The following is a 57,105-nucleotide window of genomic DNA, read 5'->3' as shown; positions in this document are numbered from 1 at the left end:
CAGATCCCTATTTCTTTGGCTACGGCAGCCTCGTGAACCTCGCGACCCACGATTTCCCCGACCCGCATCCCGCGCAGTTGAAGGGATGGCGGCGGGCCTGGCGGCATACCGATTTGCGCCCGGTCGCTTTCCTGACTGCCATTCCGGATCCCACTTCTGAAATCGACGGCATGATTGCCCATGTCCCGGGCAATGACTGGGACGCGCTGGATCAACGTGAGTGGGCCTACGACCGCGTTCCAGCGACTAAGGCCGTCACCCATTCTCTGCCACACGAGGTTGAGATCGCTGTTTATGCCGTACCTGATGACCGTCAATCCGCGGCCAGCCGGCGCCACCCCCTGCTGATGAGCTATATCGATGTGGTTGTGCAGGGCTATTTGCGTGCGTTCGGGTCCGAGGGCGCCGATCGCTTTTTTGCCACCACTGATGGCTGGGACGCCCCGATCCTGAATGACCGGGCAGAGCCGCGGTATCCGCGCCACCAGGCATTGAAACCGGATGAGACTTGTTTTGTGGATGATCGGCTGAAGCGAATAGCAGCCCAGATCGTAAAGACCTTATAGAAAAAGGCGCGGCCAGCAGACCACGCCTTATCACAATCTAACGCACTAAGATCAGCCGCGCGCGCGGATCACCTGCAGAAGGGGCAACAGGGTGGCCATCTCGGGGCCGCGCTCCATTCCTGTCAGTGCCTTGCGCAAAGGCATGAACAGACTCTTGCCCTTGCGGCCTGTCGCGTCTTTCACCGCGCTGGTCCACTGCCCCCAGGTCGCGCCGTCGAACGGGCCTTCTGGCAACAACGCCACGGCCTCGGTGATGAACTCTCGGTCTTCATCGGCAATCAGTGGTTCGGCACCGTTACGGCACAGCTCCCACCACCCTTTCAGGTCTGCCAGAGTGGTGATGTTCTCGCGGGCCATGGCCCAGAATGGTTCGGCCAGTTCGGCCGGTACGCCCGCATCTGCCACAGCATCCGCAACGTCGGCCAATGACAAAGATTGCAGGTGTTTTGCCGTCAACGGAAACAAGTCCTGAACGTCAAACTTGGTCGGTGCGGCACCAAAACGACCAATGTCAAATCCATCGATCAGCTCGGCCATCTCTGTCCGCAACTCAACCGGGTCGGATGAGCCCAGACGCGCCATCAAGCTGAGCAATGCTAACGGCTGTACGCCCTGCTCGCGCAGATCACGCAGAGCCAGCGTGCCCAGTCGCTTAGACAGCGCCTCGCCCTGGGGGCCGGTCAGCAGAGAATGATGTGCAAAACGCGGGCAAGTTCCACCCAACGCTTGGATGATCTGAATCTGCGTCGCGGTATTGGTCACATGGTCCGAGCCACGCACCACATCGGTCACACCCATTTCGGTATCATCGACCACCGACGCAATCGTGTACAGAACCTGACCGTCGCCCCGGATCAGAACCGGGTCAGAGACTGAGGCCGCATCAATCGAAATATCGCCCAGAATGCCGTCGGTCCACTCGATCCGTTCATGATCCAGCCTAAAGCGCCAGACACCGTTGCCACGTTCGGCCCGCAGCGCGTCTTTCTCGGCGTCGTTAAGGTTCAATGCTGCGCGGTCATAAACCGGCGGCTTGCCCATGTTCAGTTGTTTCTTGCGCTTGAGGTCCAGCTCGGTCGGGGTTTCGAAGGCTTCATAGAACCGGCCCTTCTCGCGCAGCTTGTCGGCTGCCTCGGCATAGCGGTCCAGACGCTCGGACTGTCGTTCGACCCGGTCCCAATGCAGGCCCAACCACTCGAGGTCCTGCTTGATGGCATCGACATATTCTTCCTTCGACCGCTCGGGGTCTGTGTCGTCGATACGCAGGATGAACGTGCCGCCAGCCTTGCGGGCAATCAGGTAGTTCATCAGCGCTGTGCGCAGGTTGCCCACATGGATGTAACCGGTGGGTGACGGGGCGAAACGGGTGGTTGTCATAGGAGTCTCCTGTTGGCGCGGCTCTTCTCACAGGATGGGCAAATTGTCCAGCCACCGCACCGGTTCACGCCAACGTCAGGTGGCAATCCTCGGGCGATACCCTATCTTCAAAGTGCTGGCACACACAGGGAGATCTCAAAATGACCGTTACACTAACTCGTAGGGCCGCACTGGGCGCGGCGGCAGCATTGCCTTTTGCATCAGCTGCTACCCCCATCCTGGCTGCAGCAAGCGATACCAAAGCGAATTCAACCATCGCGAAATCGTTCCAGCTGGGCGATTTCACCGTAACAACTCTGCTGGATGGCAGCCTGCCGCGCGATGGCGCCAAAGAGATTTTCGGCGGCGGCGCCACGGATGAGGAATTTGCAAACGTATCGGCCCAGAATTTTATTCCTGCCGATAAAGCCCAGTTCTTTTTCACACCAACGCTTGTCAATACCGGATCTGAACTTGTGCTGTTTGATACTGGCCTTGGGCAAGGCGGCATTCAGGCGGCATTGGCAGATGCAGGCGTGAACCCGGATCAAATCGACGTCGTCGTCATCACCCATATGCACCCTGACCATATTGGCGGCATGACCACAAATGACGCGCCAACCTTCCCGAATGCGCGCTATGTCACCGCATCATCCGAGTATGACTTTTGGGCCGCGCAGGATTCCGGCAATCGGGTCGGCGATCTGGTCGCCGCCAAAGTGACCCCAATGGCCGAAAAGATGACCTTTGTCGGCGATGGCGGCGAGGTTCTGTCCGGAATAACCGCCGTTTCAGCGCATGGGCATACCCCCGGACACACGGTCTTTCATCTGGAAAGCAACGGTCAACGTCTGGTGCTGACGGCCGATCTGGCCAATCACTATGTGTGGTCTTTTGCTCGTCCCGAGTGGGAGGTAAAGTTCGACATGGACAAAGCCGCAGCCACCGCTTCACGCCGCAATGTGCTGGGGATGCTGGCGGCAGACAAAGTTCCGATGATCGGATATCACATGCCCTTCCCCGCAGCCGGTTACGTCGAGACGCGCGGCGATGGGTTCAGGTTTGTCCCGGTCAGCTATCAGATGATGGGTTAACGTCTAATACCCCGGGTCCGGCCGGATTTTCGACCCGTTCGCAAAGCGGGACAGGCGGAAAACGGCCGGATTAACACAGGGGGCATTGCCCGAGACCAGATCAGCCATCAGCCGCCCAGCACCGGGCCCGATTCCGAACCCATGACCCGAGAAACCCGTAGCGATGAACAGGCCGGGCCTGTGGTCCACGTGCGAGATGATCGGGATCGCATCCGGCGTTACATCAATCATCCCTGCCCAGCTTTGAACGATTTCAGCCTGCTTTAGCGCGGGAATGCCAGTGATTGCGCTTTTCCAAGCCCGCCGCAACGCCCGGCGCGATGGTTCGGGATCCAGAGTGCGGCAAAGTTCGAACGGTGTCACATCCGTGGGCAACCACCTCCGATCTTGTCGCGCCTCTTCGGCCCACCGCTTCGACACCCGAAACCGCAGCGACCGCCACTCCTGACGAAACGCAGGAAGAAATTGCCACGCCAGACGAAGGCTATCCGGCACGATATCAACGGTGTTTTCGTGCCCGGACGCAATCGTATACCCTCCGTCGTCCCGCTTGCGTATTGCAAAATCGTCCGACCACAAGGCGGCCTCAGGACCGGAAACCGGAGAGGTTCGGAATACGGTGTTCAGCACCTTCAGTTGTGGAAAATCAACTCCGGCATTCCCTGCAAACAAGCGCGACCACGCACCGCCCGCCAGTACGACATTGCCGCAGGCCACGCGACCGCGTTCTGTGAAGACACCGACGACACGGTCCGCCTCTGTATCCAGACTGCGCACTGCACAGTTGGTCATCAACAGAGCCCCCCGGTCACGCGCAGCTTCGGCGATTGCGGGTGCAGCCCATTGCGGTTCCGCCCTACCGTCTTGCGGCATAAACAATGCGCAATCCAACCCCGTCCGATGGTCTGGCATTAGTTCCGCCAACAGAGCCCCGGACACCATCCTTGCCCCAGTATTCAACCCCTCCACATGGCGAAGCCAGCGTTCAAGATTGCCCTGTTCCCGCTTGCCAGAGGCGCCGAACAGGATACCTGCCTGTGTGAAACCTGTCTTGCGCCCGGTGCGTTGATCGAGCTGCGCCCAGATACGCTGTGATTCCTGCATCAGCGGGATTTCCCGAGGATCGCGCATACCCAAACGCACCCATCCCCAGTTCCGTGAACTCTGCTCGGAGGCAATTTGTCCCTTTTCGCACAGAAGGACAGACATTCCCCGCTCTGACAGTTCGAGGGCGGTTGATGCCCCAATAATTCCTCCACCAATGACAACAACATCAACGGCTTTTGGCAGCTTTAGATCGGGTTCAACAGCATTAGGCTTGGGGCCAGGCATCAACCGCTCATAATTCATTGCACGGACCGCAATGAAGGCGCGGGATCACGACAGACGCAACAGAAGAAACTTTGCGTCAATGACTATTGCTCAGGCCTGTGACCATTCGGCCAACGTGGCAAGCCAGCGCATCTAATTCAGGATTTTGAAAACTTCAGGCCGCGCCGCACAATTCAGCCAGTTTCTGACGCAAAGAGGTAGCGATACCGCCTTCCGGCACCTCGGCTTCTGTTACCAGAAACTGCGCGCCGGGGCCCACCGTCGTGGATTCCTCTTTTGGCACCTCTTCATTCAACAAATTGGCAATGGCAGCATCTACCTTTGCCTCATCCAGAGACCGACCTTCGGATTGCATAGACCGCCATTTTGGCGGTGAATGAAGCGGTTTATCGTATTCATCGTACATAATGGCACCAAATCGTTAACTCAGACATCCAATTTCGGACGCGTCGCTAAAGACCGAAGGGAAAGCTCATTAACACCTATTTCCCACAATGCGTCGCATCCGCCCCACATGGGGCAACAATCAAGCTAAAATGTGGCAAAAAAAAGACCGGGTATCAAGTGGAGCTCGGATACGCCCAAGAGAATCTAAGCCACTGCACTCAAAAATAAAAACAGTTCCAGAAGCAAGCGGTTATTGCCCATAAAATGGAAACAGTTTTCGCGTCAAAATGGTGATTCCTGTAAGGCGTCAGGTCCTGTCGCGCCAACGATTCACGATAGGATACCTGCGATCCAGCCAGAATGCCCGCTTGGTCAAACGTGTCCCCGGGGCGGACTGAAACCGTTTATATTCGCTGATATAGACCAAATGTTCGATCCGGCGCGCAACGGCTTCTTCGAACCCGGCGGCCACGCAATCCGCGATCGACCCATCCTGATCAACCAATATATCCAGAATGGCGTCCAGAACCGGATAATCCGGCAGGCTGTCACTGTCCTTCTGGTCTTCGCGCAACTCGGCACTAGGAGGTTTGTCGATGACCGAGGGTCGGATGACTTCACCCTCAGGGCCTTTCATCCAGCCGCGATGATTGGCATTGCGCCAGCGGCAAGTCTCGAACACGCGGGTTTTGTACAGGTCTTTGATTGGATTATAACCACCGTTCATATCCCCATAGATCGTGGCATATCCAACGGCGACTTCGGATTTGTTACCTGTGGTCAGCAGCATCTCGCCGAACTTGTTCGACAGGGCCATCAGCAACAGCCCCCGCAGGCGGGACTGGATGTTTTCTTCGGTCAGATCTTCGTCTCGCCCGGCAAACAATGGGGCAAGCGTATCCGTGATCGCCGCGCGCCCCTGTGCAATAGGGACGAAATCATAGTGAACACCCAACGACTTAGCCACCGCTTCGGCATCATCCAAAGAATCCTGGCTGGTATATTCCGACGGCAACATCACGCAGCGAACATTTTCAGCGCCAATCGCATCCACCGCTATTGCCGCGACAAGGGCTGAATCAACGCCGCCAGAGAGACCCAGAACACCCTTTTTGAACCCGGTTTTGGCCATGTAATCACGCAGAGACTGGACCATCGCGCGATAGTCCTGCTCCCACGCATCTGGCTGCGGCACAATCTCGTCCGGAATTATGCGCCAACCTGCATCGCCGCGTTCAAGATCCACATGCGCTATCGCTTCGTCGAACACAGGCATTCGGAATGCCAGTTCTCCGCCTGGATTCAACCCGAAGGTCGCCCCGTCAAAGACCTGATCGTCCTGCCCTCCGACCATGTTCAGGTAAATCAGCGGCAATCCGGTCTCAACCACGCGCGCCACCATATGGTTCAGGCGCACATCATATTTGTTTCGGAAATAAGGCGAGCCGTTGGGGATCAGCAGAAACTCGGCTCCTGTCTCCTCCAGCGTCTCGGCAACATCCGGATGCCAGCTGTCTTCGCAGATCGGGCTGCCGATCCGAGAGTTGCCAACCGAATAGGGACCGCCCAGCGGGCCGGAATCATATAGGCGCACTTCGTCAAAGACTGTCTCATTCGGCAGGTGATGTTTCAGCACTTTACTGCTGATCCTGCCGTTCTTGAGGATGAGATAGGCGTTATACAGCCGGTCATTTTCGAACCACGGCCCACCGATCGCAATCGCAGGTCCATCGGCGCAACGTTCCGCAAGCGCCTCAACAGCTTTCATTGCGGCTTTGTGGAACGCGGGCTTGATCACAAGGTCCTGCGTATTATAGCCGGTGATGAACATCTCGGGGAAAGCAACAAGTTGGGCACCGGCCTCGCGCGCCTGTTCCCACGCAGAAAAAGCCTTGGCCGCATTGCCTTCCAAATCCCCGACAATGGGATTGAGTTGCGCCAGAGTGATACGGAAACGGTCGGCCATACTGCCCTCTTGCCCTCGTCTGTCCTATTGCCATTTACCAGATCGCACCGCGAGTGAAAGACCAATAAGGCAAAAGCCGTTGCCCTGCCTGCGTCGGTATCCTAGTTTTGCGCAAAAGCACGATGCTCGCGCAGACAGGACCAAACATGAACGTTTTTCGCACTTCAATCGCCGCAGTTGCATTGACCCTGTCAGCGCTGACCGCCTTCGCGCAGAACGATCAGGTAGTCGTGGCCGATGACGAAGTGGGCGGCGTATACGAAGGCACGTTCCTAAATGGCCTGCGGCACGGAACCGGCACCTACCAGTTGCCGGATGGTTTCGAATACGAAGGCGAATGGATCGAAGGCGAAATTCAGGGTCAGGGTATCGCGCGCTATGCTAACGGGTCGATCTATCAGGGCGCCTTTGCCAACGGTCAACCCGAAGGGTTCGGAACGATCATCTATGCTGATGGTGGCAGCTATGAAGGGGAATGGGCCGATGGCTCGTTCAACGGCCAAGGAGTCGCCGTCTATGCCAACGGAGCGAAATACGAAGGTGGGTTCAAGAATGCCCGGCACCACGGCAAAGGCACTCTGACCGACCCGACCGGAGAGGTCTACGAGGGCGACTGGGTCGACGGGGTCAAGCAGGGCAAAGGCAAGATCACCTCAGCCAAAGGCAACGTGTATGAGGGCGACATCAAAGACGGCAAGCGTCATGGCACAGGTAGCCTGACACGGCCGGAAGGTATGAGTTATACGGGTGACTGGTCCGAAAATCGCATGACCGGAAAAGGCCGTCTACTGCAAGCCAATGGCGATTTGTATGAAGGCGACTTTTTTGATGGGCGCCGACAAGGCAAGGGCAAGGCAACCTATGCCAGTGGCGCCATTTACGAAGGTGACTATCACGATGATCGCCGCCACGGCAAAGGCCGTTTTCTGGGCACGGACGGGTTTGACTATACTGGTGAATGGAAAGACGGCCAGATTGAGGGCCTCGGAGAGCTGACCTATCCTGACGGTTCGACCTATGTCGGTGATTTCAGTGCAGACCTGCCCCATGGCAAAGGAATGCACACCTATCCTGATGGCCTGATTTACGACGGCGACTGGATCGCCGGCGTCTTCGAGGGTCAGGGCAAGGCCACTTACCCGAACGGCGCCATCTACGATGGGCAGTTCAAGAACGGTCTGAACCACGGCACCGGTGTTCTGACATTTGCAAACGGGTACAAATATGAAGGCGATTGGGTCGACGGTGCGCGCCAGGGCGAGGGCACAGCCAGCTTCCCGGACGGAACGACCTACAAGGGCGATTTCAAAGATGGGCAGCGCCACGGGCAAGGATCGATAACCACACCGCGCGGCTTCACCTATACAGGCGGTTGGGTCGAGGGGAAGATCAGCGGCACCGGAACCGCTACCTATGCGACTGGTGACGTGTACGAAGGTGGGTTTTTGGACAACAAACGCCACGGTGACGGCACGATGCGCTATGCAGACGGCAAAGAAGAAACCGGCGTCTGGGAAAACGGTGTTCTGCCGGGTGAAAACACCAGCGAGCCGCAGGAGAGTGCTCCGGCAGACGACAGCGCGACAACGGCAACCAGCCCTGCCTCTGACGGTTAGCGGGTCTCACCACGGCACAGGTTTTCCAGCCCAGTCGAAGAACCCGCCCGTGTCTGCGGGCACAAGCGCCTTGGCGACGCTCAGCAGGTTTCGCGCAGCTTCATCCGATTCAACGGCCGGGTGTCGCCCGACATATTTGCGCGTGAATTCTGTACGCACTGTGCCCGGATGCAGGGCCACACAGATCGCCTGTTTGTGGGTGCGGGCCAGCTCAATCGCGGATGTGCGCACAATCTGGTTGGCCGCAGCTTTTGAGGCCCGATAGCTGATCCATCCACCCAGCTGATTATCTCCGATTGATCCGACGCGGGCGGACAACACCGCCACGACAGATCGCCTGTCCCGTGGTAGCAGCCGCGCAGCGTGTGACAGCACAAGGGCCGGACCAACCGCATTCAGGGCAAACTGGTCCATCATTGCTTGCGCTGAAATTGATCTGATGGACTTCTCTGGCTGTGCACCATTGATTTCCAAAGCACCCGTCGCAATGAAGATCATGTCAAACGGGCATTGCAATGCTTCCAGAGCCGGGCCGACAGCTTCGACATTCGTGAGGTCGAAACCATCAGCAGAACGCGACAAGGTGGTTACGTCTACGGATTGCATGGTCAACAGCCTTTGCAGCGCGGCACCGATACCACCCGAGGCACCTATGATGAGAGCTTTCTCCATTCCGGATCAACTAGCGGTCTTCATTCGGCAATCAACCGTCACGGTTCGTGCAGGTTTTGACGTCTGCATGAAATTCCTACTTTTCATTCCCCGCATGCGCTGTATAAGCTCAACCCCATGATCAACCGCGCAGATATCCTTGTTGCCGACACCGCCCCCTGCGGTGCGTCTCTGCGTGGCCTACTGATCCTAATCCGCCTCTGAGCGTGCCACCCGGCGCGCCCGCTCAGAGGAGGACGCCCGCGCGCCATAGGCTTTAGGACAGAAGAAGAAAGAGAATCCCATGACCAATGTGACCGACCAAGACCGCGTCTTGATCTTTGACACCACTTTGCGCGACGGCGAGCAGAGCCCCGGCGCGACCATGACCCATGCCGAAAAGCTGGAAATCGCGGAACTGCTGGACGAGATGGGTGTCGACATCATCGAGGCCGGTTTCCCGATCGCATCAGAAGGCGACTTCAAAGCCGTCAGCGAGATTGCCGAGCGATCACAAAACAGCCGCATCTGTGGGTTGGCCCGTGCGAATTTCGCTGATATCGACCGCTGCTGGGAGGCGATCAAACACGCTGGCAAGAACCGCATCCACACTTTCATCGGCACCTCGCCGCTGCACCGTGCCATTCCGAACCTGACCATGGACGAGATGGCCGACAAGATCCACGAAACCGTCAGCCACGCCCGCAACCTGTGCGAAAATGTACAGTGGTCGCCGATGGATGCGACCCGGACCGAGTGGGATTATCTGTGCCGTGTGATCGAGATCGCGATCAAGGCCGGTGCCACAACGATCAACATCCCCGACACTGTCGGTTACACGGCACCTGTCGAATCCGCTGACCTGATCAAGCGCCTGATCGAAACGGTTCCGGGCGCGGATGAGGTGGTGTTTGCCACCCATTGCCACAACGATCTTGGCATGGCGACGGCGAACTCACTGGCGGCTGTCGCTGGTGGTGCGCGTCAAATCGAGTGCACCATCAATGGCCTTGGCGAGCGTGCGGGCAATACTGCGCTGGAAGAAGTTGTGATGGCGCTGCGCACCCGCAATGACATCATGCCGTGGCATACCGGCATCGACACCACCAAGATCATGCATATCTCGCGCCGGGTTGCGACGGTTGCGGGCTTCCCGGTTCAGTTCAACAAAGCCATCGTCGGCAAGAATGCCTTTGCGCATGAAAGCGGAATCCATCAGGACGGCATGCTGAAGAACCGAGAGAATTTCGAGATCATGCGCCCTGAAGATATCGGCCTGTCGGGCACCTCTCTGCCGCTTGGCAAACACTCGGGCCGGGCTGCGTTGCGCGACAAGCTGGAAACGCTCGGCTTTGAGGTCGGTGACAATCAGCTCAAGGACATCTTCGTGCGGTTCAAGGATCTGGCCGACCGCAAGAAAGAGGTTTTTGACGACGACCTGATCGCGTTGATGAGCCAGGATGATGAGGCCGACGATCGCCTGCAGTTGGTTTCGATGAAAGTCACCTGCGGCACCGGCGGTCAGGCGGAATCGACGGTCGAGCTGGAAGTGGATGGCAAGGACATTGTCGCGACCGAACATGGCGACGGTCCAGTCGATGCCACCTTCAAAGCCGTTCGCCGAATCTATCCCAACACCGCCCGCCTGCAACTGTATCAGGTCCATGCTGTGACCGAGGGTACTGATGCGCAGGCAACCGTATCGGTTCGGCTGGAAGAGGACGGCATGATCGCCACCGGTCAGTCAGCGAATACCGATACGGTCGTGGCATCCGCCAAGGCCTATATCCACGCACTGAACCGCCTGATCATGCGCCGTGAAAAGGCCGGGCCAGGTGCAGACACGCGTGAAATCAGCTATAAGGACCTGACCTGACCGCCAGATGAAACTCCCAAGGGCTCCCGCACCCGCGGGCGCCCGGCTACACCGGACGCCCTTGCGGCTTTGGGCCCGGCAGCGCGCATGCGGCGCGCTGCCGGGCCCAACACGTTTGACGGCATCTTTAGATGCTGGCAGATGAGGCGGGAGAACCTTGTGGTCCGAAATCAGACTGGCGTCACAGCCCTTTGAACAGCTCTGACAGACGGTCCATTTCATCTTGGATGCCAAAGGGCGCGTTCAGCAGAAACATCCCTGATCCGACCATTCGGTGACCTTCCCGCGCAGGTGCAAACCGGACTTCATGACGGATCGCCTTGGGAAAACCCTGCGCCTTCAACGCGGCAACCATCGGGGCCTGACGTTGATCGGACAGGATCGGATACCACAGCGCGATGACGCCCACATTCCATTTACGGTGCAGTTTTGAGATCACGCCCGGTAGCCGGTCATAATCCGCCTTCACCTCATAGCTGGGATCAATCAACAGCATCCCGCGCCGCGGCGTTGGTGGCAGCAAAGACTGCGCCAGCTCATACCCGTCCTGTTTGTACTCCTTTGCCCCAAAGGGGGACATGGTCATCGACAATGCCGCGTATTCCTGCGGGTGCAGCTCTGCGAAATGCAGACTGTCCTGATCCCTCAGCAGGTTGGCCGCGATCAGCGGTGAACCGGCATAGCTGTTTTCCCCGTGCCGTTCATGGACCTTGGCCAACGCCAGAGACAATGGATGATCTGCTGGGAACCACCCTTCGCGCTGCGCTCGCTTGATACCTACGGCTGCCTCGCCTGTGCGCACGGCTTCTGCTGCGTCTAACTGGTACAGGCCACGCCCGGAATGGGATTCCAGATAGGTTATCGGCTTATCTTTTCGCGTCAGATAGTCCAGTACCCATGCCAAAAGAGCGTGCTTTTGAACATCGGCCAGATTCCCGGCGTGGTAAATGTGTTGATAAGAGAGCATGTTGCCTTCTAAAGTCCCTCTCAATAAGGCGGAAAGGTGCTGAGTTACGCGGAATCAGCCCTTTTACCGGGCGAGATGGCACCCTATAAGACATCCGTCCCGGAACCGTCGAGTCGCGGGCAGTAGAAATTCTGACGAACGGGATCAGTACAACATGGGCATCTTTGGCAATCTGGGCGGCTTGTTCTCAGCGGACATGGCGATCGACCTTGGAACAGCAAATACGCTTGTTTATGTCAAAGGGCGCGGTGTGATCCTGTCGGAACCTTCAGTTGTGGCTTACCACGTCAAGGATGGGGTTAAGAAAGTCCTCGCCGTCGGTGAGGATGCCAAGCTGATGCTGGGCCGAACCCCTGGTTCGATCGAAGCGATCCGCCCCATGCGCGAAGGCGTGATTGCGGATTTCGACACCGCTGAAGAAATGATCAAGCACTTTATTCGTAAGGTGCATAAACGCTCCACATTCTCAAAGCCCAAAATCATTGTCTGTGTCCCCCATGGTGCTACGCCTGTTGAAAAACGGGCCATTCGCCAATCGGTTATGTCCGCAGGCGCTCGCCGGGCGGGACTGATCGCCGAACCCATCGCTGCGGCTATTGGTGCAGGAATGCCCATCACTGACCCGACCGGCAACATGGTCGTGGATATCGGCGGCGGCACCACCGAGGTTGCGGTTCTGTCGCTGGGAGACATCGTCTATGCCCGTTCGGTCCGCGTCGGCGGAGACCGGATGGATGAGGCGATCATCTCTTACCTGCGCCGCCAGCAGAACTTGTTGGTGGGTGAATCCACCGCCGAGCGGATCAAAACCACCATCGGAACCGCCCGTATGCCTGATGACGGGCGCGGCCAGTCGATGCATATCCGTGGCCGCGATCTGTTGAATGGCGTGCCCAAAGAAATCGAGATCAGCCAGGCGCAGGTCGCCGAGGCCCTGTCGGAACCGGTTCAGGCAATCTGCGAAGCCGTTATGACCGCACTTGAAACTACGCCGCCTGATCTGGCCGCAGATATCGTGGACCGCGGCGTCATGCTGACCGGTGGCGGTGCTTTGTTGGGCGATTTGGATCTGGCACTGCGGGAACAGACAGGTCTGGCCGTATCGATTGCTGATGAAAGCCTGAACTGTGTGGCTTTGGGCACCGGCAAGGCACTGGAATACGAAAAACAGCTGCGCCACGCGATTGACTACGAAAGCTAAGGCGCGCACCCTCTAAAGGGTACATTCGGGCGCGAGCAGCACGGGAAGGAGTCCTGTGGCAAAGGACCGATCACAGCGCGATGAATACACCACCCCGCTCCGCCGTCTGCTGCTGGGGATTGTGGTTCTGTGCCTTCTGGGCATCTTTCTGGTCTGGCGCATTGACAGCCCTCGCGTCGAACGGTTTCGGGCGCAGGTTGTCGACAACGTGGTGCCCTCGATGGATTGGGCGATGGTTCCGATTACCGCTGCGGTCAATCTGGCACGGGATTTTCAGAGCTATCAACGCCTGAGCGAGCAGAACCAGGAATTGCGCAGCGAGTTGCGTCTGATGCGCGCCTGGAAAGAGGCCGCACTGCAACTTGAGCAGGAAAATGCCCGGCTTCTGGATCTAAACAATGTGCGTCTCGATCCGCGCCTGACCTATATTACCGGGGTCGTCATGGCCGATAGCGGTTCTCCGTTCCGGCAGTCGGTTCTGTTGAACGTGGGCGAGCGTGACGGAATTATGGATGGATGGGCCACCATGGACGGGATTGGCGTTGTCGGTCGTATCTCGGGTGTTGGTCCAGATACCGCACGGGTGATCCTGATGACCGACGCATCCAGCGCGATACCTGCCACGATTCAACCGTCGGGGCAGACCGCTCTGATTGCCGGGGACAACACCGCCGCGCCTGTGGTTGAGTTTCTGGAGAACCGCGAACTGGTGCGCCCGGGCGACAGGGTTGTGACTTCGGGGGATGGCGGCGTTTTTCCTGGCGGCCTGCTGATCGGTCAGATTACCGCTGATCCGGGTGGCCGCTTGCGGGTGCGGCTGTCTGCAGATTTTGAACGGCTCAAATTTCTAAGAGTGCTACGCTATCAGTCTGCGCCACTTATTCAGGACCCCGGAGGAATTGTCGGCCCACGCCAACCCGAGGCGGCACTGACACCGACGGAGACCGGCGATGGATAGTGCCGCGTCCAATCTGTGGCTCAAACGTGGCCTGTATCTGCTGTTGGCGCTGCTGGTCTTGTTCCTGCACCTGCTACCACTGGACACGCAGCCGGATCGCTGGCCGTTTCCGGATTTCCTGATTGCGTTGACCTTTGCCTGGGTTCTGCGGCGCCCCGAATATGTGCCAACCCTGCTGGTCGCCCTGATCATGCTGGCAGCCGACCTTCTGTTTCAACGTCCCCCCGGCTTGCTGGCCGCGCTTGTTGTGTTGGGTACTGCCTATCTTCGGTCTGCAACTCCCGGGTTGCGCGACGCGGGCTTTTTGGGCGAATGGACCACCGTTGCCGTCGTGATCACAGCTGTTTTTTTCCTGAATCGCGTCATTCTTGCTATTCTGTCCGTGCAACAAGCGGCATTGGGGATGGTCGTGGTGCAAGTGGTTCTGACAATCGGGATCTACCCATTGATCGTTCTGCTCAGTCAGAACGGTTTTGGTGTGCGTCGTGTCGCACCTTCTGACCCTGGCCTGTCGGGAGGGCGGTAATGAAACAGCGCAAACCTAAGTCACAGGGCCTCGCCTATAAACGTTTGCCACGCCGTGCGCTGATCCTTGGAGGCCTGCAAGCCGCTTTTATCGGAGGTCTGGCCGCCCGGATGCGGTTTATGCAGGTAGATCAGGCTGACGAATACCGCCTGTTGGCCGAGGAAAACCGGATTAACATCCGCCTGATCCCGCCCACACGTGGTCGAATATACGATCGCAACGGGCAGATCATCGGGCAAAACTCTCCGTCCTACCGTATCGTCATGGTGCGCGAAGATGCGGGCGATGTTGAAGCCGTCATCTCCAAGCTTTCTGAACTGATCCCACTGACCGAGGATGAGGTCGAACGCGCCATGACCGAAATGCGCAGATCGGCCCCGTTCCTGCCGGTCACTCTGGCCGATCAAGTCACGTGGGAAGATATCTCGAAAGTTGCCGTCAACGCCCCCGCCCTGCCCGGTGTCACACCCGAGGTCGGGATGACCCGGCAATATCCCAGATATGAGGATTTCGCGCATATCGTCGGCTATGTCGGACCAGTCAGCGATTACGACCTCAGTCAGATAGAAGATCCGGAACCCGTTCTGCGCATTCCCCGTTTTCAGATCGGCAAGGTCGGGCTTGAGGCCAAACAGGAAATCAGCCTACGCGGCAAAGCAGGCGCCAAACGCGTCGAAGTGAACGCCACCGGCCGCGTGATGCGTGAACTTGACCGTCAAGAAGGTTTGGCCGGGGCCGATTTGCAACTGTCGGTCGATGCCGATCTTCAACAATACGCTCAGGCCCGTTTGGCTGGTGAAAGCGCCGCAGCAGTGGTGATCGACTGTGAGACCGGTGATATCCGCGCCATCAGTTCCGCACCCAGCTTTGATCCCAACCTTTTTGTGCGCGGAATCTCGGTTGCCGATTACCGGGCTCTGACTCAAGACAACTATCGCCCGTTGGCCAACAAGACAGTACAGGGCACCTATCCACCCGGCTCGACCTTTAAGATGATCACCGCCATGGCCGCGCTTGAGGCTGGGGTCATCGGTCCTGGAAACACTGTTTACTGCCCCGGCCACTTGAAGGTCGGCAGTCGCCGGTTCCATTGTTGGAAACGCGGCGGGCATGGTACAGTTGATCTTGGTCTGTCTCTGAAACGCAGCTGCGATGTGTATTATTACGACGTTGCCCTGCGCACAGGCATCGACAATATCTCCGACATGGCTCGTATCTTTGGGCTGGGCGTGAAACACGATATCCCGATGTCCGCAGTGGCTGCAGGGCTTGCCCCCAATCAGGCTTGGAAAGAGCGTGTCCACGGCGAAGAATGGCTGGTAGGTGACACTGCCAATGCCTCAATCGGTCAGGGCTTTATGCTGGCCTCACCGCTGCAACTAGCCGTCATGACAGCCCGGATTGCAACTGGGCGTGCGGTCTCGCCACGCCTTGTGCGTTCGGTCAATGGGGTTGAACAACCCTCGGGCGCGGGGGAACCGCTCGCGGTCAATCGGACTAATCTGGAATATGTCCGCAAGGCAATGTTTTCGGTCTCGAACGACCGGCGCGGCACGGCCTATCGCAGCCGCATCATCTCGGATGAGTTCCGTATGGCGGGCAAGACCGGCACCAGCCAAGTCCGCAATATCACCAAGGCTGAACGTGCGGCTGGCGTTATCCGCAACGAAGACCTGCCGTGGGAACGCCGTGACCACGCGCTGTTCGTCAGCTTTGCTCCCTATGACAACCCGAAATACGCCGTAGCCGTCGTGGTGGAACATGGCGGGGGGGGGTCGAAGGCCGCGGCACCAGTTGCACGGGATATCATGCTGCAGGCGCTGTACAACGGTACGCCACCACTCGAAGCGTATCCGGCCGCCGATCGTGAGCGTATCAAGGAACAGCAAAAACAGCTGGAGGGCGACCGCCGCCCCAAAGCGCGTCCGCCCCAGAAGGACCGCGCATGAGCTATCTTGAATATGCCGTCAAATCCACGCCATCGGGGTTCCGCAAGTTCCTGTATATGAACTGGCCCCTGACCCTGCTGCTGATCAGCGTGGCCAGCGCAGGGTTCCTGATGCTGTACTCGGTGGCGGGTGGATCATGGACCCCTTGGGCCGAACCTCAGATGGAACGCTTTGGGTTGGGCTTGACCGCGATGTTCATTGTGGCACTGGTCCCAATCTGGTTCTGGCGAAATATGTCGGTTCTGGCTTATCTGGCCTCGATCGCTCTACTTGTGGTGGTCGAGTTGTTCGGAACGGTTGGCATGGGCGCGCAACGCTGGATCGACCTGGGGTTCATGCGCCTGCAGCCATCAGAGGTGATGAAAGTAGCACTGGTGATGGTGCTTGCGGCCTATTACGACTGGCTCCCATCGCATAAAACGTCACACCCCCTTTGGGTTCTGATCCCTGTCATCCTGATCCTGATCCCCACCTTCATGGTGTTGCGTCAGCCAGATCTTGGCACCTCAATCCTGCTGCTGGCGGCGGGGGGAGGCCTGATGTTTCTTGCCGGCGTTCACTGGGCCTATTTCGCTGCGGTTATCGCCGCGGGTGTCGGTCTGATCGCCACGGTCTTCAACAGCCGCGGAACCGAGTGGCAGTTGCTCAAGGATTACCAGTTCCGCCGCATCGACACCTTTCTTGATCCCTCCACTGATCCGCTGGGCGCGGGGTATCACATCACCCAGTCCAAGATCGCGCTGGGGTCCGGAGGCTGGAACGGGCGCGGGTTCATGCAGGGCACACAATCGCGCCTGAACTTCCTGCCCGAGAAACACACAGATTTCATCTTTACGACGCTGGCCGAAGAATTCGGATTTGTCGGCGGCATCACCCTGCTGGTTCTCTATGGGCTGATCCTGATCTTTTGCCTGGTTACGGCCCTGACAACCAAGGACAGGTTTTCCTCTTTGGTCACGCTGGGTATCGCACTGAACTTCTTCCTATTCTTTGCCGTAAACATGTCGATGGTCATGGGCTTGGCCCCAGTCGTAGGGGTTCCCCTGCCGATGGTCAGCTATGGCGGTTCGGCCATGCTGGTTTTGATGGCAGCTTTCGGCATCGTCCAAAGTGCCCATATTCACCGCCCCCGCTGATCCGAAAGGCCCGCTATGACCGCAAACATCCTGTTCTCGGCACGCCCCGAACTATGGCCCGTGTATCAACCCTTGATGACACAGTACCTGACTAATGCCGGGGTCGCGTTTCAGCTAGGCACCAAGTTTGAACCAGATCAGGTGGATTACGTCGTCTATGCGCCCAATAGCGGCTTACGGGATTTTGCACCTTACACCCGCCTCAAGGCCGTGCTCAGCCTTTGGGCTGGGATCGAAAGCATCGTCGAGAATGACACTCTGACCGTGCCGCTGGCGCGAATGGTGGACCACGGGTTGACGCAGGGAATGACCGAATGGGTCGTCGGTCACGTGCTGCGCTATCATCTGGGTATGGACCGGCACATCACGGTTCAGGATGGGGTTTGGGCCCCAGATCCACCACCGCTGGCCTCGGACAGAACCGTCTGCATCCTGGGCCTTGGCGCATTGGGAGAGGCCGCAGCCCGCGCGCTGTCTGCACTGAATTTCAACGTTACCGGCTGGAGCCGCTCGGCCAAGGCCATCCCCGGGGTCACCTGCTTTCACGGTGAGGATAGGTTGCGTGCGGCACTGACACAGGCCGAGATCGCGGTTTTATTGCTGCCCGATACGCCTGCCACGGAAAACACACTGAACGCCGAAACCCTGTCCCTGATGCCCAAGGGTGCGCATATCATCAACCCGGGCCGAGGACCGCTGATCGACGATCAAGCCTTGCTGGCAGCTCTGGATACGGGCCAGATCGGTCACGCAACGCTGGATGTTTTCCGGGTCGAGCCGCTGCCTGCGAGCCACCCGTATTGGACGCATCCAAACGTCACGGTGACGCCTCACATTGCCTCTGAAACCCGCCCCGTTACATCGGCGCAGGTGATCTGTGAAAATATTCGCAGAGGTGAGGCGGGCGAGCCTTTCCTGCACCTCGTTGACCGCGAAATGGGATATTAGGCTGCGATAAGGCCGCGCCCCTTCAGCAGGGCCTCAACCCCCGGCAAACGACCGCGGAAGGCCAGATACAGATCTTCGGCTTCGCGGGAACCGCCAGTGGACAGGATATTTTCCTCCAGCGCTTTTGCGCGTTCGGAATCAAAGGCGCCCCCCGCCTCTTCGAACGCGGCAAAGGCGTCTGCATCCATGACCTCGGACCACATATAGCTGTAATAGCCAGCGCTATAGCCGTCACCGGCAAACACATGCGCAAAATGCGGCGTGGCATGGCGCATCCCGATTGCCGCGGGCATTCCCAGATCCGCCAGAACTTCTGCCTGTCTCGCCATCGGATCGTCGGGCACAGCGCCCTCATGAAAGGCCAGATCAACCAGCGCCGAGGCCACATATTCTACAGTCTGGAACCCCTGATCGAAATTGGCGGCCTTGAGCACCTTCTTTAGCATCTCCTGCGGCATCGGTGCGCCGGTTTCGGCATGGGTAGCGAATTCGGCCAGAACCTCAGGGACTTCAAGCCAGTGTTCGTATAGCTGGCTGGGCAGCTCGACAAAGTCGCGCGCAACGGAGGTGCCCGAGATGCTTTCATAGGTCACGTTCGACAGCATCTGGTGCAACGCATGGCCGAATTCATGGAACAAAGTCCGAGCGTCGTCATAAGACAGCAGCGCCGGATCACCCTTGGCGAAATTACAGACGTTGATCACGACCGGAGCCTGCACCTTGGGAAACTTTGCCTGCCCGCGCATCGCGCTGCACCAAGCGCCTGACCGTTTGGAGCCGCGTGCAAAGTAATCCCCGATGAACACCGCGATATGTTGCCCGTTCCGTGTCACTTCCCAGGCCCGGCAGTCCGGATGGTACAGCGGTATGTCCAACTGCTTGAATTCCAGCCCGAACAAACGGTTCGCGCAGGCAAAAGAGGCCTCGATCATGCGATCCAACTGCAGGTACGGTTTCAGCGCAGCCTCATCCAGATCGTGTTCAGCCTTGCGACGTTTCTCGGCGTAGTAACGCCAGTCCCACGCCTCCAAAGGCCCATTCACCCCATCATTCTGCATCATCTGCGTCAGGATTTCAGCATCAGCATTGGCACGCGTTTTGGCAGGCTCCCAAACCTGCATCAGCAGATCACGGACGCGGTCGGGCGTGCGGGCCATTTCGGTTTCCAGTTTGAAATCGGCAAAACTTTCATAGCCCAGCAGCTTTGCACGTTCCTGACGCAACTGCAGGATTTCGGCGGCAATTTCCCGGTTGTCAGTCTCGCCGCCATTTGCCCCCCGGGCAGTCCATGCGTGATAGGCTTTCTGGCGCAAATCCCGGCGCGGTGAAAACTGCAGAAACGGTACGATCAGTGACCGGGACAGGGTGACAACCGGTCCTTTTGCACCCTTTTCCTCACCCGCTGCCCGGGCAGAATTGACCACAAAACCAGGAAGCCCCTGTAGGTCATCTTCGGACAATTCCATGAACCAATCGCGCTCATCGGCAAGAAGGTTCTGGGTGAAGGACGTCCCCAGCGAGGCAAGCCGCGCTTTGATCTCTTGCATCCGCGTGTCTTCGTTTCCCTCAAGCGCCGCACCAGCGCGCACAAACCCGCGATGCGACAGCATCAGAACGCGTGCCTGCTCATCCGTCAGGCCCAGTTCATCCTTGCGCGTCCACAGATCGGCAACCCGCTGAAACAACGCCTTATTCGATGAGATGCCTGAGAAATGCGCGGCCAGCTTGGGTGAAAATTCGCGCTGCAACTCCTCACGCAAGGGATTGCTGTCTGCGCCCGCGACCGTGAAGAATACCGACAGAACCTTGTCCATCATCTCTCCTGCAGCTTCCAGCGCTTCGACCGTGTTGGAAAAAGTCGGGGCCTCCGGGTTAGAGGCAATCGCGCCAATCTCAGCGTTATGGGCCTGCATGGCCGCGTCCAGGGCCGGGGCGAAATCCGTGTCGGATATCGTGTCGAACGGCGCAATTTCGAACGCGCTGGTCCAGGCGGACAGAATCGGGTTGGTCATTGAAGTCTCCTTTGTCCCCTACCTAAGAACGACGGCGTGTTCGATCCAGAGCAGGGGGGTTATCCTTTGCCACAAACGGGGCAATCTGCACGGCGAGGCAGTGTAATCTTGCGGCTTTCGCCATAGAGAGCGTCGTAAATCAGCATCTCACCCCTCAGTGCCAGACCCGCCCCGGTGATCACCTTGATCGCCTCAACAGCCATCATCGAACCGACGACGCCAGGCAAGGGGCCGATCACCCCAGCCTCGGCGCAGGACGGGGCCAGACCTGGAGCCGGAGCCTCGGGGAAAATGCACTGATAACAAGGCGCATCGTTGGCCGGGTCGAAAACGCTGAGCTGGCCTTCCCATTGCGACAGAGCCCCCGAAATCAGCGGCTTGCCCAACGCGACCGCCGTGCGATTGGCCAAATAGCGCGTGTCGAAATTATCAGTTCCGTCCAGGATGACGTCAAAATCGGAAAATAGCTCGGTGGCGACCTCTTCGGTCAGTCGGCGGTGATAGGGCAGAACAACCACATTCGGGTTTTGCGCCAGCATGGCCTGCTGGGCCGAAAAAACCTTGGGCATGCCGATATCCGCATCCTGGTGGATCACCTGACGCTGAAGATTGGCGTTCTCAACCTCATCATCATCAATCACCCCGATCGTGCCGACCCCGGCCGCAGCCAGATACTGCAAAGCGGGCGCCCCAAGCCCCCCGGCGCCGATCACAAGCACGCGGGCCTGCTTCATCTTTTTCTGCCCTGGCCCACCAATTTCGCGCAACACGATATGGCGGGCATAGCGGTCAAGCTCGGTCTCGGAGAATTTGTCTGAGGGCATGGCTGGCTCCTTGTTCGAGGCCGGCGCCGCGCGTTTTCGCAGCGCTTTCAGTCCCCTTCCATAGATCAGAACCAGAACCGCCGTACCAACCAAAATCAACCAGGTCGCAGCAGAACCACCCGTGGCCTGACGCAGGGGGTTACCAAGGGGCAAAACCAGCTGTGCCGAGATTACCCCCAGCAACAACACCCCAACCGAAATCATCCGTGCATTGCGTGACACGCCAGCCAGATAGCCGAGCCCCCAAAGCGCTGCGGCGATGATCAGGACAAGTAACATCAGCCGCGCCCGGTCGAACCGAACCCGCCTGCACCGCGGTCAGTATCGCTGAGCGTATCCGTGGCCTCGAATGACGCCTGCACCACCGGGGCGACGACCAGTTGGGCGATACGTTCCCCATGGGTGATTTCAAAGCTCTCCTGCCCAGCGTTCAACAGGATCACCCCCAGAGGGCCGCGATAGTCGCTGTCGATCGTACCCGGCGTATTGGGCAGCGTGATCCCGTATTTCAGCGCAAGGCCCGAGCGGGGCCGGACCTGCACCTCATACCCTTTTGGGATTTCAATCCGCAGTCCGGTGGGAACCAGAGCCCGCTGACCGGGCAGCAGCGTGATCGGCGTCTTGTCCGGCAAGTTTGCACGCACATCCGCGCCTGCCGCTCCGGTGGTTTCATAAGATGGCAAGGGCACCGAAGGGTCGGCCCCGTCCTCACGGATCACACGAATTGCTACCATCGGATATCCTCTTGTCTAACCGGCCAACGCGTCGGAAATCTTGTGTGCCAGTCTTTCGGCCACTGCGTCTTTGCCCATGCGTGGCCATTCCTCAGCCCCATCATCGGAGATCAGGATCACCGCGTTTTCGGCGCCCCCCATGATCCCGGTCGCCGGGCTGACATCATTCGCAATGATCCAGTCGCACCCTTTGCGCTCGCGTTTGGCGGTCGCATGTTCGATCACATTGTCCGTTTCCGCGGCAAAGCCAACAACTAGCGCGGGGCGTCCATCGTCAAGCTTGGCGACCCGCTTCAGAATGTCCGGGTTTTCAGCAAAATCCAGCGCCGGAAGACCGTCGCGTGTCTTTTTCAGCTTGCGGTCCGACGCGCTGGCCACCCGCCAATCCGCCACGGCGGCGGCAAATACCCCGGCATCGACAGGCAAGGCTGAATCCACCGCGTCTGACATCTGCTGGGCTGTTTCAACCCGCACAACCTCGACCCGATCGGGTGCAGGAACCTCGGCAGGTCCGGTTACAAACACAACCTCTGCACCCAACGCAGACAGAGCACGTGCAATCGCTGTGCCCTGCGCCCCTGATGAGCGGTTCGCGATATAGCGCACCGGGTCAATCGGCTCGTGCGTGGGACCCGAGGTCACAAGAATGCGTTTACCGCTGAGCGGTCCGCTGCCCAGCGATGCCTCAATCGCGGCGACGATCTCAAGCGGTTCCGACATGCGGCCCGGACCATATTCGCCACAGGCCATGTCGCCTTCGTTCGGCCCGACAAAACGAATGCCGTCCGCCTGCAACTGTTCAAAATTACGACGCGTCGCCGGGTGATCCCACATACGGACATTCATCGCAGGCGCACACAGAACCGGTGTGTCAGTCGCCATCAATAGGGTCGAGGCCAGATCATTCGCCAACCCACCTGCCATTTTGCCCATTAAATCCGCAGTCGCCGGAGCGACCACGACAAGATCCGCAGAGCGGGACAACTGGATATGCCCCATCTCGGCCTCATCGGTCAGATCGAACAGATCGCGATAGGCCTTCTCGCCGGCCAGCGCGGCAACAGACAGAGGTGTCACGAATTCTTCTGCTGCGCGGGTCAGGACCGGCGTAACGGCGGCGCCGCGTTCCTTCAGTCGCCGGATCAGATCCAGTGACTTATAGGCAGCAATACCGCCACCAATGATCAGCAGAATCCGTTTCGATGCCAGCATGTTGTGCCCTTCCCGTCTCGGTCGGCCCCGACATTAGGCAAGCGCGCCCGACAGTTCCAGCGGTTAATTCTGCGGTTGAAAGGCCAGGCAGGGGTCTTCTCGGTCCGCGGTCGGGCTGTCGATGACTGCATCATAGTCCCCTTGGATCGTACCGTCTTCAGACTGACCCAGGACATACACTTTAAGACCCGGACGCAGACGCGACAGGAATGTCGGAATACCGCGGTCCTTTCGTGCGTGGCCATTTCCGGTGATAACTGCAACCGGGCCACCGGTTTCGTCAACGGCACGCAATATGGCCCGTGCCAGCACCGCATCACGCAACCTTTGGATCGCAACCAGCTGCGGCAGAGCGCTTTCCGGCAGCGCATCGCAATGCGCCGCCATCTGGTCAGCCTCGCGCGCCGCCTGTTCCGCCTTTGACAGAGGTATGGTCAACCCAAATCGCGCTGCGTCAGCGCCCAGCGCAGTTGCAGCGCCACGTTCCATCGCTGTACGCGCTGCCTTACGCGGGACCATTGCGCCATAGACCGGCGCATCCGTGGCCTGAAAGATCGGGTAATACAGGCTGAGAGGGGGCCAGCCGGATTCCGCCCAACGCAGGATGCGTGACAGTTCTTCGGGATCGGACGCCGCTTTTTGCGCCAGGCGCTGCGCGCCTTCCTCGGTGACCATTTCCCAGACTACGGCGGAGGGGTCGATCAATGTAATCGCCTGTTCCTGAACCAGATGATGGCGGGGATTGTCATGGGTTTCGCCCAGCAAAACAACGTCTGCCATTCGCATCGCTGCCGCGACATCGTCAGGGATCAGGTCATCGGCATGACCGGACCCAGCCATAACCATCAGCGTACACATCAGAATCGCAATCTGTTTCATGCGATGAAGTGTTGCACCTCGCGCGATTGAGCTTCAAGGTTCTTACGCATTTTTACAAAAGCCGCGGCTTCAAGCTGACGCACCCTCTCTTTCGACAGGCCCAGTTCCTGACCCAGGCTTTCCAGTGTGCGCACCGGTTCACGCAGCTTGCGTTCGCGCACTATGAAGCGCTCTCGGTCGTTGAGGGCCTGCATCGCCATCACCAGCCATTCGCGCAACTGTTCGGTGTCGTGCTTGTTTTCAACGGTTTCAGCGGCCTGTTCCCGGTCATCCTCTAACGCGTCGATCCATTCGCGCCCGTCTTCATCCGTGGATTGCACAGCGTTCAACGAGAAATCCGACCCTGCCAGCCGGCCTTGCATCATCTCAACGTCGCGCAACGGAACACCGATCTCGGCTGCTATCATCTGGTGCAACTGGTGACGGTCCAGCGCCATCCCATCAGTGGCCGCTTCGCGTTCAAGCCGGGCCTGGACGCGACGCATGTTGAAAAACAGGGATTTCTGGGCAGAGGTGGACCCGGTCCGAACCATTGACCAGTTTCGCATTACATAGTCCTGGATACTCGCCTTGATCCACCAGACGGCGTAGGTCGAGAACCGAACCCCGCGATCCGGGTCAAATTTGTCAGCGGCCTTCATCAGACCCAATCCGGCCTCTTGGATCAGATCGTTCATCGGCGCGCCATAACGTTTGAACTTGGCCGCCATCGAAATTGCCAGTCGCATATAGGCGGTGATTAACCGGTGCAGCGCCTTTTCATCGCGCTGGTCGCGCCAGGCATAGGCCAGCTTCAACTCGGTTTCTGCATCCAGTAACTCGGCCTTCATCGCCCTGCGCGACATCGAGAAATCGTTTGCGCTGTCCAGTGCCATGGAAATCTCCCTTTTTCGCTGGCGCGGCCCGGGCTTGCCTTGCCGACCCATGGTCGATACGCAGAACAACACCAGGTGGATCACTTAAAAGGTAATGATCGTGGGTTCGGATTTAACCTTTGTGCTGGGCGGAGCAGCCTCAGGCAAGTCGGCATTCGCCGAGCAACTTGTTGTTTTATCAGGGAAAGGCCGCGTTTATCTGGCCACATCACAAGTGTTTGATGATGAGATGCGCGATAAGGTTAAGCGCCATGTTTCACAGCGCGGCAGCGGTTGGGACACGATCGAGGCCCCCTTGGACCTTGGCGCAACGCTGGCCGAGCTGACCCCGGATCAGATCTGTCTGATAGATTGTGCTACCATGTGGCTAACCAATCACCTGCTGGCGGAACACGACCTGCAGCAGGCCCAGACAGCACTGCTTGATGCGTTACGAGACTGTCCTGCCCCGGTCGTCATCGTCTCGAACGAGGTTGGCCACGGGATCGTCCCGGGCAACGCCCTGTCTCGCCAATTCCGCGAGGCGCAAGGCCGCCTGAACATCGCGCTCGCCGCGCAGGCTGATCTGGTGGTTCAGGTCACTGCCGGGCTTCCTGTGGTATTGAAAGGGCAACTGCCATGACGCGTCTGCATCTAGTCAGGCACAGTCCGACCCATGCCAAAACCATGGTCGGCTGGTCCGATCTGCCTGCTGACCTAAGCGACCACGCCGCCATTGGCCGGCTAAAAAGCTACTTGCCGGCCAACGGGTTGTTGATCTCATCCGACCTGTGCCGTGCCGTTGACACGGCTTCGGCGGTACAGGGCACCCGGCACCGCCTGCCCCACCACCCCGACCTGCGAGAGATCAATTTTGGCAGTTGGGAATTGCGCGGGTTCGAGGAAATCGAGGCCGAAGACCCCGAACTAACCTTCGCCTACTGGGACAATCCCGGTGAAGTTCGCCCGCCAAACGGCGAAAGCTGGAATGAAGTCCGAGCCCGCGTCAACGCGGTTATTGACAGGTTGATTGGCGATCACACCGGCCAGGACCTGATCATTGTTGCCCATTTCGGCGTCATCCTGACACAGGTCCAGCGTGCCATGGATGTGGACGCGCAAGAGGCTTTCGGCCACCGGATCGACAATCTTTCCGTGACTGAGATTACTCATCACGGCGACGGTTGGTCGGTCGGTCGGATCAATCACTGCCCGTGATCAGGCCGCGCACAAATCTCTGTTTTACGGATTGAATAGCCTGAGTCATCCTAGACCCATGACCTATGATTTGTTTATCGGAGACCGCCTGTTTTCCAGTTGGTCCTTGCGTGGTTGGTTGATGCTGGAAAAGTTCGACCTGCCCTATCGAAACCACATGATCGGCCTTTATTCAGGCACTATGGCCGAGGATATGAAACCCCTGTTCCCGGCGCGTCTGGTGCCTGCTCTGCGCCTGCCAGACGGAACTGTGGTTGGTGAAAGCCTTGCCATGGCCGAGACCTTGGCTGAGCGCCACCCACAGGTCGGATTGTGGCCCTCTGACGCGGCTGCCCGCGCCACTGCACGGTGGCTTTGCACCGAGATGGTGGCCGGGTTTTCAGCCCTCCGCGGGGAATGCGCGATGCAGCTGCTTCATAGTTGGAAGGGTTTCGAACCGGCGGCCGAAACGCTTGCTGACCTGCGCCGGATCGAAACCCTTTGGGATCATGCGCGCCAAGTGTCTGGGGCGAACACCGGCCCTTTGTTCGGTACATATTCTTTGGTGGATGTGTTTTACACGCCCGTTGCCGCGCGGATCATCGGTTATGGGCTACCTGTTTCGGACGCCAACCGGGACTATTGCCTGACCCTCCTGTCGGATCCGGTTGTCAGGCAGTGGCGTGCGATGGGTCTGACAGTCCAGTACGACCCTTTCCCGTATTCGCTGGACCTTCAATCGGATCCCTGGCCAATCGGCGGGGCATCGTCTGCTGTGGCCGCCCAGAGCGGTCCCTCGGTCAACCAGACCTGCCCCTATTCCGGAGAGCCCGTCACAGATTTTCTGGACCTGGACGGTCAGCGCTGGGGATTCTGCAATCGGTTCTGCCGCGACAAAACCCTCGCCGATCCGGAGGCATGGCCGAAATTCACTCAGATGGTCAGCGCCGTTAACGATTCCTAAACCGGCGGCGTGCCAGTAACGACCTGTTAACCAAGCAGGTCGTTCATGGTCGCTCGTTCTCATACAGTCGCCTTTCAAGGTGTCGACGCACGCCCGGTCGAGGTGCAATGCGCGGTTTCACCGGGGTTGCCTGCCTTTTCCATCGTCGGCCTGCCCGACAAAGCAGTTTCAGAGGCCCGCGATCGCGTCCGAAGCGCGCTAAGCTCGATGGCCATTGCCCTGCCGTCAAAGCGTATCACCATCAACCTATCCCCCGCTGACCTGCCCAAAGAAGGCAGCCATTTCGACCTGCCCATTGCGGTGGCTCTGCTGTCAGCCCTGGAAATCATTCCCAAGGACGCGGCTGAAGGGGCCGTTTCACTGGGGGAATTGTCACTGGACGGGTCTCTTGTGCCTGTTGTCGGGGCGCTTCCTGCCGCGATGACCGCCGCGGCCGAGGACCGAACCCTGCTGTGCCCTCGGGCCTCCAGCGCCGAGGCGGCTTGGGTTGACGCTACTCAGGTGATCGGCGCTGAATCTTTGGGCGATGTTGTCCGCCACTTCTCGGGCCAAGCCCCTTTGCCCGCTGCGCTGCCCGGCGAGGTCAACCTTTCCCCCAGCACCCGCGACCTGCGCGATGTCAAAGGGCAGGAGCGGGCGAAACGCGCGTTGGAGATTGCCGCCGCAGGGCGGCACCACCTGATGATGATCGGCACGCCGGGGTCCGGGAAATCCATGCTGGCCGCGCGCCTGCCGGGGATATTGCCGCCGCTGACACCGACCGAGGCGCTTGAAACCTCGATGATCCAATCCCTGTGCGGCCTGCTTGACGAAGGCGGCATCAGCCGCACCAGACCATTTCGCGAGCCGCATCATACGGCATCGATGGCGGCCATTGTTGGTGGAGGGAAAGGAGCCAAACCAGGAGAAATCTCATTGGCCCATAACGGGGTTTTGTTCATGGATGAATTTCCCGAATTCCCACGAACCGTTCTGGAAACCCTGCGCCAACCCATCGAAACCGGAGAAGTCATGATTGCACGTGCCAATGCGCATGTGAAATATCCCTGCCGCTTTATGCTGGTTGCCGCCGCCAACCCCTGCAAATGCGGCTACTTGACAGATCCAGCGCGGGCCTGCTCGCGTGCGCCGGTCTGCGGCGAGGATTATCTGGGGCGCATTTCAGGCCCGCTGATAGATCGGTTCGACCTGAGGATCGAGGTGCCTCCGGTCGGGTTCACCGACCTTGACCTGCCTCCATCCGGGGACAGTTCGGCCACGGTTGCCGCGCGTGTCGAGCAGGCGCGTGCGGTTCAAGCGCAAAGATACACTGGAACGTCCGCGCGCCAGAATGCGGATGTTGAGGGCAATGTGCTGGAAGAAATCGCCGCGCCGGATGCCGAAGGAAAAGAGCTGCTGTTGAAAGCGGCTGAGAAATTTGGTTTGTCAGCGCGCGCCTTTCACCGCATCTTGCGGGTCGCGCGCACCATCGCCGATCTGGACGGCGCATCAGATGTCCGAAGACCCCATGTGGCCGAGGCGCTGAGCTTTCGCATCAGCGCCAATATTGAATCTTAAAGCCTGGCTTCGATGGCCTGCCAAATCTTTTCTGCGATGTTCACGCCATCAAACCGTTCCAATTCCTGAATTCCGGTTGGCGAAGTCACGTTAATCTCGGTCAGGTAATCGCCGATTACATCGATACCAACAAAAACCTGCCCTTTTTCCTTCAACAAAGGTCCAATGGCTGCGCAAATCTCAAGATCGCGATCCGTCAGACCAACCTTTTCGGGCCGTCCCCCCACATGCATGTTGGATCGTGTTTCACCTTTGGCGGGAACACGGTTGATTGCACCCACAGCCTGACCGTCCACCAGAATGACCCGTTTGTCGCCATTGCTGACATCGGGCAGGAATTTCTGAACGATCAGAGGTTCGCGCGAAAACCCGGTGAACAATTCGTGCAAAGATGTCAGGTTCCGGTCGTTGCCATCCAACCGGAACACCCCCGCACCGCCATTTCCATAAAGCGGTTTCAGGATAATATCGCCGTGCTTTTCTTTGAACGCCTTAATCGTCTGCAGATCGCGGGCGATGGTTGTCGGTGGCGTCAGATCGGGGAAATCCAGCACCAGGAGTTTTTCGGGATAGTTCCGAACCCAGAACGGATCATTTACCACCAGCGCCTGTCCCTTAAGCCGGTCCAGCAGGTGGGTGGAAGTGATATAGTGCATGTCAAACGGGGGATCCTGACGCAGCCAGACCACGTCGAACTCGGCCAGATCAACCTCGCGCTCGGGCCCCAATTCTGCCGGGTTTCCAGCCACGCGCTGCACCGTCATATCGTGGCCGCGGGCCGTGATCCGGCCCTCCTGATAAGCCAGTTTGTCAGGGCTGTAGAAGAACAGCGTATGCCTGCGCGCCTGTGCCTCTTCGGCCAGACGGAATGAGCTGTCGGCATTGATATCCACGGCCCCGATCGGGTCCATCTGAAAGGCAATTTTCATGGCGTGTCCCTCAGTTTCACGCCAGATACATGGCCCAGCCAGGCCGGGGGTTCAATGGGGTCAGACCTGATCAAAGGCGTTTTCGATGATTTGCACCGCGCCGAACGCATCCACCAAAGCCGCATCAAACCGAACATTTGTCAGCTGGCCGTTGGGTTCCCCTTCCAGAAATTGGGCAGCCGAGGCACAGATACGGTCCATCTGGCGCCGTTTGATCCGGGCAGCAGCCATCTCAAAGCTTGTGCTTTTCTTGACCTCGACGAAAACCAATCCGTCGCCGTTGCGGACGATCAGATCAATCTCGCCCCCTGCCCCGCGCCAACGGCGATGTGCTATGGAATATCCCCGCCGCTCGTAATCTGCCGCAACCTGCTGTTCCGCCGCCTGACCCGCATGATAAGAAACCGAACTTCGGACAGTGCTGCGTGAGGTCATCTTACCCTTTCCCGAGTTTCAGCGCCTTCTGATAGATCGGTCGACGCGGCAGTTTATACATCTGCGACACCAAATCCGCCGCATCGCGTACTGAATGAGTTTCCAGGGCGCGTATCAAAGCCTCTTCTATGTCTGAATCGTTAACAGTTTCCGAAGCGCCACGGTCTACCAGCAGAACAATTTCGCCTTTGACCGTCTGACTCGCCAATTCTTCTGCCAGCTCTGCCAGCGACCCGCGCCGAACTTCTTCGAATTTCTTGGTTAATTCGCGGCACATCGCGGCCTGCCTGTTTTCCCCTAGAACCTCGGCCAGATCCGACAGACAGGACGCCACACGTTTCGGAGATTCATAAAATACCAACGTCCCAGGCACATCTCGCAGCGTCTCGATCCGCGTCCGGCGCGCGCCTGAGGCATTGGGCAAAAACCCGGCAAAGAAGAAGGCATCCGTCGGCAAACCAGCCAGCGTCAGCGCCATCAGCGCGGCGGAGGGGCCCGGCGCGCAGGTCACCATTTGCCCCGCCTCGGCCGCCTGCCGCCCCAGGTCATAGCCCGGGTCCGCGATCAACGGCATCCCGGCCTCGGACGCATAAGCCACTGATTTCCCCTCTTTCAGCGCGTCCAGGATTTTGCCGCGGGCGCCTGCACCGCTGTGATCGTGATAGGCAAGGATGCGGCGCCCCTCGAGAGGAACGCCGTGAATCTCCATCAACCGACGCAGGCTGCGCGTGTCTTCGGCGGCAATCATGTCCGCCGACGCCAACACGTCTAGCGCCCTGAGCGTAATGTCGCGTGCCGCCCCGATCGGAGTGGCAACAAAATACAGGCCCGTGCCCAATTTGACTTTTTGAAAATTCAAAGCTGGACCCTCACAGCGTGACGTCTATTATCGCGGCGCAAATAATGGCAGCATCCCAAGCCGCCGGATCAGGGAGTTTTCATTTAGATGTTTACCGTTTGCAAGCCCGTTCGCAAGTTGGCGCGTGCAGCCGCCGTCTTGGCCACCGCGACCATTCTGACGGCGTGTGACGTCAGCAGTATCGGCGGAGGCCCGTCGATCAACACTTCAAAACCTGTACCGGTTGCTTTGCTGGTTCCGGCTGGATCTGGAAATTCCGGGGACGCTGAACTGGCGCGCAGCCTTGAAAACGCAGCCCGCCTGGCGATGTCCGATCTGCAGAATGTACAGATTGATTTGCGGGTCTACGACACCAGGGGCAATTCGGGTACCGCCGCAACAGTCGCGCAGCAAGCCGTGGCAGACGGCGCAAAGATAATCATTGGTCCGGTCTACGCCCAGGCGGCAAACTCAGCTGGTCTTGCGGTATTGAACAACAAGGTCAACCTGCTGTCGTTTTCGAACAATACCAGCATCGCAGGCGGTAATGTCTTCGTGCTCGGCCCTACTTTTGAAAACACCGCCAACCGGTTGGTCAACTATGCCGGTTCGCGCGGCAAGACCGGAACGGTCATCGTGCATAGCAACGATGCCGCAGGGCGGCTTGGACAATCGGCTATCGCAACCGCGCTGAGCAACAGCCGAGTGGGTAATGCAGGCACGGTCGGCTATGACCGCTCTCAGCAGGGGGTCATCAACTCGGTGCCGACAATCAAGGCTACTGTAGCGTCCTCGGGGGCGGATTCGATCTTTCTGACTTCGACCACTGCAGGGGCGTTGCCGCTGTATTCCCAGCTTCTACCAGAAGCGGGCGTCTCCCCGGCAACCACGCAATATATGGGTCTGACCCGCTGGGACATCCCGGCCCAGACACTGGAACTGCCAGGCGTTCAGGGTGGCTGGTTCGCATTGCCGGACCCATCCAAGGCACAGGCTTATCGTCAGCGGTACAACAACACATATGGCGAGGCACCACATCCGATCAGTGGCCTAGCCTATGATGGCATAGCCGCGATTGCTGCCTTGGTCAGCCAGGGCAAGTCCGACGCTCTGACCGCATCTGCCCTAACTCAGAACGCCGGTTTTCAGGGCGTTGGCGGTATCTTCCGTCTGCGACCCAACGGTACGAATGAACGTGGTCTGGCCATTGCCACGATCCAGAACAAACAGGTGGTTGTGATTGACCCTGCCCCACAAAGCTTCTCTGGCGCCGGATTCTGATCGGCTGGCTCTGACACTCATCCCAAGGGGTGACCTGATTTGCCAGCCCGAAGAAATCTTTGACAGCGCAGCCGTTATGGCACAGCTGTCAGAGGCCTTCGACAAGACATCTGATAACGCCGAAAGGCGCGGCGAAACCGTGCGGATTTTGCGCAACGTCCAGAAATCCGGTCGTCAGTCAATCGCCGATGCCTTTGTCCGCGATCCATTTGACGCGCGGAGGCTGACCCATTCCTATACCTACCTGACCGACGGGCTGGTCTGCACCGCGATGCAAGTGGCCAGTCGCGAGCTTCACCCCCTGGCCACGCCGACACAGGGTGAAAAAATGGCCGTGCTGGCAGTGGGCGGCTATGGGCGTGGGGAAATGGCCCCGTCCTCGGATGTCGATCTGCTGTTTCTGACCCCCTACAAAATCACTGCCTGGGCAGAGAGTGTGATCGAATCCATGTTGTATATCCTGTGGGATCTGCGGCTGAAGGTCGGACATTCTTCGCGCACCATCAAGGATTGCCTGCGCCTGGGATCCGAGGATTTCACCATTCGCACCGCGATGTTGGAACAGCGCTATTTGGCTGGCGACGCCGATCTGGCAAATGAGTTGGAAACGCGCCTGAAAGACGATCTGTTCAAAGGCACTGAGCGCCAGTTCATCGAGGCCAAGCTGCAGGAACGCGACGCGCGCCATCTGAAACAGGGCGAGCGGTATATGGTCGAGCCCAACGTAAAAGAGGGCAAAGGCGGATTGCGCGACCTGCAATCGCTCTACTGGATTGCCAAATATATCTACGGCGTTCAGGACGTGGCCGAGTTGGTACCGCTGGGTCTGTTCACCCCCGAGGAATTCAGCACTTTTGTGGAAGCCGAAGATTTCCTGTGGGCCGTTCGCTCGCATTTGCATCTGGTGACCGGGCGCGCAACCGAACAACTGTCCTTTGACATGCAGGTCGAGGTTGCTTCCCGTATGGGATACGAAGACCGGGCCGGTCGTCGGGCGGTCGAAGTGTTTATGCAGCGCTATTTCCGCGAGGCCACGAAGGTTGGCGAGCTGACGCGCATCTTCCTGACCAAACTCGAGGCGACGCATATGAAAGGCGCGCCTCTGCTAGAGCGTATTTTCCGCCGCCGCCCCAGGATCAAAGCCGGATATAAAGTCGTCCATGGACGTCTGGATGTAGCCGACCCGAACAAGTTTCTGGCGGACAAGCTGAACCTTCTGCGCCTGTTCGAGGAAGGTCTGCGCACCGGCATGCTGATCCACCCGGACGCGATGCGGCTGGTCAGCGCCAACCTGAACCTGATTGATGACGACATGCGCGAAGACAAAGAGGCGCGGCGCATCTTTCTCGACCTGATGCTGAAACACGGCAACCCGGAACGCGCCCTGCGCCGCATGAACGAACTGGGGGTGCTGTCGGCCTTTCTGCCCGAGTTCGAACACATCGTGGCGATGATGCAGTTCAACATGTACCACAGCTATACGGTGGATGAGCACACCATTCAGTGCATCGTCAATCTGGCCCAGATTGAACGCGGAGAGTTGGGGGAATCCCTGCCGCTTGCGTCTTCAATCCTGGAAGGAGGGGTCAATCGCAAGGTTCTGTATGTTGCTCTGCTGATCCATGACATTGCTAAGGGGCGACCCGAGGATCATTCGATTTTGGGCGCACAGATGGCCCGAAAGATTGCACCTCGGCTGGGTCTGAACAAATCGGATTCAGAAACCGTGGAATGGCTGGTGCGGTATCACTTGTTGATGTCGGACATGGCGCAGAAACGCGATATTTCCGACCCGCGCACGGTGCGCGACTTTGCCAAGGCCGTGAAGACAGTCAAAAGGTTGGACCTACTGACCGTGTTGACCGTCTGCGACATTCGCGGCGTTGGACCCAACACCTGGAACAACTGGAAAGCCACCCTGCTACGCGCGCTGCATGCAGAAACCAAGCGCGCGCTTGAGACCGGGATGGAAGACCTCAACCGTGCCAATCGCGGTGCCGGTGCCAAAAAGGCGTTGCGGGCCGAGCTGGCGGAATGGACCAAAGCCGCCCTCAAAACCGAGACGGGTCGGCACTATGACCCCTATTGGCAGGGCCTGAACCTTTCGACCCATGTAGAATTTGCCGAGATGCTGAAAGAGCTGGACCGCAGCGGTGATGCTGGCGCGATGGAAATCCGTCTGCACCCGGATGAAGACCGCGACGCGACGCGGGCCTGCTTTGCCATGGGTGATCACCCCGGCATTTTTGCCCGTATCGCAGGCGCTTTGGCGCTGGTCGGGGCCAATGTGGTTGATGCCCGCAGTTATACCACCAAAGACGGCTATGTGACCGATGCGTTCTGGATTCAGGACGCCGATGGACACCCGTTCGAGGCCAGCCGTTTGCCGCGCCTGACACAGATGATCCACAAGACCATGAAAGGCGAGGTCGTGGCGCGGGATGCCCTTAAATCGCGCGACAAGATCAAGAAACGCGAACGGGCCTTTAACGTGCCGACCCATATCATCTTCGACAATGACGGGTCCGAGATCTACACAATCATCGAGGTCGATACCCGGGACAGGCCCGGTCTGCTTTATGATCTGACACGAACGCTTGCTGCAGCCAATGTCTATATCGCCAATGCGGTGATCGCGACCTATGGCGAACAGGTGGTGGACACCTTTTACGTCAAGGATATGTTTGGGTTGAAATATCACTCGGAAAGCAAGCAGCGCGGGCTTGAGGCCAAGCTGCGCAAGGCCATCTCCGAAGGCGCCGAGCGCGCGGTCTCATGAAGCAGATCCGGCTGTTTTCAGGCCTGTTCACTGTTGGGTTCTGGACCCTGGCCAGCCGTATTCTGGGCTTTCTGCGGGAAATCCTGCTGACCGCCTACATCGGGCCCGGGCCAGTAATGGATGCATTCGTCGCCGCCTTTCGCCTGCCCAACATGTTCCGCCGCTTCTTTGCCGAAGGTGCGTTTAACGCAGCCTTTGTGCCGATGTTTTCCAAACGGCTCGAAGGCGGGGAAAACGCGCAAGGCTTTGCACAGGACGCGTTCAACCTGCTGGCCGTGTCGGTGCTGGCGCTGGTCGGGCTGGCGATGGTTTTCATGCCTGGTCTGGTCTGGCTGACGGCCGAGGGCTTTTACGGTGACGACCGCTTCGACCTTGCCGTTGATTATGGATATGTGGTCTTTCCCTACATCTTTTTCATGTCGCTAGCGGCGCTGTTCTCGGGCGTGCTGAACGCAACCGGCCGTTTCGCGGCTGCCGCCGCCGCGCCGATTTTACTGAACATCTTTGCCTGCATAGCACTGATCGCCGGCGCTATATCAGGCGGAGAGGTCATCCGTTGGCTGATCGCCGTCATCCCCATCGCTGGTGTTGCGCAGCTAGCGCTGGTCTGGGTTGCAACCGAACGTGCGGGCATCCGTATCCGCCCGGGCCTGCCGAAACTCAGCCCTGAAATGCGCAACATGGTCCGCATTGCGGTTCCGGCCGCCTTGGCCATGGGGGTTACACAGGTCAATCTGGTGGTGGGCCAGCTGGTTGCGTCGAAAACCGAAAAGGCCGTCAGCTGGTTGTTTGCAGCGGATCGCTTGTACCAGTTGCCATTGGGCGTCGTGGGCATCGCCGTCGGCATCGTCCTGTTACCCGATCTATCTCGCCGCCTGCGCGCTGGGGACAAATCGGGCGCCCGCGATGCGTTTTCTCGCGCAGGTGAGTTTACGTTGCTGTTGACCATCCCGTCGACCGTTGCCTTTGTGCTCATCCCCACCCAGCTGGTCTCGGTTCTGTTCGAGCGCGGACAGTTCACCCCCGAAGACACCGCCGCCACCGCACTTGCCGTGGCGATCTATGGCATCGGCCTGCCCGCGTTCATGCTGCAGAAATTGTTGCAGCCTTTGTATTTCGCGCGTGAAGATACACGCTCGCCCTTTCACTATGCAGTGTTTGCGATGGTCGTGAACGCTGCACTGGCTTTCGGGCTGTATCCGTTGGTGGGATGGTTCGCACCTGCGATTGCCGCCTCGGTGGCCGGATGGGCCATGGTTGGACTGCTGGCCTTGGGCGCGCGAAAAATGGGGGAAGAAGCGCAGTTTGACGACCGGTTCAAGAACAGGGCATGGCGGATCATTGCGGCGTCCCTGGGGATGGGAGCTGTCCTGTATGCCGCTATTGAGCTGTTTGGCTGGGCCTTTGCCCTGGAAGGCTGGCGTTACCTGGCACTGCTCGGTTTGATCATCGTTGCTGCAGTCACGTATTTCCTGCTCGGCCACCTGATTGGTGCATTCAAACTTTCCGAGTTCAGAAAGGCTCTGCGTCGATCCTGATCAGTCGCGTCGGATGCGCCCGACAATCCGCGCCCACCCCCCCGGAGCAACCAGGAACGACAGGGCAAAACCAGTGGCAAAACCGCCCAGATCAGCCACCCAGTCCAGCGTTCCGCCAAACAGCAGGCCGAACAACAACTGAATGCCCATCAAAACGGCGATCAGGCTGAAGGCGCGGGATTGGTTTGCGCCCACCAGGGACAGCTTGCGCCATAATATCCACGTAAACGCTCCGATCAGCCCATAGACCGGAGGGAACCCACCCACCAGCGGAAAGCGCGGATCCAGCAACAGTGCATAAGCCAGCGCACCACCCACTCCCGACAGCACAAAGATCACCAGCATCTGAACGCTGCCAAAAACCTCGGCCACCATTTTACCCATGGCCAGCACAAAGACGCAGACAAAGATGGCCTGTGTGAACGTACCGGATACAAACGGATAGGTGACAAAGCGGATCAGATGCTCGAACGGCCAGCGCCCGTTTTCCACCATCCAGTCGAAGATATCCGGCGAAAACGAATAGTGCTGCAAAGCGTCCAGGCGCCAGCCTACAGCAGTTGGGCCCCCAATGATCCCGCGCGTACCTAGAGTAAATGCCAGTTCAACCCCCATGATGAACACACACAAAGCCACCACCACGGGCGGCAGAGGGTTCACGGCGGGTGTATAATGCTCACTGCTCATTGGGCGGGCCTTTCGCGGCTGTTGACGTCCCTTTGCCTCATGGGTAAGCGACGGGGGCTGATTTTTCCAGACGGGAGTTCCCTTCGATGACCGATTCCAAGTTCACGCCGCGCGTGTTTTCCGGTGCACAGCCATCCGGTAACCTGCACCTTGGCAACTATTTGGGCGCATTGCGGAACTGGGTTCGGATGCAAGGGTCCGACTATCAGACAATCTACTGTATGGTTGATTTGCACGCGATCACCGTTTGGCAGGACCCCAAAGAGTTGCAGCACGCAACGCGTGAGCTGTGCGCGGGGTATATCGCATCAGGATTAGATCCCGAAAAATCGATCCTGTTTAACCAGAGCCAGGTTCCTGAGCACGCGCAACTAGCATGGATTTTTAACTGCGTTGCCCGGCTTGGCTGGATGCAGCGCATGACACAGTTCAAAGATAAGGCTGGCAAGAACGCACAGAATGCATCGTTGGGCCTATTCGCCTATCCGGCGCTTATGGCCGCAGATATCCTTGTATATCACGCGACACATGTACCCGTCGGAGATGATCAAAAGCAACACCTGGAACTAACCCGAGATATCGCAACTAAGTTCAATCATGACTATGGCGTCGATTTTTTTCCGTTGACCGAACCTGTCATCAAAGGTGCGGCAACTCGGGTCATGAGCTTGCGCGATGGGTCAAAAAAGATGTCCAAATCCGACCCCTCTGACATGACCCGGATCAACATGACCGATGATGCCGACACGATCGCCAAGAAAATCCGAAAGGCCAAGACCGACCCGGACGCTCTGCCTTCGGAAGTCGATGGCTTGGACAACCGCCCCGAGGCCCGCAATCTGGTGAATATCTACGCCGCCCTCAGCGATCAGACGGCGGATCAGGTTCTGGCCGACGTTGGCGGCAAGCAATTTGGCGAGTTCAAACCGATGCTGGCCGATCTGGCGGTTGCCAAACTGTCTCCGATCTCGACCGAAATGGCCCGCCTGATGGGTGAAGAGGCCGAGATTGATCGCATTCTGGCCAATGGCGCAGAAAAGGCGCGGGCGATTGCAGCCCCGATCCTGCAGCAGACCTATGACATCGTCGGCATGGTTGGTGCGAAACGGGGCTGATTGGCTCTGGACGTTGCCTTAACGCCTTCCTAGGTTTGCCTCAAAGCTTGGGAGGGCGTCATGGCAGTCGGCAAGAACATCCGCACCTATTTCAACGGGCAATGGCATGATGGGGATGCACCGATCATGCGCGCTGCGGATCATGGCGCGTGGCTGGGATCATCCGTCTTTGACGGCGCGCGGTTCTTCAACGGGCTGACCCCGGATCTGGAGGCCCATTGCGCCCGCGTGAACCGCTCTGCCGAGGCGCTGATGCTGACCCCGACCGTCACCAAAGACCAGATGGTCGAGATCGTGCTGGAAGGGCTTGAAGCCTATGCGCCCGACGCGGCCGTATATATCCGCCCGATGTATTGGGGCATCGACGGAGATGCGACAGCGATCGTACCGCAGGAAAACAGCACCGGGTTTGCTGTCTGCCTGGAAGAGATTCCGATGGCGCCTGAGACCGCCTCGGCCACGCTGGGACTGACCCGATTCCGCCGTCCGGTACTGGAATCAGCAGTGGTGAATGCCAAGGCCGGGTGCCTGTATCCCAACAACGCACGGATGCTGAACGAGGTACGTGCGAACGGGTTTTCGAATGCTCTGGTGGCTGACGCATTGGGCAACGTAGCCGAAACCGCAACCGCCAATATCTTTATGGTCCGCGACGGCGAGGTCTTTACCCCCGTCCCCAACGGCACCTTCCTTGCTGGCATCACCCGTGCACGACATATCAAAAACCTGCGGGCCGACGGCGTGGCTGTGCATGAGGCGGTTCTGAGTTTCGAGGATTTCTACGGGGCCGACGAGGTATTCATGACTGGCAACATGAGCAAGATCACCCCGGTGACCGCGCTGGAGGACACCCGGTTTCAGGTCGGTCCCATCGCCCGGCGTGCACGCGACCTGTATTGGGACTGGGCCGCCAGTGGGCGTTAGGCTCTGGTTGCCAGCACGCAGCTAGTCGGGCATGATCCCCGGAAATGAATGAGGACACCCATGCGCAAGTTCCTAGTGGTTCTGGATGACAGTCGCGAATGCCTGAATGCGATGCGATTCGCGGCTATGCGCGCGGCCCATACCGGCGGCGGCGTAACAATCCTTTCGGTAATCCCACCGGACGAATTCAACCATTGGATCGGCGTTGCCACAGTCATGCGTGAAGAAGCGCGCGAGCGTATCCATGCGCATTTTGAAGTTTTCGCAAAATGGATGCGCGACAAGCAAGACGTTGATCCTGAACTGGCCATCCGCGAAGGCGAGCCCGTTGCCCAGATCATCGAGCATGTGCAATCCGATCCTGATATCGGCGTTCTGGTTCTGGGTGCAGGCACTGACAAAAAGGGACCTGGCCCATTGGTGACTCAACTGACCAAAAACTCAGGCAGCCTGCCGATCCCAATCACTATTGTTCCCGGTGATCTAAGCAAAGAAAAACTCGAAGCGATTACCTGAGGCCACACCGATGCAACGCAGCATTCAATTCTGGTTCGAATTCGCCTCGACCTATTCTTATCTCAGCGCGATGCGTATCGAAGAGGCTGCCACCCGCCAGGGCGTCTCGGTCGAATGGCAGCCTTTTCTGCTGGGGCCAATCTTTGCCGCCCAAGGGTGGGACAATTCTCCGTTCAATCTGTACCCGGCAAAAGGCCTGTACATGTGGCGGGATATGGAACGCCTGACCGCCCAGCGCGGCTTGCCATTTGTCCGGCCCGATCCTTTTCCGCAGAACGGCTTGAAAGCGGCCAGGTTAACATTGGCGATTGAAGATCAGGGGCAAAAAGCTGCCTTTGTGCGCGCCGTCTATTCTGCCGAATTTGCCCAAGGGCAGAACATCGCGGATGAGGCTGTTTTGGCCGGATGCCTCAGCTCAGCCGGGCTTGCCGCTGATTTACTTTCCCAGACCCAGAATCCGGCGATCAAAGCAGCGCTTATCGCGCAGACAAAAACCGCTCAGGCCAAAGGGCTTTTTGGCGCGCCCAGCTTTCTGGTCGGTGACGAGCTGTTTTGGGGCGATGATCGGCTGGACGATGCGATAAGCTCAGCTGCAGAAATTTAGAATCGTTCCAATTCTTGACTTCCAGCTCGTGGACCCGCATATCAGAGACAACAGATACGGAGCCGCGCCATGTTCATCCAGACCGAATCCACACCGAACCCTGCAACCCTGAAATTCCTGCCCGGCCAGACCGTGCTGGAAGCGGGCACTGCAGATTTCCCATCGGCTGAGGCTGCGGAAAAGTCGCCGCTGGCCAACCGCATTTTCGCTGTGAGTGGCGTGACAGGGGTATTTTTCGGCAATGACTTCGTAACCGTGACCAAAGCGGACGACGTCCAGTGGGACCATATCAAACCGGCCATTCTGGGCGCGGTGATGGAGCATTATCAATCCGGCCAGCCGATCATGGGAGCGGATGCCAATACAGCCTCGGGCCATGCTGAACACAGCGGCGAAGACGCCGAGGTGGTCAACCAGATCAAAGACCTGCTGGACAGCCGTGTGCGCCCGGCAGTCGCGCAGGACGGGGGCGACATCACGTTTCACGGTTTTGACCGCGGCGTTGTCTACCTGCATATGCAAGGCGCCTGCGCAGGCTGCCCATCCTCGACGCTGACGTTGAAGATGGGAATCGAAAACCTGCTGCGTCACTACATTCCCGAAGTGACCGAGGTTCGCCCTGTTGCCGTCTGAACCACTCATTCTGGCGTTTGACACATCGGCCGCGCATTGCGCGGCCGCTTTGTTGCGCGGTGACCGGATTGTGGCGTCTTGTGTCGAGCCCATGTCGCGGGGACAAGCCGAACGTCTGATGCCGCTGCTCGAAGAGGTGCTGTCATCAGAACAATGCTCATGGCGCGACCTGTCAGCGATCGGCGTTGGAATAGGCCCCGGTAATTTCACCGGAATACGCATCTCGGTCTCGGCCGCGCGGGGTCTGGCCTTAGGTCTGGGTATACCGGCCATTGGTGTATCGGGCTTTGACGCGCTTGCTGTCCTGGACAGCGATGCGTTGCCCGCAATTCGCGCGCCCAGAGATCAGGTCTATGTTTCGCAGCCTGATATGGAACCGGCACTGATCCAGCTTGATCAGGCAAAATCGCTGGGCACACTGATGTTCAACGACAACCCCAAGGCTCAGGTCTGCGCTATTGCCCGAGTGGCTGCACAAAGAAGGCTGACCAAGACCGAGGCTCCCGCCCCTCTTTACATACGCCCAGCAGACGCGGCGCCCTCCAAGGATCAACCGCCGATGTTGCTGGACGGATGACTCCCGAAGAACTGGCAAATACTCACGCCGCAGCATTCACACAATCGCGCCCCTGGACCGCCACAGAGTTTGCAGAGCTGCTGCAGAATCGCTTTACCCATATCGTAGGTGATGCCCAGTCTTTTGCCCTTTTCCAGGCAATCGCAAACGAAGCCGAATTGCTGACGATTGCCACCCATCCCACAGTTCAGCGTCAGGGACTGGCTAGGAAACGTATGGTCGAATGGCACGCAGCTGCCAAAAAACTGGGCGCTATCCGGGCGATTCTGGATGTTTCCATCGCCAACCAGCCCGCGATTACACTTTACAAGCATTGCGGGTATCGTGTGTGCGGTACGCGCAAGAATTACTATACGGTTGAAAATAATCAGAAAATTGATGCCATCGTCATGGAATGCAATTTAACCTGAGACAGGCCGCGAATTTTCTTGGACCAAATGGTCAAAAATCTGTTGACCGCGGCGGTTGCAAACGGCCTTAATTCCCGCCATCACAACGGTTATGCTCGCTAACAGTGGGTAAACGGGGCTATCTTGGCTCCGACCGAAAAAAACAAACGGGAGTAACAAATGACCCTGATGAAATCCTTGATGGGCGCCGCAGCGGCGGTTGCACTGACAGCGGGTGCCGCACTGGCCGAACCGGCACTGATCTTTGATCTGGGCGGCAAGTTCGACAAATCGTTCAACGAAGCCGCGCATAACGGCGCCTCACGCTGGGCGGAAGAAACGGGCGGCACCTACCGCGAGATCGAAATGCAGTCCGAAGCGCAGCGCGAACAGGCCCTGCGCCGCTTTGCCGAAGCAGGCTCAAACCCGATCATCACCATGGGTTTCGGTATGGCTGACCCGCTCAGCGCGGTTGTTGCCGACTATCCGGACACGAAATTCGTTGTTGTCGACGTAACCTGGCTGGACGCGCCCAACCTGCGTCAGGTTGGTTTCGCTGAACACGAAGGCTCGTATCTGGTTGGTATGATGGCTGCGATGGCGTCCGAATCCGGAACCGTTGGCTTCATCGGCGGCATGGATGTTCCGCTGATCCGTCACTTTGGCTGCGGCTATGCTCAGGGTGCCAAGGCGGTGAACCCCGATATCAACGTGGTTGCCAACATGACCGGCACAACGCCTGCGGCATGGAACGACCCGGTTAAGGGCTCGGAACTGACAAAGGCACAAATCAGCCAGGGTGCCGACGTGGTCTATGCCGCGGCTGGCGGCACCGGTGTTGGTGTTCTGCAAACCGCTGCTGACGAAGGCATCCTGTCAATCGGTGTCGACAGCAACCAGAACCACCTGCACCCGGGCAAAGTTCTGACCTCGATGCTGAAGCGCGTGGACGTCGCTGTGTATGAGGCGATGAGCGCAGGCGAGAACGTTGAGACCGGCGTATATATCATGGGTCTGGCCGAAGACGGCGTTGGCTATGCGATCGACGACAACAACGCTCCGCTGGTTTCGGATGACATGAAAGCCGCAGTCGACAAAGCCCGTCAGGACATCATCGACGGCAATGTTTCGGTAGTCAGCTATTACGAGAACGACAGCTGCCCCGCACTGCAGTTCTGATATCACGCGGGTCGGGGGTTTTGCCCCCGGCCCAGTTCCACTCTGCTGCGCCGAAACAACCGCGCAGTCCTTTCGGCAACTGAGGACAAGACATGACCGTCCCCGCCATTGAGCTCAAAGGGATATCCAAATCCTTTGGGCCGGTTCAGGCCAACAAAGACATTTCCATCAGCGTAGCCCCCGGTACGATCCATGGGATCATCGGTGAAAACGGTGCGGGCAAATCCACGCTGATGAGCATTCTCTACGGCTTTTACAAAGCCGACAAAGGTGAAATCTGGATCAATGGTCAAAAGACCGAAATCCCTGACAGCCAGGCCGCGATCGCCTCGGGCATCGGGATGGTGTTTCAGCATTTCAAACTGGTCGAGAATTTTACCGTTCTGGAAAACATCGTGCTGGGCGCCGAGGATGGAAGGCTGTTGGCCCCGTCCCTGACTAAAGCCCGCAAAGAGTTGAAAGAGCTGGAAGAAGAATACGAACTGTTCGTTGACCCCGACAAGCGTATCGACGAAATCGGTGTGGGGATGCAGCAAAGGGTTGAGATTCTCAAGGCGCTGTATCGCAAGGCCGAGATCCTGATTCTGGACGAACCAACCGGCGTGCTGACCCCATCCGAGGCGGATCAGTTGTTCCGCATCCTCGACCGGCTGCGGGCCGAGGGGAAGACGATCATCGTGATCACCCACAAACTGCGCGAGATCATGGAAAACACCGACACCGTGTCGGTCATGCGCCGCGGGCAAATGACGGCCACCGTGAAAACCGCCGAGACCAGCCCCGAAGAACTGGCCGAGCTGATGGTGGGCCGCAAGGTTCTGCTGCAGGTCGACAAGGTTCCGGCGCAGCCCGGTAAGCCCATCCTCGAGATTGAAAACCTGCGTGTTTTCGACAGCGCGGGCGTCGAGCGTGTCAAAGGCATCGACTTGAACGTGCGCGCTGGTGAGATCGTGGGCATCGCAGGCGTCGCCGGCAATGGCCAATCCGAACTGCTAGAGGTTCTGGGCGGGATGCGCCCGGGCCAGGGCCAGATCAAACTGAACGGCACGCCGCTTGCGCTCAGCGGGGTGGGGTCAGATGGCCAGGCGCGGCGCGCGCAGCACATTGCGCATGTGCCCGAAGACCGCCAGCGCGAAGGCCTGATCATGGATTTCCACGCCTGGGAGAACGTGGCCTTCGGCTATCACCGAGACCCGGCCTATAAGCGTGGCCTCTTCATGGATAACGCCGCCCTGCGCGCCGATACCGAAGCCAAGATCGAAAAATTCGATGTGCGCCCGCCGAACCCCTGGCTGTCGGCTAAAAGCTTTTCGGGCGGCAATCAGCAGAAGATCGTCGTCGCGCGTGAAATCGAACGTAACCCAGACCTGCTGTTGGTTGGTCAGCCGACCCGAGGCGTGGATATCGGGGCGATCGAATTCATTCACAAACAGATCGTCGACCTGCGCGACCAGGGCAAGGCGATCCTGCTGGTCTCGGTCGAGCTGGAAGAGATATTCTCGCTGTCGGATCGGATCGCGGTCATGTTTGACGGACATATCATGGGCGAACGCCTGCCCCATGAAACTGATGAAAAAGAACTTGGCCTGTTGATGGCCGGTGTTGCGGGAGAGGCAGCGTAACATGGAAAAAATGCCCAAATGGGCCGATGTCGTTCTGATCCCGGTGATCAGTCTGCTTCTGGCCGCAATCCTGTCGGCGCTGGTCATCCTCGCCATTGGCGAAAACCCGATCGAAGCGGTGAACCTGATGGTCACCGGCGCGCTGGGATCGACCTATGGCTGGGGCTATACGCTATATTACGCCACGAATTTCATGTTCACCGGACTGGCCGTGGCGGTCGCCTTTCATGCCCGGCTGTTCAATATCGGTGGCGAAGGTCAGGCGATGCTGGGCGGGCTTGGCGTGGCCGTCGTGTGCCTTTACATCGACTGGCCGCATTGGAGCATCGCCTTGCTGGCCGCCTGTGCCGCATCGATGGTGTTCGGGGCCGCTTGGGCGGCCATTCCGGCCTATCTGCAGGCCAAACGCGGCAGCCATATCGTGATCACCACGATCATGTTCAACTTCATCGCTGCTGCCTTGCTGAACTATATGCTGGTCAACGTCATGCGCCCGCAGGGCTCGCAAGACCCGGCAACTGCACGCTTCCCCGAGGCGGTGCATCTGCCGACGTTCCAGTCGATGTTCTCGACCGCTGAAAACGTCGTATTCCGTGGCGCACCTGCCAATATCTCATTCTTTGTTGCAGTCCTGGCCTGTGTGATCGTCTGGGCGCTGATCTGGCGCACCCGGCTGGGCTATGAGATCCGCGCCTATGGGCATTCGGAAACCGGTGCCGTCTATGCCGGTATTTCTCCGGTACGGATCACCATCATCGCCATGCTGATCTCGGGCGCGCTGGCTGGTCTGATGGCCACGAACAACGTGATGGGTGAGGCAGAGCGGCTGGTTCTGAACTCGACCGAGGGCGCTGGCTTTATCGGTATCGCCGTGGCGCTGATGGGCCGGTCCCATCCGTTTGGCGTGTTCCTTGCGGCGCTGCTGTTTGGTTTCCTCTATCAGGGCGGGGCCGAGCTGGCGTTGTGGACGTCTATCCCCCGAGAGCTGATCGTAGTCATACAGGCCCTGGTGATCCTGTTCACCGGCGCCTTGGACAACATGGTCCGCATGCCGCTTGAGAAACTGTTCCTTGCCATGCGGAAGGAGGGCTAAGCGATGGATACTTTCGTTACCCTCATCCAGGTCCTCGATTCGACTGTCCGCCTGGCCACGCCGCTGTTGCTGGCCTGTCTGGCCGGTCTGTACTCCGAACGCGCCGGTATTTTCGACATCGGGCTTGAGGGCAAGATGCTGATCGCGGCGTTCTTTTCTGCCGCCGTCGCCGCCGTGACCGGATCGGTCTGGCTGGGATTGCTGGCCGGGATCGCGGCCTCTCTTGTTCTGTCCGCCCTGCATGGGGTGGCCTCGATCACCTTTCGGGGCAACCAGCTGATTTCAGGCGTCGCCATCAACTTTCTGGCCTCTGGGCTGACGGTCCTGATCGCGCAAAGCTGGTTCAAACAGGGCGGGCGTACCCCCTCGCTGTTCGGCGGAGGGCGCTTTGAACCGATCACCTTCCCTTTTGCGGATGCGGTGAGTGATGTCCCATTTCTTGGGCCAATCTATTCCGAGCTGCTGTCCGGCCATTCGATCCTGGTCTATGTGTCTTTCCTTCTGGTCCCGACAACCTGGTGGGTTTTGTACCGCACCCGCTTTGGCCTGCGCCTGCGCGCGGTAGGTGAAAACCCAGCCGCTGTGGATACGGCCGGGGTTTCTGTCGTTGGGCTGCGTTTTGCGGCTGTAGCGATCTGTGGCGTGCTGTGCGGCATTGCCGGTGCCTATCTGGCCACGGCCCTGCAAGCTGGATTCGTCAAGGAAATGACTGCCGGTCGCGGGTTCATCGCGCTGGCGGCGCTGATCTTTGCAAAATGGCGGCCATGGCACGCGATGTGGGCTTGCCTGCTGTTCGGACTGTTGCAAGCCGTTGCGTTGCGGTTCCAAAATATTGACCTGGGTGGCGTGGTGATTCCTGTGCAGGTCATGGATGCGCTGCCATATATCCTGACCGTCGTCATTTTGGCCGGCTTTGTCGGCAAGGCCGTTCCACCGAAAGCCGGTGGCGAACCCTATGTAAAAGAGCGGTAATAGGTCCAGTTTGAAACACACGTCAGTCCTGTTCGCTGCATGGCGGCATGTAGAGTTGATTTTACATGCCGCAACGGCTCTAAAGGGGCATGGATGTGTTTCCAGTGACAGCTGATTTGAGAGAGTTTCTCGCCGGGGTGCCGGATGCTAGGTCTTGCGCTTGGTCTAAGGGGATACTCCCTGTCAAAACGCCTTTTGCGGATGCACAGTTTCAGACTGGTCCAAGCCGCCAGCCCTGCTTTACCCTGCCTCGCCAAGGGCGTGATTCTGCGCGTCAGATACGAACCCTTTCACAAATTCCAGAAGTCGAATGTGTCACATTGCGCGACGCAGCTGGCCCTAATTACTAGTACCTCATGCAAATTTACCTTCCTATCGCTGAAGTTTCCGTAAACGCCTTTCTGCTGCTGGGGTTGGGCGGCATGGTCGGCATCCTGTCAGGGATGTTCGGGGTCGGCGGCGGGTTTCTGATGACCCCGCTGTTGTTTTTCATTGGCATCCCACCAGCAGTTGCCGTAGCCACCGAAGCGAACCAGATTGTCGCCTCGTCATTTTCTGGTGTTCTGGCCCATTTCCGCCGAAAGACGGTCGACCTGAAGATGGGCACGGTATTGCTGGTCGGGGGACTGATCGGAGCTGCGTTCGGGGTGGTGATCTTCAACTATCTCAAAAGCCTCGGACAAGTCGATTTGCTCGTAACCCTGTGTTACGTGGTCTTTCTGGGCGTCGTCGGCAGCTTGATGTTCATCGAAAGCCTGAACGCGCTGCGTAAATCCAAAAAGGGCACCGCCGCCCCTGTTGCACGTCGTCAGCGCGGCTGGATTCACGCGATGCCGTTCAAAATGCGGTTCCGTACATCGGGCCTCTATATCTCGGTCATCCCCCCCGTCCTGGTCGGGCTTAGCGTAGGTATCCTTTCTGCGATCATGGGTGTCGGAGGCGGCTTTATCATGGTTCCTGCCATGATTTACCTGCTGGGAATGCCCACCAAAGTCGTTGTCGGCACCTCCCTATTCCAGATTATTTTCGTAACAGCGTTCACCACGATGCTGCACGCGACAACCAACTACACAGTCGACATTGTTCTGGCTGTGTTGTTGCTGGTCGGCGGCGTGATCGGGGCGCAGATCGGAACGGTGATCGGCGCACGAATGCCTGCCGAGCAGCTGCGCGTATTGCTGGCTGCACTGGTCTTGGTGGTTTGTGGCAAGCTGGCGCTGGATCTGCTTCTGGAACCCTCCGAGCTCTATTCGCTCGGCGTTGCAGGGGGGCACTGATCATGCTGAGACGGTTGATCCTGCTACTCGCCCTCTGTGTCACCCCGGCCATCGCCGAGGAGGAACAGGTCGTGCTTGGCCTAAGCCAAGACCGGGTTGCCATCACGGCGAATTTCGATGGCTCGGAAATTCTTATTTTCGGTGCCGTTAAACGTGAAACGCCGATCCCTTCCGGCCCACCGCTTCAAGTTATCGTGGCCGTTGCAGGCCCCTCTAGCCCGGTGACGGTCCGGCGAAAAGAACGCAGGCTGGGTATCTGGGTCAACACCGACAGCGTCTTGGTCGACCTTGCGCCCAGTTTTTATGCGGTTGCCACCAGCGCTCCGCTTACAGAAATCCTGTCAGATACAGAAGACCTGCGGTACAGGATCTCGATTGAACGGGCCATTCGATCAGTGGGTGCCGCGATGAATATCCGGGGCGCGCAGAATTTTGCCGAGGCCGTCGTTCGCATCCGTGAGGATGAGGGCCTGTATTCTATCCGCGAAAATACGGTTGCGGTGGACGAGCAGACATTGTTCCGAACATCAATCGACATGCCAGCCGATTTGACCGAAGGCGCCTATTTCGCGCGCATATACCTGACCCGCGGCCGAGAAGTTGTTTCCCAGTTCGAGACCACAATCGACGTGCGGAAGGTCGGGCTGGAACGGTTCCTCTACAACATGTCCCGTCAGCAGCCGGTCTGGTACGGCCTGATGTCTTTGGTCATCGCCATCGCGGCGGGTTGGGGAGCGTCCACAGCCTTCCGACTATTGCGCGAGAACTAAAGCCCTATCCACGCCCGATATAGGGCATCGTAGTGGCCATGACGGTCATGAACTGGACGTTTGCCTCTGCAGGCAAAGACGCCATGTGCAGTACAGAACGTGCGGCATCGTCAACAGCCATCGTCGGGTCGGGCTGCTGCCCTCCCGCGATGGCGTTTTCAACCAGGTTTTGCACCATCTGTGTTCGCGCGTTGCCAATATCGATTTGACCACATGCGATACCAAAGGCGCGCCCGTCCAGTGATAGGCTGCGTGTCAGGCCTGTTATCGCGTGTTTCGTAGCGGTGTAATGGACCGAATTCGGACGCGGTACATGCGCGGCGATCGAACCGTTATTGATGATCCTTCCCCCTTGCGGGGCCTGATGCCGCATGATGCGAAAGGCTTCGCGCGCGCTTAGGAACATCCCGTTCAGGTTCACGCTGACGCTCTGGTACCAATCCTCCAACTGGATTTCGTCTATCGTGCCGCCGGGGGCAAAGATTCCGGCATTATTGAATAATACGTCAAGACGTCCCGTCTCATTCTGGAATGTCTCGAAAGCACCCGAAACAGCGGTGGGGTCGGTAACATCGGTCACCAAGGGGATCGCATTCTTGTGCCTTTCAGCCAATTTGCTCAGCACATCCGCGCTGCGCGCCAGCAGCCCGACCGCCCAGCCCTCGGCCAAAAACAGCTCGGCAGTTGCCCGTCCGATACCTGAACTGGCGCCTGTGATTATGATAGATTTCATATCTCTTCGGCCTCCAGGGTCAGCGTCGCCGCCGGAGCCGCGCGCAAGTCATCCACGCGCAACGGATAAGTGGGCTTGGCCAGCCTGTTGCGCACCACCCAAATCAACCTTTCTTGCGCCCGCGTGATCGCAACATAAGCCAGACGTTTCCACAAAGGTTGCCCAGCCTCGGTTCGCCCCATCCGAGCAGCCGCATATATATCCGGCGCAAACACCTGTACCGTGTCCCACTGCGACCCCTGCGCCTTGTGTATGGTCACTGCTGCGCCATGCAAAAAGGTAGCCCCCATTCGCGCAGCAAATGGAATAAACGGTTCTTCCTCATCAGGCATTTCGATTTTGACAATCGACGCTGCGCTGACCTGCGGATCCTCGGCCCCCATCACATGCAGGCGCGAAAACCCCGGTTTTCGTCCTGGCCCCAGATAGATGACCTGAGCACCCTTGATTAGCCCGCGCGCCTCAAGATCCAGCCTTTTCTTGCGGTGCTTCAGCGGCAGTTCGATTCCATCGCAAATCAGCGGCTCTCCCGCCAGAAGCTCGGTGTCGGGTGCAGCGTGAACATTGCGGAAGGCCTGAATCAAGCGAATTCGGGTGGCATTTCGCCAGACCAGAACCGGGCTGCGGGCCATCAGGTCAACTTCAACACGCTGCCCCCAAACAACACGGTCATCCTGTCGGGCGGTCTGTTCGACAAGCCGTTCAAAATCCTCAAACCCCATCTGAGGGTCGGCCAGCGCATGCGCGAGGTCCAGGATCGGGTTGTCTGCCGTCTGCCTGTGGACCCTGTGCAATACCTGCTTTCGCGGCTCGGGCAGCGTCTCAAATACCATGCTGCCAGACTGATTGACCGGGGCGAGCTGCGCCGGATCGCCAAAAAGCAACAGGGTCGGAAAGATCTCTTTCAGGTCTTCGAACTGCCGGTCATCCAGCATCGAGGCCTCATCTACAAAGCCTATGTCCAGCGGCTCCTCCCGACGTTTCCAGCCGGTGATAAAGTCGGACCCACGAAGGCCCGCAGCGGCCAGCGCGCCGGGGATAGACTTGTTGTTCTGATAAAAAGCAGCCGCCCGGTCCAGGGCTTCGTCAGTCAGCCCTTCAACCTCGGGGCGTTCATCGTTGCCCGCCAGCCATTCGGCAATGCGTTCATATTCCGGGTCATAAACCGGCGTATAGAGGATACGGTGGATCGTGGTCGCAGGCACACCCCGCAGGCGCAAAACACTGGCGGCCTTGTTCGTTGGCGCAAGAATGGCCAAGCTGCGTTTCTCGCGCGCTTTGCGGCTTTCGAAATCACCGGAAACGATCTGAAGACCCGCGTCAGCTAATGCTTTGTAAAGCTCTGCCAGCAGTAGCGTTTTCCCTGAACCCGCCTTGCCGATCACGGCCATCACCCCGGATTCGCCATTGCCGGGCATTTTCAGCAGGGCATCATCATCCAGGTCTACACCAGCAGATTTCAGCATCTCGGAAATGCTGTCATAGGCGGCGGCTTGATCGTCAGAAAAGGTTACTGTGGGTATAGACATGGCGCGACCCTACAGGGCCACGCCAGCTATCGCCAGATATGGAATTGGCTTTCAGACCCCGTCAGGCGGACAGGGCAAACCGGTGTTGCCGGACAGTGCCAAACGCGGCTTTGAACCACATCCTGGACAGCTCACGTGGGATGCCCGCCCGTTCAGCCACCCGATTGCAATCCTCGGGCGAATAGGGCCAGAGCCCAACCGAAATCTGATCACGCCCTTTCCCTTGTGACCCCAGAACGACTGGAGACGATCCGATCAGACGGTAGATCCGAATCATGCGCGCATCAAAGACGCCAGCAATATGGGTCAGCCCGAACCCTTCCATGATTTCGCCGCCACTCAGCATGATGGCACCGGCAGTATGGGCACTGGCCGTTCGTGACAGGCAGAATCGCGTCACCTCCCAGATCAGCGGGCTGTGGACAGGCTTACCTCCTGTCAGATGCCCAAACACCTCATTCACCATGACAGGTCCTGTCGTCGGCAAAACCCGCATCGACCCCCCATGGCTGCCATCCTCTTCTTCCCAGATGACATAGAGCGGATTCAGGTCATCATACTGATCCCGCTCTTCTCCTTTTTCGTCCACGTGAACATCCCAGCCCAGACGTGTTTTGAACTGATCCGCTCGATCCCGGAACATCCCTTGGGCCAAATTCGGAAACTTATGTAGTTCGTCGGCAAACAAATAGCGCAACATGACTTTCCCCTTGTCGTCCTGTGCAGGAACGAAGGGGGTACAAAGTCGTGGTTAATTTCCCGTTTTTGGCGCGCGCGCTTGTTAAACCACTATTAATCCACGGCTGAGTGCTGTTGCGATGGCATGGGTTGTGTTCTGCGCCCCAAGCTTGGCACGCGCACTTTCAATATAGACACGCAGCGTATGTTCCGAGATTGACAGTGAGTGCGCGACTTGTGCCCGGCTGTATCCAAGCGCCAGCAAGGTCATGGCATCCGTCTCACGAGGCGACAGGCCTCGGGTCGTATCCGGCTGCCTGTCGGTTTCGAACTCCAGAGCCTTTCGGTTAAAGTAATGCGCGATCAAAATCAGCTCGCGGCCATGGGCCTCGATGAAGGACTTCCATTTCTCATCATCACATGAGTGATTCACTGTGAATAAGGCAAACTGGCCGTTCGGCCCCCGGATGGGGATCGAATAACCCTGATTGCCAACCCCATGTTCAAGCGCATCCTGCAAAAAGGCTTTCGCCACTTTTCCAGACCAGTCCAGAAATTTCCAGTCAACCGGGTGGAACCGTTGGAAACACCCCAGGATCACTGGATCTATGCGGTGATAATTCCGCTCCCGGTATCGCTCGGCCCAAGCGTCCGGGTAAGTTGTATAGCCGTATTGATCCCCGGCACCATCAACCCAATGATAGATAAGATGTTCAACCTGCAGCCGGTCGCGCAATCGAACGGCTACATCGCCCAACTCGTCAAGCGTGTTGGTGCTTTCCAAGTCCTCTAGGACCTGACTCATGTCGAGTTGTGTTCCCATTCGCGGGCGCCTGTGCCTTATCTTGCATGGACGCAATCTCGGCCGCTGCGATCAACTTGGTATCATCAAGCTGCTCGGCAAGTGCGGTCAAACCGTTTTCAACAGCGAAGGCGTTGAGGTCCGACAAAACGTCCAGTATCCACTCATTATGCGCCATCTAAAGTCTCTCCGAAACGGTTAACGAAGGGTTAACACAACCATAACATGTGAGATGATTTTAAGCCTATTCACTGGTTTCTACTCCCCAAAACTAGCGGGTCACGATTCTGTAACCCACTGTAATTATTTCCTTATGCCTCGAAATAGATACACCCGCGCTCGCTCGATGCGATTCGCGGGTGCTAATATTCTATTTTTTTTGGGGGGCTCAGCCTTTTGCGTCTAGAACCTCTTCAAGCGTGCGCAAGCCCGTCTGCGGCGCCTGAACCAGAACCGACATGTTGCCTGGTTTATGCTCATTCCGCATCATCTTCATATGCGCGTCGGGCAATTCACCCCAGGCAAACACTTCGGACATGCAGGGATCCAGACGGCGTTCGACCATCAGTTGGTTCGCGGCAGCAGCCTGCTTGAGATGCGCAAAATGCGAACCTTGCAGGCGTTTCTGATGCATCCACATATAGCGAACGTCGAAAGTCAGGTTATAGCCGGTGGTACCGGCGCAGATCACAACCATACCACCTTTTTTCACGACAAAGGTCGACACCGGAAATGTGCTTTCGCCGGGATGTTCAAACACCATGTCGACATTTTTGCCTTTGCCGGTGATTTCCCAGATCGCCTTGCCGAATTTGCGCGCCTCTTTGAACCAGTCCGCATATTCCGGTGTGTTTACTGTGGGCAACTGACCCCAGCAGTTAAAGTCTTTGCGATTCAGCACGCCCTTGGCGCCCAGCCCCATAACAAAGTCACGCTTGCTTTCGTCCGAGATCACGCCGATTGCGTTGGCGCCTGCGGTATTGATCAGCTGGATCGCATAAGAGCCCAGGCCGCCCGAGGCACCCCAGACCAGAACGTTCTGGCCCGGCTTCAGATCATGCGGCTCGTGCCCGAACAGCATCCGATACGCGGTCGCCAGCGTCAGAGTATAGCAAGCGCTTTCTTCCCAGGTCAGGTGCTTGGGGCGCGGCATCAACTGCTGGGCTTGAACATTGGTGAACTGTGCAAAAGACCCATCCGGCGTTTCATAACCCCAGATTCGCTGGCTGTCCGAATACATCGGATCGCCACCATTACAATGTTCGTCGTCGCCATCGTCCTGGTTGCAGTGAATGACAACCTCGTCGCCCACTTTCCATCGCGTTACTTTCGAACCCACGGCCCATACGATCCCCGAAGCGTCAGAACCGGCGATATGATACGGGGCTTTGTGGCCGTCAAAGGGCGAGATCGGCTTGCCCAGGGATGCCCAGACGCCGTTATAGTTAACGCCCGCCGCCATCACCAGAACCAACACCTCGTGGCTGTCCAGCTCTGGTACGTCCACGACTTCCTGGACCATCGCAGTATCCGGTTCCCCGTGGCGTTCCTTACGGATTGCCCATGCATACATTTTCTTAGGCACAAACCCCATCGGAGGGATTTCACCCATTTCATAGAGGTCTTTTTCCGGCGCGTCGTAAGTTGCGATACCGCTGTCGGTGTCCAGAGCCATGTTGGCCTCCTTATTTCTCATTCCTGTTTGCCGCGATGCAGAAGCGCTTGCGTTGGATGATGAGATATTGGCCTGAAGGAAATAATGCAATAGATTTTGCATCATTTTTGTAATTTTATGACCCAGCGCCTGCAGAAACTTCTTTCGCTGCCGCAGCATCAGGCCAGCCGTCGCCAATCGGGGCTGAGGCTGCATAGTAGTCGAGCAGATCAACCCTTTGCCCGGATTGAGATATTTTCCCACCTTCTCGTTTCAGAATTCTGCGTTCGACCAGCTGATCCAAGGCAGCTGAAACCGCGGACTCATCCTGATCACCCAAAGTTCCGTCACGTTGCAAAAACCCGGTGATCAAGCTTTTAAGCTCGTCTTCGGGCATTTCTCCTTTGGTGCGAACCAGCCAGCACGCTGCAGGAACAGGCGCCTGCGGAATCGCTTCTTTGATCCGTTGCATGAGTTCGCGCGCGAGATCAGTCATCACATCGTCATGGGCGGTGCGGAATTCCTTCAATGAGATAGGGTGACCATATCGCACTCCAGCAAATCCAAACCGCTGGTAGCGACCGGTCAGACGCCTGCCTATCTGTTTCAACATCCACCCAGTTATAACCCCGATTCGGGCACGAAATTGCCTTTGATTGCCAAGTGCGGCCTTGGTCAGGATCGTATCTTCAAGAACCCGGTCATAGTTTAGCGCAACGGGAACAAACACCACATCCGCCCCATCCACCCTGGCACCATCGATTATGTATTTCAAAAGCCCCAGCTTGGGGCGTGCCATGGCCCCCGTCAGGCTCAGCCCGCCTTCAGGGAACATGGCCTGTGTAACACCGGCATCGGTGGCATGCCGGACATAGCAGGCCAATACCTGACGATAGAGTTCGCTGCCGGACTTGCGGCGAATAAAATAGGCCCCCATCGCACGAATCAACCGACTGAGCGGCCAAACACGCGCCCATTCGCCAACAGCATAAGACAAAGCCGATTGCTGGGCCGCCAGATAGGTGACCAGCACATAATCCATGTTGCTGCGGTGGTTCATCACAAAAACAACTGTCGCATTTGGATCAATATCTTTCAGGGCATCTTCATCCTGATAACTAAGCCGTACATCATAAAAGGCGTTGCTCAGAATCCGCGCCAACCGGATGGCGATACTGAAATAGGCAACGGCGGAAAAAGAAGGCACGATCTCGCGCGCATACCGCTGGGCCTGCTCAAAGGCGACCGCTTCGGGAATGCCTTCTTCACGTGCGTGCTGCTGCACGGCCTGCCCTACCTGAGGATCATAGATCAGACGTTGAATCATATCGTGGCGTCGGGCCAGCTTGAACGGCTGTATCGGGCGCTGCAGGCGCGTGTTCAGGCGTTTGACCGCGCGCTCCAACCTACGGCGAAAAAACCACCGCACTGACGGAAACAGAAAATGCGAGGCCAGTGTGACCGCGGCGAATACCAGGATCAACAAAAACAGCCAAAGCGGAAGTTCCACGGTCTGTGTCATAAATGCACCCTGCCACCAATCGCTGCATCCCACAATCGGCACAACCGGAAATGCCGCGGCGCAGCGAATTGACATGTCCCGAAAATTGCGCTTTAGAACCCATGAACGTAATTTTCTTGCCCACCCGCAATACGAGGCCCAGTTATGACGCAGACGCAGAAAGATCGCCCCTGGCTCATCCGAACCTATGCCGGTCATTCCACCGCCAAAGCGTCCAACGCGCTGTATCGCGGGAATCTGGCCAAGGGTCAGACGGGTCTGTCAGTGGCCTTCGATCTGCCGACGCAAACCGGCTATGACAGCGATCACACGCTGGCACGCGGCGAGGTTGGTAAAGTGGGTGTGCCGATCAGCCATCTGGGCGACATGCGGGTTTTGTTCGACCAGATCCCGTTGGAACAGATGAACACGTCGATGACGATAAACGCCACGGCTCCTTGGTTGCTGGCGCTCTATATAGCGGTTGCCGAGGAACAGGGCGCTGATGTCTCTAAACTGCAGGGCACGGTTCAGAACGATCTGATTAAGGAATACCTGAGCCGCGGAACGTATGTCTGCCCGCCGAAACCGTCGCTGAAGATGATCGCCGACGTGGCCGAGTATTGCTATACCAACGTGCCAAAATGGAACCCGATGAACGTCTGTTCCTATCACCTGCAAGAGGCTGGCGCGACGCCCGAGCAGGAACTGTCCTACGCCTTGGCAACAGCGATTGCAGTTCTGGATGAGTTGCGCCCACGGGTACCGGCCGAGGATTTTCCGGCGCTGTGTGGCCGGATTTCGTTCTTTGTGAACGCCGGCATACGGTTTGTTACCGAAATGTGCAAAATGCGGGCTTTTGTCGACCTTTGGGATGAGATTTTGCAACAACGCTATGGCGTTGAGGATCCCAAATTCCGCCGCTTTCGCTATGGCGTTCAGGTAAACTCGCTGGGTCTGACCGAGCAGCAGCCTGAAAACAATGTCTACCGCATCCTGATTGAGATGCTGGCCGTAACACTGTCGAAAAGGGCCCGCGCCCGTGCGGTGCAATTGCCCGCCTGGAACGAGGCGCTGGGATTGCCGCGGCCCTGGGATCAGCAATGGTCGATGCGGATGCAGCAGATTCTGGCCTATGAGACCGACCTGTTGGAATATGGCGATCTGTTTGATGGCAACCCGGCTGTTGATGCCAAGGTTGAAGAGTTGAAAGAAGGCGCGCGTGCGGAGCTGGCAAACCTGGATTCGATGGGCGGCGCTGTCGCTTCGATCGAATACATGAAGTCAC

Annotated in this window: 53 protein-coding genes (2 of these 53 only partly in view); 31 read left to right on the top strand and 22 right to left on the bottom strand. The window is 58.2% G+C overall.

Going from position 1 to position 57,105, the window contains the following annotated elements; genetic code table 11:
• Positions 1-566: the 3' portion of a gamma-glutamylcyclotransferase family protein gene (locus FN806_RS07375; protein ID WP_142635620.1), read on the top strand. Its footprint begins 4 nt before the window's first position; the window shows 566 of its 570 coding nt (coding positions 5-570); its start codon lies beyond the left edge, outside the window; it ends in the stop codon at positions 564-566.
• Positions 567-617: 51 nt separating this feature from the next.
• Here the strand turns inward: FN806_RS07375 and gltX are convergent, their stop codons facing one another.
• Positions 618-1,943 carry a glutamate--tRNA ligase gene (gltX, locus tag FN806_RS07370; RefSeq protein WP_142635618.1) on the bottom strand — a complete coding sequence of 442 codons (1,326 nt, stop codon included), beginning with the start codon at positions 1,941-1,943 and terminating at the stop codon, positions 618-620.
• Positions 1,944-2,083: 140 nt separating this feature from the next.
• On the opposite strand from gltX, the gene FN806_RS07365 reads away from it, so the two are divergent.
• Positions 2,084-3,016: an MBL fold metallo-hydrolase gene (locus tag FN806_RS07365; RefSeq protein ID WP_142635616.1), complete on the top strand. Its 933-nt coding sequence runs from the start codon at positions 2,084-2,086 to the stop codon at positions 3,014-3,016.
• A gap of 3 nt (positions 3,017-3,019) precedes the next feature.
• Here FN806_RS07365 and FN806_RS07360 read toward each other — a convergent pair whose 3' ends face one another.
• From FN806_RS07360 to FN806_RS07350, 3 genes are all read right to left on the bottom strand, one after another.
• Complete coding sequence (locus FN806_RS07360; protein ID WP_142635614.1) at positions 3,020-4,348, bottom strand: NAD(P)/FAD-dependent oxidoreductase; 1,329 nt, start codon at positions 4,346-4,348, stop codon at positions 3,020-3,022.
• Between the two features lie 154 nt (positions 4,349-4,502).
• Entirely contained in the window at positions 4,503-4,754 is a 252-nt protein-coding gene (locus tag FN806_RS07355) for a hypothetical protein (RefSeq protein ID WP_142635612.1), read from the bottom strand.
• 288 nt (positions 4,755-5,042) lie between these two features.
• On the bottom strand, positions 5,043-6,701 hold the full coding sequence (locus FN806_RS07350; RefSeq protein ID WP_142635611.1) for an NAD+ synthase: 1,659 nt from the start codon (positions 6,699-6,701) through the stop codon (positions 5,043-5,045).
• A gap of 146 nt (positions 6,702-6,847) precedes the next feature.
• Here FN806_RS07350 and FN806_RS07345 point away from each other — a divergent pair, with 146 nt between their 5' ends.
• Positions 6,848-8,317, top strand: a complete 1,470-nt coding sequence (locus tag FN806_RS07345) for an MORN repeat-containing protein (RefSeq protein WP_142635608.1) — start codon at positions 6,848-6,850, stop codon at positions 8,315-8,317.
• Positions 8,318-8,323: 6 nt separating this feature from the next.
• On the opposite strand, the gene FN806_RS07340 is transcribed toward FN806_RS07345, so the two are convergent.
• Entirely contained in the window at positions 8,324-8,989 is a 666-nt protein-coding gene (locus FN806_RS07340) for an SDR family NAD(P)-dependent oxidoreductase (protein ID WP_142635605.1), read from the bottom strand.
• 283 nt (positions 8,990-9,272) lie between these two features.
• Here FN806_RS07340 and FN806_RS07335 point away from each other — a divergent pair, with 283 nt between their 5' ends.
• A complete protein-coding gene (locus FN806_RS07335) occupies positions 9,273-10,844 on the top strand; it encodes a 2-isopropylmalate synthase (protein ID WP_142635603.1) in 1,572 nt (523 codons plus the stop codon).
• Between the two features lie 181 nt (positions 10,845-11,025).
• On the opposite strand, the gene rlmJ is transcribed toward FN806_RS07335, so the two are convergent.
• The gene (gene rlmJ / locus FN806_RS07330; RefSeq protein ID WP_142635601.1) at positions 11,026-11,811 is read right to left on the bottom strand and encodes a 23S rRNA (adenine(2030)-N(6))-methyltransferase RlmJ; all 786 of its coding nucleotides are present in this window, start codon (positions 11,809-11,811) and stop codon (positions 11,026-11,028) included.
• A gap of 154 nt (positions 11,812-11,965) precedes the next feature.
• Here rlmJ and FN806_RS07325 point away from each other — a divergent pair, with 154 nt between their 5' ends.
• Genes FN806_RS07325 through FN806_RS07300 form a run of 6 tightly spaced genes read left to right on the top strand, consistent with a single transcriptional unit; the run spans position 11,966 to position 18,529 of the window.
• Positions 11,966-13,012 (top strand): rod shape-determining protein, encoded by a 1,047-nt coding sequence (locus FN806_RS07325; protein WP_142635599.1) that lies wholly within the window; start codon positions 11,966-11,968, stop codon positions 13,010-13,012.
• 55 nt (positions 13,013-13,067) lie between these two features.
• Entirely contained in the window at positions 13,068-13,970 is a 903-nt protein-coding gene (gene mreC, locus FN806_RS07320; protein ID WP_142635597.1) for a rod shape-determining protein MreC, read from the top strand.
• Positions 13,963-14,496 (top strand): rod shape-determining protein MreD, encoded by a 534-nt coding sequence (locus tag FN806_RS07315; protein ID WP_142635595.1) that lies wholly within the window; start codon positions 13,963-13,965, stop codon positions 14,494-14,496. Before mreC ends, FN806_RS07315 begins: the two co-directional genes overlap by 8 nt.
• Positions 14,496-16,445: a penicillin-binding protein 2 gene (mrdA, locus tag FN806_RS07310; protein WP_142635593.1), complete on the top strand. Its 1,950-nt coding sequence runs from the start codon at positions 14,496-14,498 to the stop codon at positions 16,443-16,445. Before FN806_RS07315 ends, mrdA begins: the two co-directional genes overlap by 1 nt.
• Positions 16,442-17,581 (top strand): rod shape-determining protein RodA, encoded by a 1,140-nt coding sequence (gene rodA, locus FN806_RS07305; RefSeq protein ID WP_142635590.1) that lies wholly within the window; start codon positions 16,442-16,444, stop codon positions 17,579-17,581. Before mrdA ends, rodA begins: the two co-directional genes overlap by 4 nt.
• Before the next feature lie 15 nt (positions 17,582-17,596).
• A complete protein-coding gene (locus FN806_RS07300) occupies positions 17,597-18,529 on the top strand; it encodes a 2-hydroxyacid dehydrogenase (RefSeq protein ID WP_142635588.1) in 933 nt (310 codons plus the stop codon).
• Here FN806_RS07300 and FN806_RS07295 read toward each other — a convergent pair.
• The 6 genes from FN806_RS07295 to FN806_RS07270 form a co-directional block, all read right to left on the bottom strand.
• Positions 18,526-20,541, bottom strand: coding sequence for a M3 family metallopeptidase (locus tag FN806_RS07295; protein ID WP_142635586.1), 2,016 nt, complete (start codon positions 20,539-20,541; stop codon positions 18,526-18,528). The two genes, FN806_RS07300 and FN806_RS07295, sit on opposite strands and share 4 nt — an antisense overlap.
• A gap of 59 nt (positions 20,542-20,600) precedes the next feature.
• Positions 20,601-21,644: a HesA/MoeB/ThiF family protein gene (locus tag FN806_RS07290; protein ID WP_142635584.1), complete on the bottom strand. Its 1,044-nt coding sequence runs from the start codon at positions 21,642-21,644 to the stop codon at positions 20,601-20,603.
• A complete protein-coding gene (gene dut, locus FN806_RS07285) occupies positions 21,644-22,099 on the bottom strand; it encodes a dUTP diphosphatase (protein ID WP_142635582.1) in 456 nt (151 codons plus the stop codon). The genes FN806_RS07290 and dut overlap by 1 nt, the downstream gene beginning before the upstream one ends.
• Positions 22,100-22,114: 15 nt before the next feature.
• Positions 22,115-23,311: a bifunctional phosphopantothenoylcysteine decarboxylase/phosphopantothenate--cysteine ligase CoaBC gene (coaBC, locus tag FN806_RS07280; RefSeq protein WP_142635580.1), complete on the bottom strand. Its 1,197-nt coding sequence runs from the start codon at positions 23,309-23,311 to the stop codon at positions 22,115-22,117.
• A gap of 63 nt (positions 23,312-23,374) precedes the next feature.
• Positions 23,375-24,190, bottom strand: a complete 816-nt coding sequence (locus FN806_RS07275) for a ChaN family lipoprotein (protein WP_142635578.1) — start codon at positions 24,188-24,190, stop codon at positions 23,375-23,377.
• On the bottom strand, positions 24,187-25,065 hold the full coding sequence (locus FN806_RS07270) for an RNA polymerase factor sigma-32 (protein WP_142635576.1): 879 nt from the start codon (positions 25,063-25,065) through the stop codon (positions 24,187-24,189). Before FN806_RS07270 ends, FN806_RS07275 begins: the two co-directional genes overlap by 4 nt.
• A gap of 100 nt (positions 25,066-25,165) precedes the next feature.
• Here FN806_RS07270 and cobU point away from each other — a divergent pair, with 100 nt between their 5' ends.
• Genes cobU through FN806_RS07250 form a run of 4 tightly spaced genes read left to right on the top strand, consistent with a single transcriptional unit; the run spans position 25,166 to position 28,762 of the window.
• Entirely contained in the window at positions 25,166-25,687 is a 522-nt protein-coding gene (gene cobU / locus FN806_RS07265; RefSeq protein ID WP_142635574.1) for a bifunctional adenosylcobinamide kinase/adenosylcobinamide-phosphate guanylyltransferase, read from the top strand.
• Positions 25,684-26,262, top strand: coding sequence for a histidine phosphatase family protein (locus FN806_RS07260; protein ID WP_142635572.1), 579 nt, complete (start codon positions 25,684-25,686; stop codon positions 26,260-26,262). The genes cobU and FN806_RS07260 overlap by 4 nt, the downstream gene beginning before the upstream one ends.
• 58 nt (positions 26,263-26,320) lie before the next feature.
• The gene (locus tag FN806_RS07255) at positions 26,321-27,205 is read left to right on the top strand and encodes a glutathione S-transferase (protein WP_142635570.1); all 885 of its coding nucleotides are present in this window, start codon (positions 26,321-26,323) and stop codon (positions 27,203-27,205) included.
• A 45-nt stretch (positions 27,206-27,250) separates the two neighbouring features.
• The gene (locus tag FN806_RS07250) at positions 27,251-28,762 is read left to right on the top strand and encodes a YifB family Mg chelatase-like AAA ATPase (RefSeq protein ID WP_142635568.1); all 1,512 of its coding nucleotides are present in this window, start codon (positions 27,251-27,253) and stop codon (positions 28,760-28,762) included.
• On the opposite strand, the gene gshB is transcribed toward FN806_RS07250, so the two are convergent.
• From gshB to rsmI, 3 genes are read right to left on the bottom strand one after another with little or no spacing between them, the layout of a single operon-like run.
• The gene (gshB, locus tag FN806_RS07245; RefSeq protein ID WP_142635566.1) at positions 28,759-29,691 is read right to left on the bottom strand and encodes a glutathione synthase; all 933 of its coding nucleotides are present in this window, start codon (positions 29,689-29,691) and stop codon (positions 28,759-28,761) included. The two genes, FN806_RS07250 and gshB, sit on opposite strands and share 4 nt — an antisense overlap.
• 60 nt (positions 29,692-29,751) lie before the next feature.
• Entirely contained in the window at positions 29,752-30,126 is a 375-nt protein-coding gene (locus FN806_RS07240; RefSeq protein WP_142635564.1) for a YraN family protein, read from the bottom strand.
• Position 30,127: 1 nt separating this feature from the next.
• A complete protein-coding gene (rsmI, locus tag FN806_RS07235) occupies positions 30,128-30,985 on the bottom strand; it encodes a 16S rRNA (cytidine(1402)-2'-O)-methyltransferase (RefSeq protein ID WP_142635562.1) in 858 nt (285 codons plus the stop codon).
• A gap of 87 nt (positions 30,986-31,072) precedes the next feature.
• Here rsmI and FN806_RS07230 point away from each other — a divergent pair, with 87 nt between their 5' ends.
• Genes FN806_RS07230 through murJ form a run of 3 tightly spaced genes read left to right on the top strand, consistent with a single transcriptional unit; the run spans position 31,073 to position 36,562 of the window.
• Positions 31,073-32,245, top strand: a complete 1,173-nt coding sequence (locus FN806_RS07230; protein WP_142635560.1) for a penicillin-binding protein activator — start codon at positions 31,073-31,075, stop codon at positions 32,243-32,245.
• Positions 32,205-35,024: a [protein-PII] uridylyltransferase gene (locus FN806_RS07225; RefSeq protein ID WP_142635558.1), complete on the top strand. Its 2,820-nt coding sequence runs from the start codon at positions 32,205-32,207 to the stop codon at positions 35,022-35,024. Before FN806_RS07230 ends, FN806_RS07225 begins: the two co-directional genes overlap by 41 nt.
• Entirely contained in the window at positions 35,021-36,562 is a 1,542-nt protein-coding gene (gene murJ, locus FN806_RS07220) for a murein biosynthesis integral membrane protein MurJ (protein WP_142635556.1), read from the top strand. The genes FN806_RS07225 and murJ overlap by 4 nt, the downstream gene beginning before the upstream one ends.
• Here murJ and FN806_RS07215 read toward each other — a convergent pair whose 3' ends face one another.
• Positions 36,563-37,249 carry a rhomboid family intramembrane serine protease gene (locus FN806_RS07215; RefSeq protein ID WP_142635554.1) on the bottom strand — a complete coding sequence of 229 codons (687 nt, stop codon included), beginning with the start codon at positions 37,247-37,249 and terminating at the stop codon, positions 36,563-36,565.
• Between the two features lie 86 nt (positions 37,250-37,335).
• On the opposite strand from FN806_RS07215, the gene trpS reads away from it, so the two are divergent.
• The 13 genes from trpS to FN806_RS07150 all read left to right on the top strand — a co-directional run bounded on the left by trpS (position 37,336) and on the right by FN806_RS07150 (position 48,920).
• Positions 37,336-38,364 (top strand): tryptophan--tRNA ligase, encoded by a 1,029-nt coding sequence (gene trpS, locus FN806_RS07210; protein WP_142635552.1) that lies wholly within the window; start codon positions 37,336-37,338, stop codon positions 38,362-38,364.
• Positions 38,365-38,424: 60 nt separating this feature from the next.
• On the top strand, positions 38,425-39,288 hold the full coding sequence (locus tag FN806_RS07205) for a branched-chain amino acid aminotransferase (protein WP_142635550.1): 864 nt from the start codon (positions 38,425-38,427) through the stop codon (positions 39,286-39,288).
• A 60-nt stretch (positions 39,289-39,348) separates the two neighbouring features.
• Positions 39,349-39,804 (top strand): universal stress protein, encoded by a 456-nt coding sequence (locus FN806_RS07200; RefSeq protein ID WP_142635548.1) that lies wholly within the window; start codon positions 39,349-39,351, stop codon positions 39,802-39,804.
• A 10-nt stretch (positions 39,805-39,814) separates the two neighbouring features.
• Positions 39,815-40,408, top strand: a complete 594-nt coding sequence (locus FN806_RS07195) for a 2-hydroxychromene-2-carboxylate isomerase (RefSeq protein ID WP_142635546.1) — start codon at positions 39,815-39,817, stop codon at positions 40,406-40,408.
• Between the two features lie 69 nt (positions 40,409-40,477).
• Positions 40,478-41,041, top strand: coding sequence for a NifU family protein (locus FN806_RS07190; protein WP_142635545.1), 564 nt, complete (start codon positions 40,478-40,480; stop codon positions 41,039-41,041).
• Positions 41,031-41,618, top strand: coding sequence for a tRNA (adenosine(37)-N6)-threonylcarbamoyltransferase complex dimerization subunit type 1 TsaB (gene tsaB, locus FN806_RS07185; RefSeq protein ID WP_142635543.1), 588 nt, complete (start codon positions 41,031-41,033; stop codon positions 41,616-41,618). The genes FN806_RS07190 and tsaB overlap by 11 nt, the downstream gene beginning before the upstream one ends.
• Positions 41,615-42,028: a GNAT family N-acetyltransferase gene (locus FN806_RS07180; RefSeq protein WP_142635541.1), complete on the top strand. Its 414-nt coding sequence runs from the start codon at positions 41,615-41,617 to the stop codon at positions 42,026-42,028. The genes tsaB and FN806_RS07180 overlap by 4 nt, the downstream gene beginning before the upstream one ends.
• A 159-nt stretch (positions 42,029-42,187) precedes the next feature.
• Complete coding sequence (locus FN806_RS07175) at positions 42,188-43,186, top strand: BMP family lipoprotein (protein ID WP_142635539.1); 999 nt, start codon at positions 42,188-42,190, stop codon at positions 43,184-43,186.
• A gap of 92 nt (positions 43,187-43,278) precedes the next feature.
• A complete protein-coding gene (locus FN806_RS07170) occupies positions 43,279-44,808 on the top strand; it encodes an ABC transporter ATP-binding protein (protein ID WP_142635537.1) in 1,530 nt (509 codons plus the stop codon).
• A gap of 1 nt (position 44,809) precedes the next feature.
• Complete coding sequence (locus FN806_RS07165) at positions 44,810-45,901, top strand: ABC transporter permease (protein ID WP_142635535.1); 1,092 nt, start codon at positions 44,810-44,812, stop codon at positions 45,899-45,901.
• Positions 45,902-45,904: 3 nt separating this feature from the next.
• Entirely contained in the window at positions 45,905-46,873 is a 969-nt protein-coding gene (locus FN806_RS07160; protein ID WP_142635533.1) for an ABC transporter permease, read from the top strand.
• 356 nt (positions 46,874-47,229) lie between these two features.
• Positions 47,230-48,150, top strand: coding sequence for a sulfite exporter TauE/SafE family protein (locus tag FN806_RS07155; protein WP_142635531.1), 921 nt, complete (start codon positions 47,230-47,232; stop codon positions 48,148-48,150).
• Between the two features lie 2 nt (positions 48,151-48,152).
• On the top strand, positions 48,153-48,920 hold the full coding sequence (locus tag FN806_RS07150) for a TIGR02186 family protein (protein ID WP_142635529.1): 768 nt from the start codon (positions 48,153-48,155) through the stop codon (positions 48,918-48,920).
• Between the two features lie 4 nt (positions 48,921-48,924).
• On the opposite strand, the gene FN806_RS07145 is transcribed toward FN806_RS07150, so the two are convergent.
• The 6 genes from FN806_RS07145 to FN806_RS07115 form a co-directional block, all read right to left on the bottom strand.
• Positions 48,925-49,653, bottom strand: coding sequence for an SDR family oxidoreductase (locus FN806_RS07145; RefSeq protein WP_142635527.1), 729 nt, complete (start codon positions 49,651-49,653; stop codon positions 48,925-48,927).
• Entirely contained in the window at positions 49,650-51,182 is a 1,533-nt protein-coding gene (locus tag FN806_RS07140) for an ATP-dependent DNA helicase (RefSeq protein WP_142635525.1), read from the bottom strand. The genes FN806_RS07145 and FN806_RS07140 overlap by 4 nt, the downstream gene beginning before the upstream one ends.
• 61 nt (positions 51,183-51,243) lie before the next feature.
• Positions 51,244-51,882: an acyl-homoserine-lactone synthase gene (locus FN806_RS07135; RefSeq protein WP_142635523.1), complete on the bottom strand. Its 639-nt coding sequence runs from the start codon at positions 51,880-51,882 to the stop codon at positions 51,244-51,246.
• 81 nt (positions 51,883-51,963) lie between these two features.
• Positions 51,964-52,683 carry a helix-turn-helix transcriptional regulator gene (locus tag FN806_RS07130; RefSeq protein WP_142635521.1) on the bottom strand — a complete coding sequence of 240 codons (720 nt, stop codon included), beginning with the start codon at positions 52,681-52,683 and terminating at the stop codon, positions 51,964-51,966.
• A gap of 367 nt (positions 52,684-53,050) precedes the next feature.
• Positions 53,051-54,337: a crotonyl-CoA carboxylase/reductase gene (gene ccrA, locus FN806_RS07120; RefSeq protein ID WP_142635517.1), complete on the bottom strand. Its 1,287-nt coding sequence runs from the start codon at positions 54,335-54,337 to the stop codon at positions 53,051-53,053.
• 115 nt (positions 54,338-54,452) lie between these two features.
• Complete coding sequence (locus FN806_RS07115; protein WP_142635515.1) at positions 54,453-55,838, bottom strand: 1-acyl-sn-glycerol-3-phosphate acyltransferase; 1,386 nt, start codon at positions 55,836-55,838, stop codon at positions 54,453-54,455.
• A 129-nt stretch (positions 55,839-55,967) separates the two neighbouring features.
• On the opposite strand from FN806_RS07115, the gene FN806_RS07110 reads away from it, so the two are divergent.
• Positions 55,968-57,105, top strand: the 5' portion of a protein-coding gene (locus tag FN806_RS07110) for a protein meaA (protein ID WP_281286264.1). Its footprint extends 845 nt past the window's final position; 1,138 of the gene's 1,983 nt are visible here — the first part of the coding sequence; it begins with the start codon at positions 55,968-55,970; its stop codon lies beyond the right edge, outside the window.

Origin of the sequence: Ruegeria faecimaris (assembly GCF_900182615.1) — a bacterium.
Classification (GTDB): domain Bacteria; phylum Pseudomonadota; class Alphaproteobacteria; order Rhodobacterales; family Rhodobacteraceae; genus Ruegeria; species Ruegeria faecimaris.
The sequence above is the reverse complement of the archived record's forward strand: the minus strand, read 5'-3'. Positions and strand labels throughout refer to the sequence as shown.

What these genes read in the sequence shown, in the direction of transcription:
- gltX (WP_142635618.1), bottom strand. Translation starts at nt 1,943, where the DNA reads ATGACAACCACCCGTTTCGCCCCGTCACCCACCGGTTACATCCATGTG.
- FN806_RS07365 (WP_142635616.1), top strand. Translation starts at nt 2,084, where the DNA reads ATGACCGTTACACTAACTCGTAGGGCCGCACTGGGCGCGGCGGCAGCA.
- FN806_RS07360 (WP_142635614.1), bottom strand. Translation starts at nt 4,348, where the DNA reads ATGCCTGGCCCCAAGCCTAATGCTGTTGAACCCGATCTAAAGCTGCCA.
- FN806_RS07355 (WP_142635612.1), bottom strand. Translation starts at nt 4,754, where the DNA reads ATGTACGATGAATACGATAAACCGCTTCATTCACCGCCAAAATGGCGG.
- FN806_RS07350 (WP_142635611.1), bottom strand. Translation starts at nt 6,701, where the DNA reads ATGGCCGACCGTTTCCGTATCACTCTGGCGCAACTCAATCCCATTGTC.
- FN806_RS07345 (WP_142635608.1), top strand. Translation starts at nt 6,848, where the DNA reads ATGAACGTTTTTCGCACTTCAATCGCCGCAGTTGCATTGACCCTGTCA.
- FN806_RS07340 (WP_142635605.1), bottom strand. Translation starts at nt 8,989, where the DNA reads ATGGAGAAAGCTCTCATCATAGGTGCCTCGGGTGGTATCGGTGCCGCG.
- FN806_RS07335 (WP_142635603.1), top strand. Translation starts at nt 9,273, where the DNA reads ATGACCAATGTGACCGACCAAGACCGCGTCTTGATCTTTGACACCACT.
- rlmJ (WP_142635601.1), bottom strand. Translation starts at nt 11,811, where the DNA reads ATGCTCTCTTATCAACACATTTACCACGCCGGGAATCTGGCCGATGTT.
- FN806_RS07325 (WP_142635599.1), top strand. Translation starts at nt 11,966, where the DNA reads ATGGGCATCTTTGGCAATCTGGGCGGCTTGTTCTCAGCGGACATGGCG.
- FN806_RS07315 (WP_142635595.1), top strand. Translation starts at nt 13,963, where the DNA reads ATGGATAGTGCCGCGTCCAATCTGTGGCTCAAACGTGGCCTGTATCTG.
- mrdA (WP_142635593.1), top strand. Translation starts at nt 14,496, where the DNA reads ATGAAACAGCGCAAACCTAAGTCACAGGGCCTCGCCTATAAACGTTTG.
- rodA (WP_142635590.1), top strand. Translation starts at nt 16,442, where the DNA reads ATGAGCTATCTTGAATATGCCGTCAAATCCACGCCATCGGGGTTCCGC.
- FN806_RS07300 (WP_142635588.1), top strand. Translation starts at nt 17,597, where the DNA reads ATGACCGCAAACATCCTGTTCTCGGCACGCCCCGAACTATGGCCCGTG.
- FN806_RS07295 (WP_142635586.1), bottom strand. Translation starts at nt 20,541, where the DNA reads ATGACCAACCCGATTCTGTCCGCCTGGACCAGCGCGTTCGAAATTGCG.
- FN806_RS07290 (WP_142635584.1), bottom strand. Translation starts at nt 21,644, where the DNA reads ATGTTACTTGTCCTGATCATCGCCGCAGCGCTTTGGGGGCTCGGCTAT.
- dut (WP_142635582.1), bottom strand. Translation starts at nt 22,099, where the DNA reads ATGGTAGCAATTCGTGTGATCCGTGAGGACGGGGCCGACCCTTCGGTG.
- coaBC (WP_142635580.1), bottom strand. Translation starts at nt 23,311, where the DNA reads ATGCTGGCATCGAAACGGATTCTGCTGATCATTGGTGGCGGTATTGCT.
- FN806_RS07275 (WP_142635578.1), bottom strand. Translation starts at nt 24,190, where the DNA reads ATGAAACAGATTGCGATTCTGATGTGTACGCTGATGGTTATGGCTGGG.
- FN806_RS07270 (WP_142635576.1), bottom strand. Translation starts at nt 25,065, where the DNA reads ATGGCACTGGACAGCGCAAACGATTTCTCGATGTCGCGCAGGGCGATG.
- FN806_RS07260 (WP_142635572.1), top strand. Translation starts at nt 25,684, where the DNA reads ATGACGCGTCTGCATCTAGTCAGGCACAGTCCGACCCATGCCAAAACC.
- FN806_RS07255 (WP_142635570.1), top strand. Translation starts at nt 26,321, where the DNA reads ATGACCTATGATTTGTTTATCGGAGACCGCCTGTTTTCCAGTTGGTCC.
- FN806_RS07250 (WP_142635568.1), top strand. Translation starts at nt 27,251, where the DNA reads ATGGTCGCTCGTTCTCATACAGTCGCCTTTCAAGGTGTCGACGCACGC.
- gshB (WP_142635566.1), bottom strand. Translation starts at nt 29,691, where the DNA reads ATGAAAATTGCCTTTCAGATGGACCCGATCGGGGCCGTGGATATCAAT.
- FN806_RS07240 (WP_142635564.1), bottom strand. Translation starts at nt 30,126, where the DNA reads ATGACCTCACGCAGCACTGTCCGAAGTTCGGTTTCTTATCATGCGGGT.
- FN806_RS07230 (WP_142635560.1), top strand. Translation starts at nt 31,073, where the DNA reads ATGTTTACCGTTTGCAAGCCCGTTCGCAAGTTGGCGCGTGCAGCCGCC.
- murJ (WP_142635556.1), top strand. Translation starts at nt 35,021, where the DNA reads ATGAAGCAGATCCGGCTGTTTTCAGGCCTGTTCACTGTTGGGTTCTGG.
- FN806_RS07215 (WP_142635554.1), bottom strand. Translation starts at nt 37,249, where the DNA reads ATGAGCAGTGAGCATTATACACCCGCCGTGAACCCTCTGCCGCCCGTG.
- trpS (WP_142635552.1), top strand. Translation starts at nt 37,336, where the DNA reads ATGACCGATTCCAAGTTCACGCCGCGCGTGTTTTCCGGTGCACAGCCA.
- FN806_RS07205 (WP_142635550.1), top strand. Translation starts at nt 38,425, where the DNA reads ATGGCAGTCGGCAAGAACATCCGCACCTATTTCAACGGGCAATGGCAT.
- FN806_RS07200 (WP_142635548.1), top strand. Translation starts at nt 39,349, where the DNA reads ATGCGCAAGTTCCTAGTGGTTCTGGATGACAGTCGCGAATGCCTGAAT.
- FN806_RS07195 (WP_142635546.1), top strand. Translation starts at nt 39,815, where the DNA reads ATGCAACGCAGCATTCAATTCTGGTTCGAATTCGCCTCGACCTATTCT.
- FN806_RS07190 (WP_142635545.1), top strand. Translation starts at nt 40,478, where the DNA reads ATGTTCATCCAGACCGAATCCACACCGAACCCTGCAACCCTGAAATTC.
- FN806_RS07180 (WP_142635541.1), top strand. Translation starts at nt 41,615, where the DNA reads ATGACTCCCGAAGAACTGGCAAATACTCACGCCGCAGCATTCACACAA.
- FN806_RS07175 (WP_142635539.1), top strand. Translation starts at nt 42,188, where the DNA reads ATGACCCTGATGAAATCCTTGATGGGCGCCGCAGCGGCGGTTGCACTG.
- FN806_RS07170 (WP_142635537.1), top strand. Translation starts at nt 43,279, where the DNA reads ATGACCGTCCCCGCCATTGAGCTCAAAGGGATATCCAAATCCTTTGGG.
- FN806_RS07165 (WP_142635535.1), top strand. Translation starts at nt 44,810, where the DNA reads ATGGAAAAAATGCCCAAATGGGCCGATGTCGTTCTGATCCCGGTGATC.
- FN806_RS07160 (WP_142635533.1), top strand. Translation starts at nt 45,905, where the DNA reads ATGGATACTTTCGTTACCCTCATCCAGGTCCTCGATTCGACTGTCCGC.
- FN806_RS07155 (WP_142635531.1), top strand. Translation starts at nt 47,230, where the DNA reads ATGCAAATTTACCTTCCTATCGCTGAAGTTTCCGTAAACGCCTTTCTG.
- FN806_RS07150 (WP_142635529.1), top strand. Translation starts at nt 48,153, where the DNA reads ATGCTGAGACGGTTGATCCTGCTACTCGCCCTCTGTGTCACCCCGGCC.
- FN806_RS07145 (WP_142635527.1), bottom strand. Translation starts at nt 49,653, where the DNA reads ATGAAATCTATCATAATCACAGGCGCCAGTTCAGGTATCGGACGGGCA.
- FN806_RS07140 (WP_142635525.1), bottom strand. Translation starts at nt 51,182, where the DNA reads ATGTCTATACCCACAGTAACCTTTTCTGACGATCAAGCCGCCGCCTAT.
- FN806_RS07135 (WP_142635523.1), bottom strand. Translation starts at nt 51,882, where the DNA reads ATGTTGCGCTATTTGTTTGCCGACGAACTACATAAGTTTCCGAATTTG.
- FN806_RS07130 (WP_142635521.1), bottom strand. Translation starts at nt 52,683, where the DNA reads ATGGGAACACAACTCGACATGAGTCAGGTCCTAGAGGACTTGGAAAGC.
- ccrA (WP_142635517.1), bottom strand. Translation starts at nt 54,337, where the DNA reads ATGGCTCTGGACACCGACAGCGGTATCGCAACTTACGACGCGCCGGAA.
- FN806_RS07115 (WP_142635515.1), bottom strand. Translation starts at nt 55,838, where the DNA reads ATGACACAGACCGTGGAACTTCCGCTTTGGCTGTTTTTGTTGATCCTG.